The sequence below is a fragment of the Roseovarius indicus genome (genome assembly GCF_008728195.1).
Lineage (GTDB): Bacteria > Pseudomonadota > Alphaproteobacteria > Rhodobacterales > Rhodobacteraceae > Roseovarius > Roseovarius indicus.
In genome coordinates, this window is record NZ_CP031598.1 from 1463139 (window position 1) to 1518681 (window position 55543).

Below are 55543 nucleotides of genomic sequence, written 5' to 3' on the forward strand. Positions count from 1 at the left end.
GGTGGCTTGCAGAACAGGAATTCCGAAAGTCCGGTCTGGAGCCGAAAGATTTTTTCTCCAACCTGCTGTTTTCCGGCGGGAACGAACGCGAAGCTGTCTATGCCGTTCAGTCCGGTCTGGTGGACGCTGGGATTGTCCGCGCCGGTCTTCTGGAACAATTGGCGGAGGCCGGTATCATTGAACTGTCCGACTATGCCCCGCTGAACTTGCGGCGATACGAGGCTTATCCGTTCTGGACAAGCACGCCGTTGTACCCCGAATGGGTTCTGTCGGCATTGGAAAGCGTGCCCGAGCCGGCGCTGGCGCATGTCATAGATACGCTGCTGGAGCTTACCCCGGACAGCCCGGAATCGGAGGCGTCCGGAGGGTATGTCTGGCAGGCGCCGCAAAACTACAAGTCGGTCCACGACCTGTTGATCTCGCTTCGGGTGCGGCCCTACGAGAATTACTTTCAGCAGGCTGCCATGCGGATCTATCGGGCCTACCGCGGCCCCATACTGGCAATTGCTGTCCTGTCGCTGCTGTCGGTCGCCTTTCTCGTCTACGAGGTTCGCCGCAATCGTCAGCTTGCCGAGGAGCAGCGAAATGTTCTGCAATCCGAAGCGCGATCAAAGAACTTCTACAGAAATGCCGTCGAAGAGCACACTGTCTTCTGCATGTTGTCCGCGACTGGTGTGATCTCACACGTGAACGAAAGGTTCACGCATATCCTGGGGCGGTCGCGCAAAGCCTTGGTGGAAACACAAGTCGCGGAATTGCTGACCGAAAAGGATCGGGCCCTGCTTCAGACCGAGATCGTCAAGGCGATGGAAGTCGGGGCACCCTGGCAAGGCGCTCTGCAATTGAGAAAAGAGGATGGCGGTTTTGCGTGGGTACAATGCACGTTCATTCCTGTCACGCGGACAACGAACGAATTGAGCGAAATTGCCCTGGTCGCGTCGGATGTCACCCAGACACGGAAAGGCGTATCCGAGGAGAGGTTCCAGAATACCCTGGAGCTCTTGCAGGACCAGGTGGTTGTCATTCGCCCAGGAACTCTTGAAATCCTGTACTGCAATGCCGCGGCGGAGCAACGGCTGATCAAGGAGCGCACGGGGGGCGACTGGAAGGGAAAGAGCGCGTCTGCGTTTGTGACGGCCAAGGATTTCAAGCACCTCGAAATGCGATGCGAGGCGATCTCGAAGGGGCCTCAAAGACGGGTGATCTGGGAAGCCGCCGGCAAAGGGGACGTCACATACGAAATCAGCCTGGAGTATTGTGAACCTGCGCAAGACGAACCGCGTATCGTTGCCATGTACCGAGACGTCACGGAGCGCAAGGTTGCGGAAAGAGCCAAGAACGAGTTCATCGCCACGGTGAGCCACGAGCTGCGCACCCCCCTTACGTCGATCAAGGGGGCTCTGGGGCTGGCATTGTCGGGGGCCGTCGGCGAAATGCCCGAAAAGGTCGGAGACCTTGTCACGCTTGCAAACACGAACTGCGAGCGACTGCGGATCATGATCAACGACATCCTTGACCTCGAGAAGCTGGAATCGAGCGAGTTGGATTTCAAGATGGAGCCATTTGACCTGGTAGAGCTTGTCCACGAGTCAGTCGATGCAAATCAACACTATGCAAACCAGTTCAAAGCGACGTTCAAAGAGAATATCGACGCGTCTGATGCGCCGTTCATGACGTTGGGAGACCGTGGCAGGCTTCGTCAGGTGATGGACAATCTGATGTCGAACGCTTCGAAGTTCTCCGAACCGGACAGCGAGATCATCGTGTCCCTGACACGGCTGAAAGACCGTGTCCGACTGTCGATCCGTGATTTTGGAAGCGGGATTCCCAAGAAGGCACAGCCGGCGATCTTCGACAAGTTTTTCCAGGTCGACAGCTCTGACACCCGGTCGAAAGGCGGAACGGGGCTGGGCTTGGCCATCGTCCGGCAGATCGTGGATCAGCATGAAGGGAGTGTCTCCTTTTTCAGTGAAGTCGGCGAAGGCACCGAGTTCTTTGTCGACCTGCCAGAGTTTGATGGGGAACGGGCCATCGCAATTCCGGCTGCGGACACAAACGAGGCGACAGGTTTTTCGCGTCTGCCCGGAGTCGTGAGCGATGAATTCGTTCCGGCGGCCGACGAAACGGTTCTAGAAGGGTTGCTTGCCGCCGTGCGGGCTAATGGTGCAACCGTCAAAACGGAAGTTGGTCATGTCAGTGTCGAGCAGATTGCCAAGGGGCGCGGAGTCGTCAGCCAGTCGGCGGTCTTCAACTGGATGCGGCCACAACAGAGAGCGTTCGTCGTGAACCTTGTAGGCGAGGGTCTGCTGGAGAACCGGGGTGTAGCGCTGGTTGACCAAACCGTGATGTCACAGGGTGAGCAAGGCCGCGCCGTGGACGTGGAAAAGACCCTTGAGCTCGTGCAGGCGTGGCTCGACGAGACCGGCAAAGCCAATCGGGAAACCGGAATGAATCCATCGTTGAAAGCCGTGGTCATCGTGCCCGATGGGAATTGGACAGGCGCCGGTATAGCCGAAGACCAACCCTTCTTTACGGATCCCAATCAGGCACTGGTTCTCCTGAAGGAAAACCCTCATGATTACGTGGTGTGGTTGGACCAATTCGAGGGAGCCGCAACGGCAACGGTCCTGCCGTTGAACGAGGGGACATTGCCGAAAGACTTCCCGTTTACGCTTGTGGTCCGGCGGCGTGATGAGCGAAATGGCGAGCTGGGAATCGTTTCTAAGTTTTCCAGCTCTGAGGGTGGTGGCAGGACACGCGCGCGGCGGCGGGTCGGCGCTTCGGGTCAGAAGAGAACCGGCGCACTATGAGGCAAGTTTGAAGAGGAAACGATATGGAAAAACTAACGAAAATCCTTCATATCGAAGACGACCCGGCAATTCTCGAGATCACGGATATCGCCCTTACAGTGATCGGTGGGTTCGAGGTCGAGCAGGCGGACTGTGGTGAGAAGGGTCTGGCTTGCATTCAGCGCTTCAAACCGGACCTGATACTTATCGATGTCCAGATGCCCGGGATGACCGGGCCGGAAACCCTTGTGGAAATCCGTAAGCTTCAGGAATTTCAGAGGATTCCCGCAATCTACATGACGGCGAAGCTTCTGGGCGTTCCGAAGGGCGAATTGGAAGGAGCCTGCAATCTTGGTGTGATACCGAAACCCTTCGACCCGACCACGCTCAGTCAACAGATCATTGCCATGTGGGAGACCCGAGAAGAGCACGCTGCCTGAAACGCGGAACCAGGCAGGGTCAGAACGGGCGGTGGCGTCTGATATAGGCCGAAATGGCGGCCTCCGACATCTGCGCTTCTTCTGTCAGATCGTTTCTTCTCTGAATGTCTTCGGCAGATTTCTCAAGAAGCGTGTCGTTGGTCTTTGCGTCGACGAAGGAGGCGCGCAGTTCCCTGGCCAGTTGCTTTGAATCCTCGGCGAGTTGGTCGAGGCGCACCTGAAGCAAGGCCTTCTGTCGCGCAACAGCTGTCAGGTAGTCCGAAAGGAACGGGTAGGTTTCTGGCGTTGCCGCGGCGACGGCTTCCTGAGAACGCGCGGTCAGATCTTCGAGGCTGGCCTGTGCTTGAGTTTCCTGGGCCCGCGTCTCGGCAATCCGTTGTCCCAACTCTTCCACTTTCCGGTCCTTGAGCCGCTGCAGAATGGCCAGTGCCCGTTGTCGTCTGTCGCTGCTCATGCGTCAGGCGGCCTCGGCAAGGTCCTGACGGGCCTCTTCCATTTCGTAGAACGTCGGCTGCAGGTTCGTCGGAATGTTGCCACGGCCGATTTCGACACAGATTTGCGGCGAATGATCGTGAAGAATGGCAACGAAAATGTCGCGGATGACTGAATAGAAAGCTCCGTCTTGTTCTTCGATCGCCGTAAGCCGGTTCGACACGGGGGCCACGAAAAGATAGGCAAGGAAGACCCCGAGGAAAGTCCCGACCAGAGCGCCGCCGATCATTGCGCCGAGCACGGCAGGTGGTTTGTCGATCGAACTCATCGTCTTGATGACGCCCAGAACGGCCGCGACGATACCGATCGCCGGAAGAGCGTCGGCAACGGTAGACAAGCTGTGCGGTGCGACAAGGACCTCGTGGTGGTGCTTTTTCAGTTTCTTGTTGATGACGTCTTCCGTGTGAAACGGATCATCGAACTGCATCGCCAACATCCGGAAGCTGTCGGTGATCAGGTCCATGGCGAAATGGTCTTTTTGTATTTTCGGATAGGCCGAAAAGATGTCGCTTTCCTTCGGGTTTTCTATGTGCTCGTCGAGCGCAAGGATACCCTGCTTGTTGTAGATGCGGGCCAGCGTGAACATCAGATTGAGCAGGTCTTTGTAGTCTTGGGAATTCCAGTTTGGCCCCTTGAGTGCCTTCACCAGGGATTTGAATGTCGCCTTGATGTTGCTGAAGGAATTTGCCGCAACGAAAGACCCCAGCGCCGCGCCTCCAATCATCATGCCTTCGAAGGGCAGGGCGTGGGTAATAATCCCCATCTCGCCGCCGGATAGAATGTAGCCACCGAAGACAAGGCCGATGACCAGCAAGAACCCGATGATAATAGTCATATTGCGAAGACACTCCGGTAATGGTTGTTCGCCATGATTGCGCAAGGATAAATTACGTCAACAATGAATAGTTGACAATATATTTCGCTAGATTATCACTTTAATAAGATTAAACGGGCTGGTGATTATGGATAAAAGATACACTGCCTTGGCAATACTTGTAGATCCGAGCGTCTTGCTGGAAGTTCACGAGAACTGGCCTTCCGAGATGCATGTCGCCGTCACTATGTTGCAGGACGGACGCTGTGACTTGATTTCATTCCGGACCGAGGAGAGGGGGCAAATTCCTGCGCGCCTCTGCAGGATGTATGGTGTCGTTCCGTCAGATTTCTGCATTGTGCCCAAGATGCCCGGCTTTCCGACGAGAGATCTCCGCACGGCGGATTTCAAGACAGTTCTGTCGCTCATCCGTGACATGCCCAGCCTTGTGGAAGCCGCCGAGGACTATTCCGCAAATTTTACCTTTGCGCTTGAGGAAGGGTTGGAGCCGGAAAAGGTTCTCGGTTTCGACAGTCCGGCGAATGTGTCGACCGCGTCAGAGATGGTCACCACTGAAGATGAGGGCGAGACATCTTATGCGGCGGAAAAAGTGCCGGGTGTTACGACCTCGGTTCCGACATTTCTGAGGCGCGAGCATAGCGTGAGCGAGAAGCCGGTGGAACGGCGCCCTGCGATGGAGCGTGCGGAGGTCGGGCAAGCCGACGCAACGGTGACTGTCCCGGAATTCCTCACGCGCAGGCGGGACATGTTGGTGAGGCCGGTCAACGACCATGCTTGCCGTAGGCGTGCTGCAGGCGAGGAAGCTGACGATACCGTTTCGATCCCGAGGTTCTCTACGCGCCGGCATAACAGGGCGATACGGTCTGTCGATACTGGCGCCATTGATCCGCCGCCGGAAACCAAGGTGAGCATCGAGGTTGCATCGGGTAACTGGCTGTTGGTACGGCCGGCCAATATCCACACGGAGCAGGTGGTGACCATCAGAGAGAAGTCGCACGTTTTTCTCAGGTCTGACCACACGGCGATAGCTATTGATATGGGCGCACTCGACCGTGAAGATATGCCCCAATGGCCCTACAATATCCGCTTGAAGGTGCCGGACCTGCCCGACGGCCTTGCAGAGCTGCCCGTAAAGCGTTCGCTACGCGGCAGCCTGACGGAGAAGAATGGGCTGCTCTTCATTACATTGTCCACTGCCAGAGGCAGCCACGTTATTGAGGTCATGTTCCGCTCTCGGAATCGCCGGCACAATAATCCGGTTCGCAACAACGTCAGCGGAGCGCGTTTCTCAAGTCTGTGAAGACGTCGTTCTCGAATGAAACGACGACGTCTGGTTCGGCTTGCGTCTTCTTGGTTGCATCGGCCGTTTTGACGGATTGTGTCTCTGACGTAGACGGATGCAACATGGTTTCGCCGGTGCCCGATGCGGCACGGTCCGACATGCCTGTGCTCTCATACTGAAGCTGGATCGTCACGCGGCGGTTGGACGGGTGATTGGGATCTTCGGGTCGCAGTGCGTCCGAGGCAGCAAGGCCCGAAACCCGAATGAAGCGATCTTCCGAGACGCCGGCGCTTTCGAAAATGCGTCGTGTCGCGTGGGCCCGGTCGCTGGACAGATCCCAGTTATCGTAGTTTGTCGCCTTGGTGAAGGGGACCGCGTCGGTATGACCCGAGATCACCATGCGGTTTTCCAGTTTTGCCAGAGAGGTGCCAAGCCGCGTCAACAGTTTCTCGGTTGCGCTCAACATTTCGGCCCGTCCGCTTGCGAACATCGGTTGGCCTTCCTGGTCGATGATCTGGATTTGAAGACCTTCTTCTGTCTCGTCGAATATCACGTGGTTCATTAGAGGCCGCAGATCAGGTGTATCCTGCATGGCCTGCATGATTTCGGCTTTGAGATTTCTGAAGTTCTCTTGCTGTTCCTCGCGAGGATTGGGAGCCTGAGCCGATGAGCTGGCCTGTCCGGTCGCATCGTCGGTGCCGGGGTGTTGCGGAACGCCGGGTTTGGCCTTCGGCATCGTATCGGCCGCGTTTCCGGCGGCCGGGTTCTCGTGCTTGCCGCGTTCAGACCCGAGGGCCTTCTGGTTGGGATCGTATGTCGGAGTCGTATCCTTGATTTCCCATTTCGCAGGCGAGGGGTCATCGAATTTCCCCAGCTCCGCGCCGCGGGCTACGATCGTTCCATTCGACGCCGTGAGCGTTCCGGGCGGGCCCAATGTGGCCCCGTCCAAAACACCGCTACCACTTGGCATGGTGGCGTTCGTGAAATACTCGGCGATCCCGCGCAGCTTCTGTTCATCTGATGACGACAGAATCCAGAGCAACAGGAAAAACGCCATCATGGCGGTCATGAAGTCCGCATAAGCCACTTTCCAGCCGCCGCCGTGGTGCCCGCTTTCTTCGGTGACCTCGATTCTGCGAATGATCTTAGCTTGCGCGTTCGCCGCCATGCCACACTGCCCTCATTGAACCGGTACTCCGGTTTCGATGGGATGCGCCCTTCTGGGCGTCACCTTTGCAGCGATAATGATGATTGAGTTCGTCCGCGCCTTGGCCGCAATGTGACCTTTTCGGGGCCCTTGGCGGCTTGTTGCCTCAAGGGTTGGAGGGCTGTCCGTATTCGGATTTTTCGCGCTCGTACTTGCCCAGGCCAATTCGCTTGGCATACATCGCTTTCCGCTCGGAATAGCTGGGCGCGACCAGGGGAAAATCATCCGAAAGCCCGAAGCGGGCCCTGTACTGATCTTCGGTCAAACCGTGTTCAGCTTTGAGATGTCGCTTGAGCATCGTAAAGCCGCGTCCACAGCACAGGCAGAATACCTTGTCCTGCTTTACGGCATTTTCAATGGGAAGGGCCGGCGCGACAGGGCTTGTCTGCTGGGCGTTGATCTCATTCGATACCGCATCGGACCCGGCGGCAAACTGACGCTCTGCCCCGAGAAGCAAGGGTGAGAGCCGTTCAGCAAGTTGCATGATCTCGTCCACGGTCGCCGCCTCTCGCGACGCAAAGGCCGCAACGATGTGCCCAAAGCTCTCGATCTGAGGGGGCGATGCTTCTGAGTCCGTTTGACGGTCGGCATCTGACATGGTGTGTTTCACCACTGAATGATTGTTGCGCATTTACACCTCAAAGGTACTGTATTCTTGCACCCAACCCCTTGTCCTTACCTGTGATATTGGGGCCGCATGGAAAATGTCAACAATAAATAGTCTTAGACTGAACAATAGGCGGATTTCTGATTTTGCTTTACTTGTTTCCGCGCGCGTCTGTTTTTTGCAATTCGGGCACATTGACCTTATTGACGGCTTCAAATGACCGATGCCGGCGGTCGGCTGGGGCCGTCTTCACGATTGCTGGTTCTCTGCGCACTGACGGCATCGAGGGTGCCTAGAAAAAGTTCGTTCAAGAACTCATCATCCTTGGTCAATTCCATCATTATTTCGACACGCCGGACCGCGGCAAAGACCGCGATGCGCTTGGCGTGGATTTCTGCGTGTTTCGACATCGTTAACCCCCAAGTTGGAAGCCTGCGGCTGCCTTCTGCAACCGTTACTGACCATGTACAGCCCAAGGTTAAAATAAAACCAATTAAAGACTGCTTACTGGTCACAACAAGAAATGTCGGCTCATGATTAACAAACAGAGTTGAAGACGCGTGCGATGTGGGGCTAAAACGACGTTAGGGTGCGCACGGAATGATTGTCGTTTGCGATTTGTCGACAACGTTCGGCTGGGGGTGGAACTGTTGGCGAAATTTCGCAAGAGCAAGCATTCGGCCTGGCCGCTCCTAATGTGAGGCTGGACGCGAAACTTGAAAAACTTCTTTGAGATTTGAAAACCCAATGTTTTCAGTCAGTTTGATCTTTGAAACCTGTGATCAACTCGCGCTGAGGTATCTTTTCGAGGGCGTATTGGGTGTTTCGTCCTTTGTAAGTGCGTCCATCGAGCGCGTAGAGGAATGCCTCGACGAGGAGGAGCTGCCGCCGCTTTGGATACTTGGCGGAGATCGGAAGCCGGCCCGCGTGCTGCAACTTGTTCGAAAAGTCAAAAAGAGAGATCCCTCTGCGGCTGTTGTTGTGCTGTCACGCGGGGGGAGTGACGACTTTGCTGCGCAGGCATTCAAGGCGGGGGCCGCAGACGTTTTGAAGGAAATAGGGTCGCTCGAGGTGTTCACCTACAGATTGCGCGCGCGTCTTGCCGGGAATGAGATATTGACCGGCCTCGACTTCGATGACGTGACCTGGGACACGGAGGATTTTGTTTCCCAGCGCGCAGGGCTTACAGCGACAGAAAGCCAGATAATGCATCTGATGATCCATCAAGATGGGCAATTGGTTACACGTGATCAAATGAGCCGGGCGATCGACAAGAAGCCGTGGAGCTACGGTGACCGCAAGTTCGACGTGCATGTCGCCAAGCTGAGAAAGAAGCTGAAGTCGCGCTTCGGAGAGAAAATCCACGTCTCTACTGTTCGATCAGCCGGATACAAGCTCTATGTGAGTTGAGCGGCGCGCCGACAGGGTCGATCCTGGCATTTGGCCGCCAAGGTCTCTTGCGGGGCTCGCCGCTGTAAATCCAGGCGGCGCCAAACAATATCGCTTCGATGTGCTCGGATAGATCCACTGCTAGGTGAGCCCCGCGGGTCAAATTTCCTGATTTTCGGACGTCGATGCTGAACAAGAAACCGGAAGGCGCAACGGAAGACGGGCATGCCTTCGGGTTCCGGCCTGAGGCAACATGGAAAAGCTCATGATGTACTGTTGGCAATAGTACAAGATTTTAATCTTTTGTTAATCATATACTTCTTTATGTTCTTGGTGCGCTGTGGTCTTCTCCTTGCAATGGAACGTTCGATTTCTGGAGGCGGAGATGACCGTCCTTTTAAGGGCAGCCGGTGCGATGCCTCTCCTGGACCAGGGTCGAGAACGGGAATTGCTTACCGACTGGCAGGAAAACGGCGCCAGGGAAGCGCTTGAGGAATTGATTGTCAGCCACGAGAGAATGGTTCTCAGCGTAGTCGCCAAGATGGGAGCCGGCATTCAGGATCGCGAGGAATTGATATCTGAAGGATATCTTGGATTGATCAAAGCCGCTAACCTTTTTGACCTTGATCGCGATGTCAGGTTTTCAACATATGCACGGTGGTGGGTGCGAAACCACGTAACGACGACGTATATGAGGCTTCGGACCATAGTTGACGGTCCGAGAGGAACCACCCGTGGGGTGGGGCCGAACCTTGCCCCGGTCACCAGCGACAACGATCTTGTTGATGAGCTGCATTGCCCGGAAAAGACCGCAGAAGAGCAGTTGATCAACAAATCGGACTCCGAGAGCGCTCGGAAGAGCATCGTCGACGCCATGCAGGAACTGTCCAGTTTCGAGCGAGAGATCATCATCGCCAGGAACCTGCAGACGCCGTCTGCGACGATTGATGTGCTTTCTGAGCGGTTTGGGGTGTCCGGTGAACGACTTCGCCAGATCGAGCGGCGCGCGATGTCTCGGCTCAAGTACGAGCTGCTTTGCCGCGGCGTTACATCGTTTCGAGTGATGTGACCCCCATGCGCGTGTTTCTTCCAGCCCCCGAAATGACAGGTCAGGAAAGCCCGGGTCGCGCCAAGGGAGCTTCGTCTTCCAATCGACCGGATGGGCAGGGGTTCGGGGCATTGCTGGAGACGCACCGACCACCAGCCTCGCTCGTGCCTGGGGGTGCCGTTGGGGCTCGCTCGGCCGAAGGCCAGCAATCGGGCAAACCGGTTCCAGGCCCGATGGTGCAGACCGAAGGGCAAGCCTCGGATTCGTCTGAAAAGACAGGGCCTACCCGTGCAGGGGCAATGGGGCAGGATTTGTTTGGGGATAACGCCGATACGCTTGAGCCTGACGCCGGTCCAGCTTGGCAAGGCATGCCGCATGCGACAGGTGGGGGAGAAGAGCTAAGCGCTGACACGCTTTCGATTGGGGCGGAAACACCGCTCGAGGCTTTGCCAGTCGAGAGCGGCGATGGTGAGGCAGTAGACGAACAGTATTTGCTTCCGACAGGGGGCGTGGATGCCAGTTTCCCGCTCGCGAGGGCAGAGGGATCAGTGGCGCCCTCAAGTTCATTTTCCGACCTGACCGAGACGATCGAAGCAATGGCGGCTTCGGGTGAGGCCTCGAGCGTCACAGGGGCCGATGCCAGCGTGATGGATCTGGCGGCGCTTGGGCTTCCCGTATCGTCCATAGAGCCAGTGGCAACCGACGCCGAGCCGGAGGTGCCGGTCATCTCGAATCTGGTCGATGTGGCCCGTGACCTGAAGACGGGAGAATGGCCCGGGGTTGCAGCGTTGGTTGCGCGACTACATGGAAACGTTATGGCCGAGGGGCCGCGCTCATATACGTTCCCCGCCTTCGTAGAGGGATTGCTGCAAACATGGCAGGGGCCGGCCGGTGCCGTTGCTGCTAATGTTCCGGTGGGCGGTACCCTTGAAATTCCATCGGGTCCGGGTGGTCTTGGTGCGCAGACGTCGGCCGGGCAGGGAACTGCCGTCGGTGCGGCTTTGGCGGCTTCGCAGGCGACAGCTGCGCAAGTTCTTTCATTTTCTGACACAGTTTCGCAAGGCAGCTTGGCCGTCGAGCCGGATAGCGAAGGGCAAGACATACGGTCAGCAACCCAAACGACGGCCATGGAAACGAGTTTTGCGATTGCTGCGAAGGTCAACCAGCCGGGTACTCAATCTACAGGGAAACCATCGCAGGCTGCATTTGAAAAGATCGAGCTTGCGATGGCATCCGCTGCCATTGAGGAACGGATGGCAAGAGCTGCGCCCGTTGATACATCGGTACTGCAAAACCTGACCGGCACCATTCGCGAGCCTTCCGAAGTGCAAGGGTCGGTTGTTCCGAACCGGTCAGAACCAGGCAACGGGTTCGCCCAGGCGATGCTGGCGCAGATCAGGAAAGTAGAGCTTTCGGAAAACCAAACGCGTATCGCGTTGCGGCCGCGCGGTTTGGGCGAGATTGAAATAGAAGTCCTGGGAGGCCGGGAGGCGACCACCAAAGTGGTCGTAAGAGTTGAAAGCCCGGCGGTGCTTTCTGCTTTGAACGAAAGCCGCGAGCTCTTGGCAAACGCCCTGCGCCTTTCAGACGGCGGTCAGCTTGAATTTCAGGACTGGCAATCCGGAGGCGGCAACCATCCGGAACGGCAGGCCGAACAAGGAATAGACCAATTGCAATCAAGCGCCGAGCCTGGCGACCCGGAACAGACTATCCTCTATTCCGGTCGTTTGAATCTTATTACGTGACGGGACGAGGACATGGACACTCTTACATCTGTTTCAAATCTGAATCGGGCGGGCACTACCTCGAACGGAGCGCAGTCTCTGAGCCAGCTAAGCGATGACTACACGCAGTTCCTGAGCTTGCTGACGGCGCAGATCAGTAACCAGGATCCCCTGTCCCCCATGGACAGCACTCAGTTCGTCGCCCAACTTGCGCAGATGTCACAGGTGGAACAGGCCGTGCAAACCAACCTGAACCTGGAAAATCTTCGCGCTGATCTTGGGGCTTATGCTGTTGCGAGCGGCAGTCAATTGATAGGGCAAACGGTCTCCGTCGCCTCGAACACTGTTATGCTCGAAGATGGACAGACCGACACCTACTATCGGCTCGGTGGCGAAGCTGCGAAGGTTACCGCGGAAATCCAAGACCCGCTCGGGCGCGTGATCCGAACGCTCAGCGGTCTGTCCGGGGAAGCGAATACTCACAATCCCCTGACCTGGGACGGGCGGGACGACTATGGAAATCCGGTGCTCAACGGTCGATATACTGTCACGATCACGGCGCTTGACGCGGAAGACAAACCTTTGCCGGGCTTGGTTTTCCGTGACGCAGAAATTAAAGAGGTGATGATCGATAGCGGGCAGATGTTCTTCGATGTCGGTGGCGACGAGATAGTGGGCCACGGCAGCATCCTTGCAATCCGCTGATGTCGTTCCGCTCTATTCTCGTAGGCTGACGGTCGACGTAAACTCGTTAATGCGCGCCGTGACGACCATTGGAAAATCCGTGTGAAGCTTCCTGACGATTTGCTCGGCGAGCGTTCTCTTGTCAGCTTGTTCCAATTCCATGTCGTCGATCCAGTGATAGTCTTCGGCTATGTCCGAGACTGCCGAAATGGTGCCATCGCGCAGTCTGGCGCGGCCAACGGCGCCATTCATTCGTTCGAACTCGGTCGCGCCCTGGATATAGACGTTCACATCGAGCACCAGGTAAAGGACTTTGTTCCGCTTGGTAACACGAAGCGTGAACTTGCCCAGGGGCATGTTGTATAGAACCGGCTGGGGATTTCCTGAAGCATCGGCGGCAGATGCCTTTGTCTGGGGCGGTGCGGGCATGATGAATGGTGCTGCCACGAAGCCGGAAACGCCGGAAAGGCCAACCAGAACCCCGACGATGATCCACCTCTTCATCCCGGTCAGTAGGGCAGGATGACTTCGAGTATATCCTCTCCGTACCGCGCCCGCTGAAGTGAAGATATTTGCCCGCGCCCACCGTAGGATATTCGGGCTTCGGCAATCTTGTCATAGCTGATCGAGTTGTCGAGATTGATGTCTACCGGCCGGACGATACCGGCAATGCGCAGCTCCCGGAGCTCGTAGTTTACCTTGACCTCCTGCCGGCCGGCGATAACGAAGTTCCCGTTCGGCAGTCTCTTGATTATGGTCGAGGCGACCCTGAGACTGATCTTCTCGTTCCGTTTGACCTGGCCTTCACTGCTGGTGCTCGAGTCTGACCGCAGGTCCACCAGATCTCCATCTGGCGTGATGAGCTGCTCTCCGAGGGCAACGGGATTGCCTGCATTCAGCGATCCGTCTCTCGATCGGCCGGTGGCGTTGCGCAACTGGGCTTCGTCGTCGATATCTATCTTGACCGTCAGCAGGTCGCCGACCGCCTTTGCCCTCTTGTCCTGAAAGAAGCTCTTGGTCTCTCTGCCCCAGAGGCTTGAGGCCTCTGCACGCACCGGTGCTGCAACTGGCTTGGGCTCCGGCATGGGAATGCTTATTCGGTTGACCTCCGGCATGGTCTCGCCGTCCAGTACCATATCTGTTGTCTGCGGATCCCTGAGCTCGCTGAGATTGGTGCATCCCGAAGTCAGCACAACCAATCCGGCAAGGGTCGCCAGGCGCAGCTTGTTTCCGGTATTCATCTTCAGAAATTCTCTCATCTTTCGACCACCACGACACCTTCCGCTCGTGCGACTGCCGTGATCGTTTTGTTCCCGGACAGGTTGACGACACGAAGCTCCTGGCCCAGATGCGCGTCGGCCAGCGACCGGCCTCTTGCGTTCAGGTGCAGTCCACCCATTCGATATTCGATCGTCACGATCTCGCCTCGTTCCACCAAGGTCGGCGCCATAACCGATTGGCGCGCGACGGGCTGGTTTGCAGGCAGCATGCGCCGCACCTCCATACCGACAAGCGCTTCCCGGTCGAGTATCGCGAACGCGCCCAACCTGGCGTAGGGCAATCTGAACATCTCGATATCGCTTTCGGAAACAAGCTCTCCGGGGAGCTTTCGTGCGATTGGAAGCGGGACGGGCACCGTGAGCGTGGCGACACCCCAGATACGAAAGATGTCCCCCGTGTCGGAAACCGCGTTGGCTATGAATTTTCCAGAGCGCTCGTCCATCCAGAATTCAGCGATGTATTCCGCTTCGGTGCGGGTTTCGTCGACCAGCTTGATGTCGTATCGACCGGATGCCGGAAAGACCCCGCTGAAATTGCCGACGGCGCGTTCCTCTATCAGTTTTGTCAGCCGTTCGGCTGTTGCGAGACCAGGTGTCACTAGGACTGCCAACAAAAGAACAGCCAGCATCCGGGCTTTTGAAGGAAAGAGCGTCATCGGGTATCCGGCCCTACTTCATCTGGTTTACGGTCATCATCATTTGATCGGCTGTTTCAACGGCCTTGGAGTTCATCTCGTAGGCGCGCTGTGCCGAGATAAGGCTGGTCACTTCCTGAATGGTGTTGACGTTCGAGTTTTCGAGATACCCTTGCTGAAGAACGCCCACTCCCTCGTCTCCCGGGTTGGACTGGATCGCCTCGCCCGAGGCGGTTGTTTCTTCCATCAGGTTGTCGCCAATCGGCTGCATGCCAGCCTCGTTGACGAAAGTCGCAATGGTCAACTGGCCAAGTTGAACGGGGTTCGGGTCATTTTCGACATAGGCCATCACAACCCCGGTCTGGCTTATTTCGACTTGCCTCGTGAGTTCGGGAACCACGATTGCCGGCTCAACTTCATATCCGGTCAACGACACGAGCTGGCCCTCGGCATTAAGCTGAAAGCTGCCATCGCGCGTGTACACTTGGGTCCCGTCGGGGCGATTCAGGATGAAATGACCGCGCCCCTCGATTGCCAGGTCCAACTGGTTCTCAGTGGAAAGTAGGCCACCTTGAGAGTTGAGCCGGATCACACCCGAGACCTGAGCCCCCAGACCGACATCGAGGCCGACCGGCCGTGACGTCCCGTCGCCCGCGGTCAGCGCGCCTTCGCGCTCGACGGATTGATACATCAGATCCTGAAACGCGGCGCGACCGCTTTTGAACCCGGTGGTGTTGGCGTTGGCGATGTTGTTGGCGATAACATCCACGTTGGTCTGTTGCGCCAGCATGCCTGTTGCGGCGATACCCAGAGCCTTCATTGATTATTCCTCCTAAGACCTGCGCCCAAGCCTTTGAATGACCTGCTTCGTCAGCTCGTCTTCTTCCGTCATGAGCTTGATCGACCCCTCGTAGGCGCGCTGAATGTCGATAAGGCGCGTCATTTCCAGCACCGGTTCCACGTTGCTGGCCTCGAGGTACCCCTGAAGTACTCTCGCCTCCTCGGCCGGTGCGAGAGCTTCGCCGCCTTCTGCGGCGTAGAGACCGCGTCCGATCGGCGCTAGAGTTTCCGCATTGGGAACATCGAAAACCCCGATCTGCCCGAGTATGTTGTTCTGCTCGTCCGTCACACTTCCGTCGGCGGCAATGGTAACGTTTGTTCCCACTTCGGCGGGCAGGGTGATCGGGCCACCGTTCACGTCGAGGATTGGACGACCTGCAGCCGTGACCATCTGTCCATCGGCGTTCAGCACGAGCTGGCCGAAGCGGCCATAAGCCGGGGCTCCGCCATCTGTTTCGAAGGCGAGCCATCCATCGCCGGAAACTGCGATGTCGAGCGGATTGTCGGTGCGAAAGACCGATCCTTGGGTTGTATCCAGGTATGTGCCGGTGCTCTGCACGAAATGAACCGTTTCGGCGCCGTTGGCCTGTCCGCCGGCTGTCGACTTAAACACCGGGTTCACGGTTTTGTATCCGGCAGTGGAGGCGTTCGCGAGGTTGTGCGAGGTCATGTTGAGGCTCTTCTCCAAGACCGTCGCGAGCGAGAGCGATACGTTGCCTGTCTGTCCCATTCGACCGTTTGACCCCGACTAAGGATGCGCAAGTTGCGGCATTAAGCAGTTGCAAGAAACACTATCTCGGATTAGAAGAATTAAATCAAGTAAAACATGAAAAACAAATACAATGGGTCTGAAGGCGCAAGTAAAAACAAGCATAATAGCATGTATTGCTTTTCTTGTCTGTGCTTTCGAGCTTCAGGCGCAATCCTCGACTGTTCCGGGGCACGACCCGCCTTCGGAGGCTTCGGTGAAAAGGCCTGGGTCCGGCTGGCAGAGCATGATGGACACACGGCGTTGGCGTGAAGAGGTTTTCCGGGATGCCTACGCCGACATAGTTGACGCGCTGAGCAACTCACATGGCGAGAGCATTCCGAGGGAAGAGTTGAATTTCGCCGAACTCATGCTTTCGCAGATGTTCCTTGTTGAGGCGGGGTCTGTGGCAGAGGCGGTAGAGCCGGCGAACGATATTCAGGCCCAGCGGAAGAAGGCTCTGCTTGACGCGGCTTCTGTGCTGATGGGGCAGCCTATTGAAGACCTCTCGCGATCGCCCCTTGCCGCTACCGACAGGCCGGACCACGGATTGTGGCTGGCACTCCACGCGATTGCCACTGAAGATGCCGACATGTTGGCGCGGTACATCGAGCCAGCATTTCAGGGGCTTTCCCGGCAGTCGCCACAGGTTGTGCAGTCGGTGTTGCCGGTCTTGACCGAGGCGGCGATAGAACTGGGGAATACCGCCTTGGCCGACAGTGCAACTGCACTCTTGAGCGAGTTGCCTGAGGTGTACGCTTCCCCCGCAGGCCATTTCCTCAGGGGGCGAAATGCGGAGTTGCAGGGAAATCTGGCTACGGCACTGAAGAGTTATCTTGAGGCGGCGAGGGGCTGGGAGCGTTATGCAGCGAGGGCGCGTATTGCGCTGGCCGACATGGCAATCCGAGATGGCGGGCGGGGAGCGCTCCTTGCGGCCCGGAATGTGCTGACCGATGGTTCGGATGCGTGGAGGGGCGACCGCTACGAATTGCAGGTCTTGATGCGCCATGCCTCGATCAGCAGGCAGCTCGGTGACGATCTTGATAGCCTGCTCCTGCTTGCGAAGGTCATGTCTCGGTTTCCGAACGAGCCGGAAATCGCATCGGCCCGACATGAAGCCGAAGCGCTTCTGGAGGCGGTTTACATGTCCGGTGCCGCTGGCGAGATCCGCCTGTCCCAATGGATGGAGGTCCATCTGCTCATCCTGCCATTTCTCGAGCACATGCCGGAATTTGCGGAATACAGCGAACTACTGGCGGACAGCGTGTTCGAACTGGGTGGCACAGTACTTGCTGCGAGCGAGTACCGTAGGACGTTGGCGTTGTTGGGTGCGGCCGCTGGCAACAAGGAGACAAGTGCACTTACACCTGACATCGTCCGGGTCAAGTTGAAGCTGATCAAGGCCCTGTCTCATGCGGGTTTGGATGATCTGGCGCTGGAGGAGGTGGACGCCATAGAGTTGTCCAACCTTGCGGACCTCCGCAATGACGTATTGGCTGCAAAGGCGGAGGTCTTGGCAAAGGTCGGTGACCGTGACCGGCTATTGACAACGCCCGTCATGAACCCCGGACCGACCCATCTTCGCGAAATCGCCTATGCGCTGTTCACCAGGCAGCGGTGGGAGGAAGCTGTCAATTTCTACAAGAGACTTCGCTCAGACTATCCCTCGGCGTTTTCCGCCCGTGATGCGAGCTACCTGCTGATCGCAGCCAACAGGATCGGTGATACTGGGACTGTCCATGATGTGACCCGGGATTTCAGAGAGTTGACTGAGTCACAGGAATGGGCGGATCTGGCCGCAAGCCTGGCCGATGCCCCAATCGAAATGAAACCGCTTGCGGCGGATAACGCAGACGCGCAGATGCTGCGCTTGCAGCAAACATTGAAAAACTTGGAAGATTCAGGACTGTAGAGAAAAAGTTCTTTTTCACTAAATGCAATCCAAGGACTAACAATAATAGTTTTTTAACTTTCCTTAAATGTTAACTTTGTATCTTTTTGTTTAACGATAATTGAAACCTTCGAGCTGAAAAGGGATGGCGGGATGAGTATTTCAAGCGCGCTGCAAACAGGTGTTAGCGGACTGCAGGCCAACTCGCGAGCCGTGGGTGGCATTTCGGAGAACATCGCGAACGCCAATACGGTAGGCTATCGGCGCGGCTTTTCGCAGATGGTCACGACGACCGCCTCGGGCGGTACCGGAACCGGAGTTTTGTCAGTCGTATCTGTCGAAAGGCTGGACATCACCAGCTCTGGCGGCCTGATATCGACCAGTTCGCCAACCGATCTCGCCATAGGCGGCAATGGCTTCTTCGTGGTGTCGATGCGACCGAACGAGACGGTGCATACCAACTACATGCTCACGCGTGCGGGGTCGTTCCTTCCGGACGCCGAAGGGAACCTGGTCAATGCAGCAGGGTATTACCTGGCCGGTTATCCCTATAACCTTGATGGGAATATCGGCACCGTCGACCGCAGCAACTTTGCCCAGATGGAAACGGTCAACATCCGCGACGTGTCTCTTTCCGCAGCGGCCACCACGGAGGTTTCCGTGTTCGGTAACCTGCCGTCCCAAAGCACTGGCCAGGCAACGCCGGGCGCGCCGTTCGCGCAGTCATCCGAGTTCTTCACAAGTCTCGGCGTCTCCCAGCGCATCGGTTTCACATGGCAGCCGACCTCGACAGAAAACCAATGGACCGTCGAAATCAGCGACCACGACGGCAATCCGCTTGGCACGCTGACAGTCGATTTCAACGATTCCGGTTCACTCGCAGGGTCGCCGGCGAGCTATTCGGCCGTGTCTAACGTCGGTACTCCGCCCAGCAGCTTTGCCTTCGATACCGCCACAGGCGTTGCGACGCTGACGCTGGACAATGGCGCCACGCCACAGGTCGTCGAGGTTAAGCTGGGCGCACCGGGCACATTCGACGGCATCACGCAATTCAGCGGGGATTTCACGCAATCCTTTGATCGGGATGGATCGAGCGTCGGCCAGTTGATCCGAACGGAAATTGAAGAAGACGGAACGTTGTACGGGGTGTTCGACAACGGGCAACGCCGCCCGTTGTACGAGATTCCCGTCGCCACGGTCGCCAACCCGCATGGGCTGATCGAACAGAAGGGCAATGCCTACGCGCTTTCCGGCGAAGCCGGCGCCTTCGTCGCGATGAAAGCGAACTCCGCGTCTGTGGGAACCATCAACTCCTTCGCCCTCGAGGCGGCCAACGTCGACATCGCGCAGGAAATGACGGACCTCATCAAGGCGCAGCGGGCGTTCTCGACCAATGCAAAGGTCGTGACCACGGTTGATGAGATGATGGACGAAACGGCAAGACTGAAGCGATAGGCTAATTCGAAAGGAAAGGGGGCCTAAATGAGCTTGACCGGCGCCTTGAATGCCGCGCGCAACGGGCTGTCTACCACCCAAACCCTTTCCCGTATTGCCGCTGAGAACGTTTCGAACGCAACGACGCCCGGCTACGCGCGGCGCAATGCGGTGCTTGTCTCAGGTGGGGCAGGGGAGGGCGGCGCCCTCGTCGGAGAAGTACGGCGCGAGATAAATGCGTCGCTCATCCGGATGTCGCGTAACGAAACCGCAAAGATGGCGCGTCAGCAGGTGATCCACGAGGGCCTGTCGAGCTACACGGCGTTTCTTGGCCAGCCGGGGGACGGGACATCTCTCGCCGAGAAATTCTCGGAATTCAGTACTTCACTCACGACTCTTGCCAACATGCCATCCTCTAACGGGGCGCAATCGGCTGCAGTGCTCGCGGCAGAAGATCTCGCGGCGTCGGTTCGTGCGGCAAGCGATCACTTGGGCAACACGAGGGCCGAAGTCGATATGGAATTGCGGTATCAGGTTTCTGATCTGAACCAGGCGCTCTACGAGTTGGCCAACCTGAACCGCCAGCGTCAGAGCTTTTCCGGCGGGACACTCGAAGCCGCCGAGTTCGATGATCGCATGGACAGCGTCGTCGATCAGATTGCCGAGACGCTCGACATCAGAACCGCGCAGACCTCCGACGGCAGGATCAGCATATACACGACTGGCGGTGTCGCCCTCGTCGAGGGAGATCTGGTTCATGATCTGACCTTCAATCCGGGCGATGGAACCTTGATGGCCGGGGAGCAGGACATCACCCCCAACAAGCCCGGGGTCTACGGCATCGAGAATGGAAGCCTTGCCGGCCTTCTGGAACTGAAGCGCGAGATCATACCTCGATTTCAGAAGCAACTGGACGAATACGCGCGAAGCCTCGTCCAGACGTTCGAGGGGGCTGACGCCTCTCTCGCACCCGGGCAGGCTGGCTTGTTCACGGATAACGGGTACGCCTACGACGCGGCCCGGCTTGACGGGCTGGCAGGTCGGTTGCGTGTCAACGAAAGCCTGCAGGTCGACACGGCAGAAGTCTGGCGTATCCGCGATGGTCTGGGCTCCACTGCGCCCGGCGACGCGGCCAATCCCAAGCAGATCATCGCGTTTCTTGACGCTCTGAAGGCACCAGCAGGTGTTTCCTCTGACACCGGAGTTTCTGCAGGCGTTACGGTCGCCGATCTGGCGGCGGAGGTCGTAACGCATCAATCGGCCGAGCGCGCCCGAGCGGAAAGCCGGTTCCACGCCGCGAGTTCGGCTGCCGAGGTGGTGAATTCGGCGCGTGAGAACAGCGCCGGGGTGAACATAGACGAAGAAATGCAGCGGCTCTTGTTGATCGAGCAAAGCTACGCGGCGAACTCTCGGATTTTGACAACGGTGGCGAACATGATCGACACATTGATTGCGGCCGTGTGAGGCGCACCATGACCTGGTCTGTCTCACGCCTTTCCTCGCTGCAACTCAATATGTTCAGCCGCCAGTTCGTCTCACGCACCACACAGGAATTGCAGACGGCCAGTCAGGAAGTTTCTTCGGGCCGGCGCGCGGATATCTTCAAGGATCTCGGATCGCGCGCGGCGTCGACTTTGAGGCTTAGAGCCAACGAGGAAGAGACGCAGACATACCTGAAGTCGAACGGCCTGCTTACCCATAAACTTGACGCCATGCTGACGTCGGTCGACGCAATCCGGGATCGGGTCGAGAGCGTGATGAACCTTGCGATGGCCAACGCGTCTCGACCCTCGAACGGGGCGTCTGCTCTGCAGGCCGAGGCCCGCGCCGCGCTTGAAAGCGTGGTTGCCATTCTCAACACCACCTATCAGAGCGACCACCTTTTTTCGGGAACGCGCTCTGATCAAAGCCCAATGACGCGCTGGTCTGAGGTCAATCCGTCCAGCGGTCTCTCGCCGCAGGATGTTATGGCGGACATCGCGGCGGCGGTACCGGCAGATGGTGCAAGTGCGCAGGCCATGTTGGACGAAATCGATCTGGTATTTGCATCTGCGGATACGGCGTCTCCGGCGCGAAACTTCGAAGGCACGTTCTATTCCGGTACGCCGGCCCTGGATGGCGCTGGCCAGCCGGCCGATCGCGTCGTCGCCCGGATCAGCGCCGGCCAGGAAATCGAATACGGCGTTCAGGCCAACGATCTCGCGTTTCGCGAGACCTTGAAGGGTTTGAGCCTTCTTGCAACCATTGATGTAAGCACCATCGAGGACGAAGCGGCCTACACCACCTGGATGAACTCCGCGATAGGGTCATTGAGCCGCGGGCAGTCGGGCACCTTGGACATTTCAGCTCGCATAGGGTTCCACCAGAAAATCATCGAAACGGAAGAAACACGTTTGACGAGCCTGTCGCTGGTTCACCAGATGCAGATCGCCGAGCTGGAAAATGTCGATCCCTATGAGGCGGTCACACGTATGACCAACTTAGAAAACCAGTTGAGGGCAAGCTACGAAGTTTCCGCTAGGTTAACCAACCTGAGCTTCCTGAACCATCTCCGGTAACGACGAGGCGGCCACGGGGTTGTCACGCCCTGATGCCACTTTCCGGTGAGGCCCCCAGCACGGAGAGCGAAACGAAGCCAGGGCCTTCAGGGGCGCTGAACTTGTAGCCCCTGCCTCTGATTGTTTCGATATATGCGCAGCCGCTTTCTGACGCTTCCGCGATCTTCTTGCGGATCTTGCAGATGTAGACATCGATTACCTTGTCGAACGGCTGATCGGCACTCATCCCGTATACAGCGTCATAGATCGAATTCTTGGAAATCACCCTGTTCGCGTTGAGCGCGAGATGCTTGAAGATAGCGTGTTCGCGTTTGGACAGCCTGATGATGCGCCCGGAAACGGTTGGGTCCCGGCCATCAAAATAGGCTGTCACTTCGCCCACAACGACATTTTCCGCCGCGTGGCCGTGGAGGCGGCGAATGACGGAGTTGATACGGGAAGCAACTTCGTTGCCCTTGATCGGACTGACAAGCACATCGTCCGCGCCGAGATCGAGCAGGGCCGCCGTATCGCGGGCATTCCGGAAGTCCCGCATCACCAGCACAGGGTTCTCGCAACCCTCTTGCCTCAGGGCAATTATCTGTTCCCGAATACACTCGGATTCCCCGATCAGAATCGCACGGCTCTCCATGCCCGGTTGCTTCAGCGGCGCTAGAAGGGTTGTGAAGAAATCGACCTCGACGAATTGCGCCTCGATGCCTGAATCGAGCAGCTCCGAAGCCAATGATGCGTGACGCTTTTCCCGCGGTTCGAATACGTAGGCGCGCATCAAAAAGATCCTGTTTTATCCTTGATTGTTCTTGAAAGTATCAAATACTTCTTTTTGCAACAAGATTTATTTTTTACTTTTGCAAGTAAAGGCCGTATATATTATCTTGTTTTCCAAGGTCGTTCCAAAAATAGGGAAAAACAGCAAGTGAGTTCTTTGAGGCCGCGGGCAGTGTACATTCAAAACCTCTATCGGCTTGTCAGCCTGGTGGCGGCTTGCTTTGTAATCGTCCTGTCGCTCGGCGAGGCGCATGCCGAGGTCCGTATCAAGGATATCGCGACATTCGAGGGTGTGCGTGAAAACCATCTTATCGGATACGGCCTTGTCGTTGGGCTGTCGGGCACGGGTGATAAGCTGACTGCCAGTCCTTTCACGCGTGAGTCCATTGAGGGCATGCTCGAAAGACTCGGGGTCGCCAATCTCGACGGAACTGTCATCAAGACCAAGAATACAGCTGCGGTCATGGTCACTGCCAAGCTGCCGCCCTTTGCGCGGCGCGGTTCGGACATCGACGTAACGGTTTCCTCGTTGGGTGATGCAAAGAGCTTACGGGGAGGGACCCTTCTGGTGACGCCACTGTCAGGTGCGGACGGTGAAGTCTATGCCGTGGCGCAGGGTGCGATCGTAACTTCGGGCTTCCTTGCCGAGGGTAACGCCTCTTCCGTTCAGGAAGGTGTTCCCACCATCGCCCGTATCGAGAACGGTGCAATCGTGGAGCGCGAGATCGATTTCCAGCTTGATCAGCTCGATAGCCTGCGCATCGCACTCAGATCTCCGGATTTCACGACGGCGGCACGCGTCAAGGACGCTGTTGGAACGGTTTTGGGGCCCGGAGCCGTTCGCGTGCTGGATCCCGGCACGATCGAGGTTCGGTTTTCGGGGAAGGGCCCGGTTCCCGAAATGGTTGCGGAACTCGAAAACGTGACGGTCCTGCCTGACAATGTAGCCCGTGTGGTGGTGGACGAGAAAACAGGGACGATCGTGATGGGCGCCAATGTCCGGATCGGGCAGGTCGCCATCAGCCAAGGGGGCTTGACTGTCCGGGTCAACGAAAACTACCGGGTCAGTCAACCCGGCCCATCCTCTATCGGTGGTTCGACGGTGGTCGTACCTCTTGAGCCGGTGACCATTGGCGGCACGACAGTTGTTGTACCGGAGACGGAAATAGACATCGACGAGAGCGAGCGACGTTTCACCATTCTCCAGGGGGATGTCAGCTTGCAGGAACTGGTCGATGGCTTGAACGCGATCGGTGTGGGCGCCCGCCAGACTATATCGATCTTGCAGGCCATCAAGGCTGTCGGGGCACTTCACGCCGATCTGGAGATTATCTGATATGAATGTAACGCCGCCTGCGACCGTGACTTTGACCGGCCAGTCCGACCATACCACGCTTCGCACCCGGCAGGAGGACGTGGCACAGGAGTTCGAGGCTGTCCTTCTGAGCAAATTCGTAGATGAAATGATGAAAACGGTTTCAGTTGGCACATTCGGCAACAAACAGCAGGCGGAAATCTGGAGATCATTTCTGTCAGATGCTGTGGCCGATCAAATCGCCCAATCCGGCGGCTTGGGACTTGAGCCCCAGATCAAGGATGCGATTGGCGCGTATCGTCAGGTGATGCAGGCGAAGTGAAAGAGCGAAGACGGTCCCTATGACAGAACAAAATGGTGAAAGTTTTCGATCCAGATTGGGAAGACGCCAGTCTTCCCGGCTTGATCCGGCGATCCCGACGGAAGAGGACAAAGAGAATATCGCTGAGTTCGCGCAGCGACTTGAGGCGGCCGTTGCGCTGTTAAAAAGGGAAATCGAAGCGATTGGCGCAGGGCAACTGGAAGCAGTGACCGAGCTATACGAGCGGAAGTCGCGCCTTCTGAAATGGATTGAGCTGCGGATGCCAGTGATTGAACCGTTCCTTGGGCACGAGACAGCGAAGGAAGCTCGGATTACCGAGAACCTTCAAGAGTTGAGGGACGTCGCCCGTGAAGATAGCGTGTTGTTGGAGCGCATGGCCGTTGCAGCAAGAACGATCGTTCGGGAAATGGACAAAGCACTGGATAGAAACAGCCTGAGCGGGATGTACGGGAAGTCTGGTCAGAAGCTGGTCGAGGAGCGAGAGCCACGCAAATCGATAAACCGGGAGTATTGACTCATTCTCGCCATAGTATTGCCACACCGCCTTTAACCTTCGTTTAACTACGCTCTCAATATTTCTGGTACCGTAAAAATACGGGCTCAGTCAGAAGACTGAAATAAATAGAGAAGAAGGAGAGCAGGAAATGTCGTCCATTCTCACCAATAACTCCGCGATGGTCGCACTGGCCACGTTGAACAACGTCAACCGTGGACTGAACGAAACCCAGAACCGCGTTTCCAGCGGCCTGGCCATTCGTTCGGGTAAGGAAAACGCGGCCTACTTCGCGATTTCTGAAACGATGTCCGCCGATAGCGGCATGTTCAAGGCCGTGAACGAGGGCCTGACATCCACCAAGAACTCCGTCGCGACAGCGCGCCTCGGCGCAGAGACCGTAAGCGATCTGGCCGAGCAGATGGTCGAACGGATCGCCTTCGCGCAAGGCAACGGTATCAACAAGGCAGACGTCCAGTCGGAACTTGAGGCGCTTGCCGGCCGCATCCAGTCCACCATCGATCAGGCCACGTTCAATGGCGACGACCTCGTCGGCGCCGCGTCGACGTCGGTTTCGGTCGTTACGGGTATCACGCGGTCCGGTGGTTCATTCGCGACCACCACGATCAGCTTCGACACCGTCAACCTTCAGTCGATCCATGACAACCTTGCCGCAATCGACGTCACCGACTCCGGCTCGACCATGGAGGCAAAGCTTCAAGCCGCTGAGGCAGAGCTGGCCTTGGCCGTGACCGCAGCGACGTCTCTTGGTGTTACGGAAAAGACGCTCGAGGGCCAGCAGATGTTCCTGGAGTCGCTGACCGATACGCTCGACAGCGGTATCAGCTCGATGGTTGACGCCAACATGGAGGAAGAGGCCGCCAGGCTTCAGGCCTACCAGGTACAGCAGCAGCTGGCCACGCAATCGCTCTCGATTGCGAACCAGGCGCCGCAGAACATTCTCAGCCTTTTCCGGTAATGTCTCGCTAGACCTTCCTGATCAGTAACGAGTGACAGCCGGGTATTGAAAGCCCTGGGTTTCGTAACAATTGGAAGGTGACTTTCGGCACTCCAAACTGGAAAGTTCCGGCCGTTGGGTTTTCCCGGCGGCCGGATCGTCGGCAGGCAAGGCAGGGTGCATACCCCGTCTGTAACGCGTTACTGCGGTAGGTCTGCCAACGGGTCGTCAGCTCCGGCTTCCAGCACCATTCGGTAAATGGCAGCAAAGCTTTCATCCTGAGAAATTTTTTCTGTCCGCGACTGTGACAGGAACTGATTGGCTTGACGAAAGAACCGAACGGCAATGTCGACTTCCTTGTCCGAGCCAATCTGATACGCCCCAACGCGGATCAAGTCTTCCATGTCGGCGTATCGCGCCAACATGCGGCGTGCGGCAAGCATCACCCGGTATTCCTCCGGCGTGTGGCAGTCGGGCAGCATCCGGGAAATCGAACGCTGAACGTTGATTGCCGGGTACCGATCCTGCTCGGCAATCTTTCTGTCCAGTACGAGGTGGCCATCCAGGATGCCGCGGATCGAGTCCGCGACAGGTTCATTCATGTCATCGCCTTCAACCAGAACGGTGTAGATGCCGGTTATGTCGCCTTCCTTTTCAGGCCCGGGCCCGGCGCGCTCGAGCAGGTGCGGGAGTTCGGAAAAGACGGTGGGGGGATAGCCGCGGGTCGTCGGGGGTTCGCCGCCGGCAAGACCGATTTCTCGCTGCGCCATGGCAAACCGGGTGACGCTGTCGATCAGAAGCAGAACCTGCCGGCCGGCGCTTCGAAAATGCTCTGCGACCGCGGTCGCCGTCCACGCAGCCTGCCGCCGCAGCAGTGGGGATTCGTCTCCGGTGGAGACGACGATTACCGATCGTGCCATGCCTTCATCACCGAGATAATCCTGAATGAATTCGCGGGCTTCGCGGCTGCGTTCGCCGACCAAGCCGATAACGACAACATCCACATCGGTGTTGCGCGCCAACATAGCAGTTAGAGTGGACTTCCCCACACCGGAGCCTGCGAAAATGCCCAACCGCTGACCGCGACACAATGGTGTGAAAACATCGATGCACGTGATGCCTGTCGAGAGCTTTTCACCCACTCTGCGCCGGTCGAATGTCTTAGGGGGCGACGATCGTGTTCCGCGCCCATGGCCAAGCCGCTTACGGCCCTGTGCACGTGAAATCGGAGCGCCCAGTGCATCTACGACTGTGCCAATCCAGCTATCGTTCGGGAAAATCTGCGTTCCGCCAGAGATCAACTCGACGCGGTCGCCCGCCGTGATCCCGTCCCAGGACCCGAATGGAAGCAGAACAAGGCCGTCGTCCTGCACTCCGACGGCCTCGGCCTCGACAGATCCGCTGCGGCCGTACACGCGGCATCGGCTCCCAATACCGGCAGCGCGCTGCAAGCCGCCCGCGAACAAGGACATGCCAATAACTGCGCGAACTTGGCCATGTATTGTTTCCGGGCAAATCCTGCTAATCTCGTCGACCAGCGCCGTAAATGTGGACATACAAGAATAAATCCCCTATTAATACATTTACTACTTGCTATACTTAGCACAGTTCTTGGGGGTGTCTATAATGAACTTCGGTCAAACCAGCTTGTTCGAACTCGCGTCTCAGCGGCTGCAATGGCTGTCGGATCGGCAAAGGGTCGTTTCTCAGAACATCGCGAACGCGGATGTATCCGGATACAGGGCCCGCAATGTGGAGAGCTTCGAGGCGTATCTTTCCCGGGCGGATGGCGCGGACAAGCTGCCTTCTGCCGAGGTGGTGAAGGCCGAAACGCAATGGGGAAGCGATATGACCGGAAACAACGTGGTTCTCGAAGACCAGATACTTCAGGCGCGCACTGCTGCCGGCGAGTATCGCATGGCGGCAGCGCTCTACCGAAAGGCACATGACATGATGCTGGCTGTGGCCGGGCGCAGGTAAGGGGACAACATGGATTCGCTCAAGTCAATATCCGCCATAGCCGCAAGCGGCATGCGCGCGCAGAGCGAGCGCCTGCGCATCGTTTCCGAAAACGTGGCGAACTCCAGTTCAACTGCAGAAGAGGCGGGGGGCGATCCATACCGCCGCAAGACGGTTTCGTTCGGCTCGACGATCGACCCGACCACGGGTGCGGCGATGGTTGAACTGAGCAAGATCGGCGAAGATACGAGTGGGTTCCGGTCGCGCTACGACCCCGCGCACCCGGCTGCGGATGAAAACGGTTACGTCAAGTTGCCGAACGTGAACCCGTTGATCGAGATGAGCAACATGCGTGAGGCGGCGCGCAGTTATGAAACCAACCTTTCAATGCTCGAGAATGCCTCGGAAATGCGCAGCCTTCTGATCGACTTGTTGAAATAGGACCAGACCATGACCGACTTTTCAGCCATAAGATCCGCGGTAAATGTCCAGTCCGCCTATGACGTGGCCAAGCAGAACAAGGCCAAAGCCCAGGATCCGGCGCAGGCAGACCAGACCAGCTTTTCCGACCTTGTCGCAAAGAGCGCGTCGAGCGCTGTTGACACCGTTCGTCAAGGGGATGCGACCGCCCTCGCAGGACTTGCCGGACAGGCCGGTTTGCAGCAGGTCGTCGAGGCGACAATGGCCATGGAAAGCACCGTCCAGGTGTCCGTGGCGCTGCGAGACAAGTTCGTCGAAGCCTACCAGGAAATCATTCGCATGCCGATCTAGTCCGGCGGCCACTCGATCGGATCAGGGCACACATGGATACCACCAGCGCACATGAAATCATTCGCCTGACGATTTCCACGATTCTTTGGGCATCTGCCCCTGTCCTTGCTGTTGCGTTGATTGTCGGCCTCGTTATCGCATTCGTGCAGGCGCTGACACAGATACAGGAAATGACCCTGACCTTCGTGCCGAAGATCGTGGCCATTTTCGTGGTGGTCATCATAACGTTGCCCTTTATTTTCTCGAGGCTCACGTTCTTGTCCAATAGGGTCTTCGACCTGATTGTCAGCGGTGGTATCTGAGGTGCGAGCAGCAGCCAGATCCGCAGGGGCACTGCTGCTCGGTATCCTTGCCGCGGGCCTACTGCCCACAAACGGCCCCAAAGCGGAACTCTGGGCAGGCTTCTACACATCCATGACAGAGAAACGCCCGGCTGCCTCGATGGCGCCGGGCAGCAAGGCGTCGGACACGGTGTGCCTGTCGGCCATTTTGGACGCCCAGAAAAGACATGGAATTCCCAACAACCTGCTTCTTGCAATCGGCCTTCAGGAGGCGGGCAGGCTTGCCAACAATGAGCTGACGGTCTGGCCCTGGACAGTCAATGCGGAAGGCGAGGGGCGGTTTTTCGCAAGTCGCGAGCACATGTTGGAGTGGGTTGAGGACAAGCGCGCTCAGGGCGTCACGTCTATCGACGTGGGATGTATGCAAATCAATCTGAAATGGCACAAAGGCGCGTTTTCCTCTCTGGAAGATGCCGCGACCCCCCGCGCGAATGTGGACTATGCAGCGCGGTTTCTGCTGTCGCTCTACCGGGACACCGGCAACTGGTGGCAAGCTGCGGGCCGCTATCACTCGGCCACGCCGCAGTTCAAGCAGAGGTATCTCGCAAAGCTGGAATCCAACCTTGCCGCGGCGACGCGCCTCTTTGACGCGCAGGCGAACGTTCCCATGCAAGTCAGAAGCGGGCCTGCCGCCGCTGACGAAACTCCAGCGCCGCCGGTTTTCTGGGGGGGCGGCAACCTGGAAGACTCCTCAGGCACGATGAGCTTCTCGATCTATTCGAAACATGCCCTCCAACCGGTCTTGCCGGGCTACAAAGAGTGGTTTTGAAACCTCAATGAACGTTCGCATTGCAAACAGCAGCCTCTCCTGGACCAGTTTCGGCGGGAACCATCGTGATATCGGCTTTGCCGTTGGCGTCATGCTTATTCTTGCGGTGCTGTTTGTACCTCTCCCGCCTTCAATTCTGGATTTTGGCCTAGCGGTTTCGCTGTCGTTGTCAGTGCTCATCCTCATGGTCGCCCTCTGGATCAGCACCCCTCTCGACTTCAACTCCTTTCCGACACTTCTTCTGGTCGTCACGATGTTGCGCTTGGCGCTCAATGTGTCCTCGACCCGCCTGATCCTGAGTGAAGGGCACAATGGTCCCGGTGCAGCCGGAAGCGTGATCGAGGGGTTTGCCCACTTCATCGTTGGAGGGGATTACGTCATCGGGATCGTGATTTTTGCCATCCTCGTGACGATTAACTTCATCGTGATTACAAAGGGTTCGACACGAATTGCAGAAGTTGCCGCGCGCTTCTCACTCGACGCCATGCCTGGCAAGCAAATGGCAATCGACGCCGATCTGAGCGCCGGTGCCATCACCGACGAGGAGGCTCGCGAGCGGCGCAAGACCCTGGAAGAGGAAAGTGCCTTTTTTGGCGCGATGGACGGCGCATCCAAATTCGTTCGGGGCGATGCCGTGGCAGGGATCATCATCACGTTCATCAACGTGGTTGGCGGGATTCTAATCGGTATTGCTAGCCATGAGCTGAGCGTGGGGCAAGCGCTCGGACGGTATACTGTCCTGACCATCGGGGATGGTCTGGTGACGCAAATTCCTGCTCTGGTCGTGTCTCTTGCCGCGGGCGTGCTGGTCACCAAGGGTGGAACGAAGGGCGCCGCGAACGAAGCCGTTCTGAGCCAGCTCAGCAACTTTCCGAAAGCCCTGTTCATGGCTGCCGGTCTGACGCTGTGCGTTGGCCTGTTGCCGGGCTTTCCACTTTCGATTTTCTTTCCGCTCGCCGCTGCGATCGCGGCGCTCGGTTACTTCGTGAACGCGGCGGAACAGAAGCGCCGCCGGGAAGCGGCCGCAGAGGAGAGCCGTGCCAAGGAGCCTGTGTTGTCGGAAAGCGAGGCGATTTCCGATCTCCTCAAGGTCGATGATCTGCGCCTCAATCTCGGTTCGGCCCTGGTCCCGCTGATCACATCCGTCGATGCGGCTCTTCCTGGGAAGGTCAAGAGCTTGCGAAACCTGTTCATCCAGGATTTCGGCTTTGTCCTGCCACCTGTGCGCATTAAGGACGATGCCGGCTTGCCGTCTCACGAGTACTCCGTCGAACTGCAGGGCGTGGAAACGGCGCGCGGCGAAGTCAGGCCATTGATGATGATGGTCATTGATCCAAGTGGCAAAGACATCACCCTTCCCGGTATCCGCACCCGAGAACCCACATTCGGGCTGAACGCTGTCTGGGTAGATGACTCGCGGGCCTCCGAGGCCGAGATGCAAGGATTGACGGTTGTCGATCCGGAAAGCGTCATCACGACCCATCTGACCGAGGTGATCAAGGAGCATATGCCGGAGATCCTGACATACGCCGCGACCCAGAAGCTCATCGACGAATTGCCAAAGGAATATCAGAAACTTCTTTCGGATTGCGGCAGCAGCACACCGCCAACCGTGGTGCTGCAGCATGTCTTGCAATCGCTCCTTGGCGAAAGGGTGTCGATTAGAAACCTGCCCCGGATCATCGAGGCCGTCGCCGAGGCGGCCTCGAACACGCAAAAGATACAAACCATTGTGGAATATGTGCGCGGAAGACTGGCCAAACAGATCTGTCAATCGCTGGCGGATATGTCCGGGTATGTTCCGGCAATCGGTCTGAGCCCTGAATGGGAGCAGGAGATCACAAACGCGATTTCAAGAACCGATGGGGAAGAGACGTTTCTGATGTCCCCGAAACGGGTTCAGGAGCTTGTCATCGCCATCCGCAAGGAAATCCAGAAACACTCGGAAAGTGATAAATGGCCGGCCCTTCTCGTTTCGCCGGCGGCGCGCCCGTACGTCCGGTCGGTTCTTGAGCGTGTAAGTCCCACGACCCCGGTCATTTCCCACAACGAGGTTCACCGCAAGGCATCTTTGCGGACGGTGGGCACCGTGGGCGGCTAAGATGGGCATCGACGACTTTGTCGCGGAACTGATTTTTGGGTATCTGGCAGTAGTCGCGCGTATCGGCGCGGCGCTGATGTTCATGCCTGCGTTCGGAGAGGCGCAGTTCCCGGTTCGTACAAGGCTGTCCTTTTCCCTGGTGCTTTGTGCCGCGCTCTATCCTGTTGTGCCTACACCTGCCGCGATGCCCGACAATACCGTGGCGATTGCCCTGCTATTGGGGTCGGAAGTTACGATCGGGCTATGGATGGGCCTTGCCGGTCGCGTGTTTTTGTCGGCCATGCAGTTTGCAGGCAACCAGATCGGGCAGGTGATCGGCTTGGCAAATGCCTTCGGGCCTTCCTTCGGCTCGTTCGAGGGGGCAACCATGGTTGCAACATTACTGCTAATCAGCACCATCACCGTGATCTTCGCGACCGACGCGCACCACATGATCCTCATTGCCCTGGTGCAGAGCTACGATGTCTTCACCCCTGGAAATGTCATCGTCGGGGATCTTGCTGAAACGATGGTTCGAGTCGGATCGCATAGCCTTTACCTGGGCACTGCCGTTGCCGCGCCTTTCTTTGTCATGGGAGTGATCTTGAACCTTGGCATGGGGCTGGCGAACCGTATGATGCCGCAACTTCCCGTCTTCTTTGTGGCCGCGTCACTGTTGATCGGGATCGGGTTTTTGATTCTGCTAGTGGCCACACCCTCCGCGATCACCTTTTTCATTGGGGATTTTGTTGAATGGCTAACTCTGTTCCAACTCTGATCCGATATGTCTGAAGAGCAGGACAAGGACACCAAGACAGAAGAGCCGACCGAGAAGCGGATCAGAGACGCGTACCGGAAAGGCGATGTGCCGGCATCACGCGAGACAGGCAATATGGTGGTCGTTCTCGCGCTTCTTGGCATCGCGGCATTCGCGCTTCCGATGCAAGTAGATAAATTGATCGGGTCGCTGGCCGTATTGATCGAAGATGCGGGGCAGGTGGTGGTCGGGAACGGACAGGTCGGCCTCAACGATCTGCAGGATGCCTCAAGCGCTGCCCTTTCAGGATTGGTCAGCGCGATCCTTCCGGTCTTCGCAATCCTCATGGCCGGAGCTCTGTTCGGAGCGCTGATACAGGGTATCACCGTAGTTTCCCCCGAACGGATCAGGCCGAAGCTGTCTAAGATTTCCCCAAAGGAAGGCTTGAAGAGACTGTTCTCTTTGCGCTCTTTCGTGGAATTCGCGAAGAACCTTGTAAAGGTCCTGGCAGTGGGCGCGCTGGCCGTCTGGGTGACGAACCGCGCGGTTCAGGATATCTGGGCCGGGCTTGGCTTTATCCCCGAGTATCTTCCCAGTTACATCGTGGCGCACGCCAAGCAGTTGTTGATTTGGACAGCCTGCCTACTGGTGCCGATAGCCGTGTTGGACATTCTCTGGCGTCGCTACGATTGGCGACGGCGTCAGATGATGACCCTCAAGGAAGTTCGTGACGAACTGAAGGAAACGGAAGGCAACCCTGAAGTCCGTGCCAGGCGGGCGAGATTGCGGCGAGAGCGTTCTCAGCAGAGGGTCGCAGTGGCCGTACCGCTTGCAAATCTCGTTCTGACCAATCCGACGCACTTCGCGGTTGCGCTGAAATACGATCCCCAAACCGATATCGCACCTGTCTGCGTGGCCAAAGGTGCGGATAACCTCGCATTTCGGATTCGCGAACTGGCATTCGAGCACGATATTCCGGTCATTGAGAACAAGCCTCTGGCACGGCTGCTGTTCGACGTCGCCGACCTCGACGAGATAGTCCCGGCCGAGCAATGGGAAGCTGTCGCTGAAATCGTCAGCTTTGTCATGGCCCTGAAAGAGCGCGGCGTCACGCGAAAGCTTCCGCCAGGTTCAGGGCTGCTGAAGCGTCCGGTCTAGGCCGACCGGTCAATCGATCCGAACGCCGCGCAGGTCCTGATCGCCAGGCAATTGGGACCGTTCCAGGATGATCTTAGACACGGCTCGTGTGCGCACGGGTGACATTTTGGCCAAGATAGGCGCGGCCACGCGCGGTTTCATCGTGCCCAACACCATGATCGTTGTCTCGATGTCCATATCGTCCATGATCCTCGCCGCATCGGCAGGCTTCATGTTCTGGTAAAAGGCGATCAGGCGCTCCAGGTCATCGGTCTTGGCTGCCTCGACTCGTGCAAGCAACTCCTCGATCGACGCTTTGAGGGCGTTCAATCCCTCCTTCTCGATATCCAGCTTTTCACGGGCCAGCGCGATTTCCGAGCGGCGCGCTTCCAACTCGCTTTCTTGAGCCTTGACCAGTTTCCGCTGCTCTTCGAGCGCAAGCATGACTTCCTCGGGTGCCTCGCAAACGTTGCCTGACTGTTTCAGCCCGGGAACGATTGGCGGCACATCCGACTCCGGGGTGGCCTCGTTTTCAGTTTCGGTGCTGCCGGCGACCAGAACGAAGGGTTCCGGACCAGTCGGGTTGAACGGCACGATGGGCAGGGATGTCGCCGCCTTGGCAAAAAGGGTCAGACCAAGTCCACCCCAGAGGAGCTTGCCTATCGAGACTTGGGGCCACTTCATCTATCAGGCCCTCCGTTCCATCCGGGTTTGTTCGAAAAAGCCGCGGACAAGATCCTTCTTGTCCGACAGGGACTGGATGCCAAGGCCGTTTTCGGGCGCCGAACGGCGCGGGTGGAACTCAGGCTCCTCTTTCAAGGGCTCGGCTTTATCCAATTCTGCCGTGGCTTTGGCCGTTGCCGCCGCGACAACACCGGAGCGCATGAGGTTGACCGAGTCTTCCGACTTGTCCACGGCCATAGCGTAGGCCTGGACGAGGGGTTCCAGCTCGTTGAGCGCGGACATGAGTTTCTTCACCTTCCGCGACACCCAGTATCCGTAAAGCGTCGTTCCGGCGAGCAACACGATAATGATGGCGTCCGTGATCCCGGCAATCATTCTACTTCTCCTTCAGGCAGTTCCAGCATCTTGGTGATTTGAACGGCTGCATGGCCGTTGTTTCTCTTTCCGGTGGTGGCTCGAAAGACCGGCGTGCCCTCGCACCGCACCAGGGCATCCGAATCTTCCGAGCCATAGATTTCCAGTACGTCGCCAGGCTTCAATCGCATCAGCCGATCAAGCGATACGCTTTGTTCGGCCAGGATGACTTCCAGGTTCAGATGCGCGCGCTCCAACTGGCCGGAAATCAGTTTCTGCCAGCCGCGGTCACCGTTGCCACCATCTCCGAAATGCACCTTCGCCAGGTTCGCGCGGATCGGTTCCAGCGTGTCGTAAGGCAGAACCACGTAGAGCGCGCCGGTACGGCCCGCCATTGCCACGGAGATCTTGAACCTCACGCAGAGGCTCGCCTGCGGTGCGATGTTGGCTGCTTCGGGGTCAGTCTCGATGTTCTCCAGTTCGAGCTCCATCGGGCCGATAACCGACATGCTGGACTGTAGCTCACGAAGAAGTATCCGGGCCAATTGTGCGCCGAACCCGCACTCTATTCCCGTATAAGCCTTCGGAACGTCCCCCAGTGCGCCTTCCGCTGTGCCGCCCAGTGACAACTCCACGAATGTCAGCGCCAATTGCGGATCGGTTATCATCATGAAGTCGCCGTCGAGCAACGACCCGCTGCACGTAGCGATCATCGGCGGCGTCGGAAGGGCGTCGATGATCTGAGCGAGCGGCATATATTCGAACTGTGCCAACGACGCTTCGCAGATGACACGAGTATGCTCGGGAAGCGCGACCGAGAGGTTTTCGACGAACCGCTCGCCGATGATCTCGAGCATTGGCAGGCGCTGGAAATTGAAGTCCGAAAGCCGAATGATCTCGTCGATCAGGTCTGCGCCATGCAATTCAGACTGAGCCGTGGTCTGCAAATTTACCTCCCTATTGCACGATCAGGTCGCTGATCAGGATTTCTTCGGGCAAGTCGCTACCGACCGCCGCTCTGGCACGCTTGAGTAATTGCGCTTTGACGCGAACGATGCCTGACATGCCCCGTACATCGGCCTCGGTCAGCCCGCGAAGGTAGGCATTGAACAGATCGCGCATGAACGGTTCCCGCTGCTTCATGATGTCAGCCGCGCCCGGGTCGGTTCGATACACGACGATCAGATTGACCTTGAGAAAAGCCTTGGTCGTTTCGCCCGTGGACGATGTGCTTGCGATGTTCGTCAGCACCTCGCCAAAGTCCAGAAGGCCGTCATCCGCCTTTTCATTCTCTGAGTCATGCGCGTCTTCGTCGCCGGTCTTGTCCTGCAGGGCTATCGCATCGCCAGCAGGATGATCCCCCTGAGCAAGCGGGTCCGTGATGCGGTTGTGGCCCGCATCGTTTGATCCGGCGTGATCTTCGTCGCCCTGAGTATGCGCGGTGTCTTCGGCATCCTGTTCTTGCCCGGGCTCGTAGCTGGCGGCGTCCTCCAGGTAGGCGATACGCGCAAGGATGAACCCGCCCCCCAAGGACGCGACGCACATCAGGGCGGCCACCATCAAAAGGCGGCGGTTCGATTTGACCTGCGCAGCGCGCGTCTGCGCAGCATCGTCCGCACTGGGTTTTGCGGGCCGCTTTGTCGGCTTCGAGGGTTTTGCTGGCTTGGCCATCGCGTCAACTAGTGTTTCCGTGCTTCCAGTAATTTGTTCTTATCTCGTAACAAGATTAGATGAAAGTTTTTCTTGATAGATCATGCAATTTTTGGTCTATCAATAACAAGAAAAGGAAGTTGCCGTGAATTCTTTCGTCGAAAACTTGCGAAATCTTGGCCGGCGTCGGCTTCTGATTTTAGGCGGCACCCTCGCGGCGTTGGTTGCGGCGCTATTGCTTGGCCTTGGTGCGGTAACCAAGCCTGACTATGCGCCGGTCTATCAGAACCTTTCGGTTTCCACATCCGGATCGGTAGAGACGACCTTGCTCGGCGCCGGTTTCCCAGTTCGCGTTTCGGACGACGGATCAAGCGTTCTGGTGCCGCGTAGCGATCTTGCACGTGCGCGAATGGTGTTGGCAGAAACCGGCGTGCCCATCGACGGTGACCCTGGCTGGGAGCTCTTCGACGATCAAAGCGGTCTGGCCATGAACTCGTTCATGCAAAGTGTGAACAAGCTTCGTGCCATGGAAGGAGAACTTGCGCGGTCAATCCAGACCCTTGATGGAGTTCAAAGCGCGCGCGTTCACCTTGTCATTCCCGAGCGTGAGCCTTTCTCGCGCGATGTTCCTGTTCCGCGGGCATCGATTATCGTTCGTCCTGTGCCGGGTCGGCCTGTCTCCCGAAAGCAGGCGATTGCGATCCGCAACCTTGTGGCATCGTCCGTGGCCGATCTCGATCTGCGGCGCGTCACGGTTCTTTCCGCGAGTGGTGAGACAATTCTCGCGGAGGGGAACGAAACGGATGGCCAGATCACGATGCAGTCGGCGAAGACTGGCATAGAAGATCGCCTGTCGCGGGAAATCCAGGATATCCTGACTGCGCGAGTGGGGGCCGGGAACGCCCGCGTTCGTGTGAACGCCGATTTGACGACGCATCGTGAAGTTGTCGTCGAGCAATCGTTTGACCCAGATCAACAGGTTGTCCGGTCAACCGAAAACAATACTGAAAGCCAGTCGGGAACCGAAGGCGGAAACGTCGGGGTTGAGAACAACATTCCGGCGGCTTTGCTCGACGGTCAGGAAGGCGCATCCACACGCCGGTCTATTTCTGGCGAGACGGTGACCTACGAGATCGGCAACACGCGCCGGGAGATCGTCAAGGAGGCCGGTGAGATCAAGCGGCTTTCCGTGGCTGTTCTGATCAACGGCATCTACTCCGTGGAAGGGTCGGATGTAACCTACTCGGAACGTACGGAGGAGGAACTCCAACGACTCGAGGGCCTGATCAAGTCTGCGGTCGGGTTCGATGAACAGCGCGGCGATTCCGTCTCCGTCGACAGCATGCGGTTCATGGACTACTCGATGGAAGTCGGTGACCCGATCACACTCTCGATGTCCCAGCAGATTTCCAGGAACATCGTTCCGATTCTTCGCGGGCTTCTGGCCCTTTTGGTTGTCGGTCTCGTCGTCATCCTGGGTGTGCGCCCTGCCTTGAAGTACCTGTCTCAGGAGCCTCAACCGGCGCTTCCGGGAAGAGATGGCAACCCGGACCTGCTTGCAGACGCCTCCGACGGATCTGCCGCCATGAACAGCGAAGACTCGCGTCTTGCTCAATCCTCGCTACCGGATGGCAGCGTTCTACCTCCCGAGCGAAAATCAGTCGATATTGCTGCACCATTCGATCCGCTCAGTGATGCAGGCCCGCACGAATACGTTGAAGCATTGGGCGTTCGGGGGAACCTGCTGAAGGCGCGGGTGGAGGGCATCCAGAAACTTGCCGATGAAAGGCCCGACCAGGTTCTCAAGGTGCTCCGGACCTGGTTGATGGCCGAGGCCGAGACATGATCGATCTGTTTCAACGCAACTTTGATCTTGATAACGACACATTGGTTTCAGGCGTTGCATCCGGGTCGAGGACAGCAACCGAACCGGACATTCCCGACAGCATGTCGATGGAAATGGTCAGCCAGCTTGTCGAGGATGCCAAGGCAAACGCTTATGCCGAGGGTTTCGCGGATGGCGAGACCGAAGCGGCGAAAGAGGCGGCACGGTCGCTTGAGGCCAGCCTGGCCTCAACGGCAGAAGAAATCCGCAAAAGCATGGAGAAACTGATCGGCCTGGAAGCCGAGTTGCGGGCGGAAGCGGAACTCGAGATCTCGGAACTGGTGCAGTCAATCTGCTCTGCAGTCTTTCCCCGGATCGTTGCGAGCCGCGCCGCTGAACTGGCTGTTACGCAAGTCATCTCAAGCCTGAAATTTTCCCAGGACAGCCCAATTCTACGGGTTCAAGTCGAACCTGCTCTCGCCGATGAGGTCGAAAGGCTTTCCTTGGGCTGGAAGACCGGCAGCAAACGAAACACGGAGCTTTCAATCGAGGCCAGCGCCGGCATGGAACCGGGGCGCGTTCGCATGGACTGGCTGGGTGGCGGGCTTGAATACGATCTTTCCGTCGCATGTGAGCGCGTAGAAAAAGCGTTTCAGACGGCCACGGATGAATTGAGAGCACAAATCGAAAGGTCCGCAGAATGCAAGACTTGAACCAGATTACTGAACCCCAGCCGAAAGAAGATGAGGCCGAGCCCCAAACCGCCACCGAAACGGAGGCGCGGCACGAGGCGACCGGCCGCAACATAGATGCGATTTTCGGCGTCAAGCTGGACGTGCGTGTTGTTCTGGGCCGTGCCAAACTTCCGATTTCGGAAATCCTGAACCTGTCCAAGGGGTCTGTCATCGAGCTGGACCGGAAGGTCGGTGACCCTGTGGACATAATGGTGAATGATCGCATGGTTGCCCGTGGGGATCTTGTGAAGGTGCGCGGCGGAATGATCGGGGTTGCGCTTAGGGAAATCGTGAAGGATTTCGTCACCGACTAGGATCGCGGTCGTGCGCTTGCCCCCTCTCATGTTTTATCGGTCGAGACATTTCGCCGGGGCCCTGGTTTTGCTGGCGCTCATTATGGTTGCGGCCGCCCCAGCGCTTGCTCAGGACAGCGGTCTTGGCAGCTTGCTCAGGGATTTGTCCAGCGACCTGTCCGGTGCGGAGCCGGGTAGCGATCAAAGCGCCGGCTTGTCCGGGCGCCTTTTGCAACTCTTTGCCCTGGTTACGGTTCTCAGCATTGCCCCGGGTTTGCTTGTCGTCGCAACCAGCTTCACGCGGTTCGTCATCGTACTGTCCATGCTCAGGCTGGCGCTTGGCCTGAACCAGACCCCCCCGAACATGGTGCTCAATGCCATGGCGTTGTTCATGACCTTGTTTGTCATGCAACCCGTCTTCGACGATGCGTGGGACGGTGGCCTTCGCCCCCTGCTCGAGAACTCGATCACCGAAGAACAGGCCGTTCTCAATATCATGGAACCGTTTCGCGATTTCATGCTCGCCAACACCAGGCCGAAGGACATCCAATTGTTCGTGGAAATCTCTCAAAGCACGGAAGAAGAGGCAACGCCCCCGACAGATCAGGCAGACGTAGATTGGCGCGTACTGGTCCCGTCATTCATGATTTCCGAATTGCGCCGTGCGTTCACGATCGGATTTCTTCTGTATCTGCCCTTCATCGCGATCGACCTCATCATCGCATCCGTGCTTATGAGCGCAGGTATGATGATGTTGCCGCCGGTGCTTGTTGCACTGCCATTCAAGGTCATTTTCTTCGTGCTTATCGATGGGTGGTACCTGCTCGCCGGGTCTTTGATGCAATCCTACCAATTGTTAGGCGGATAACCGGTGGAAATCCTGGTTCCATACCAAATTTTGCCAACTTCCTGTTCGCAACCACAAGATTTGGTGATAAAAGAGTGGGCGACCTACATCCGTAACGGTTGAAAAGCACATGAATCACTATTCATCGTACTTCAAAGCTAGAAAGCTCAACGGCGCCCAGAAGTCGGCGGTCCTGTTCCTGTGCCTCGGAGAGGAACGGGGGGGCGCATTGATGCAGCAACTGGATGTGAAGGAGATTCGTCAGATCAGCAATGCGATCTCGACCATGGGCGAAGTCCAGGCAGAGATCGTGGAAGAGATCATGCAGGAGTTCGGCGAGAAAGTTTCGGAATACGGGTCGATCGTCGGCTCGGTCGAGGCGGCAAGGGGGCTGCTGAAGGAGTTTCTACCCGAGGAACGGGTTTCGGAAATACTGGGAGAAATCGAAGACAGCAAACGCAGCACTGTCTGGGAAGACCTGTCTGCGATGAACGAAAAGTCTTTGGCCGATATCATTCGGCCGGAACACAATCAGACCGTGGCGTTGATCCTGAGCCGCATTCGGCCGGAAACGGCTGCCAAGGTTTTGCCCCTGCTGGGGGCCGAACGTGCGGCGGAATTGATCCAGCGGATGCTGGCCATAAACAACCTCTCGCTCGAAACCCTTCAGAATGTAGAAGACAGTATTCGCAAGGATATTCTCTCCAAGTCCGGCAACAACGCCACTGCCCTGATCGAAAAGCAGATCGTGTCAGTGTTCAACAAGTTGGACGAGGATATGTTCAACAGCGTCGCGCGCGAATTGCAGCAGCGCGAACCGGAGCGATTCCGCTCGCTTAAACAGCAGATGTTTGTCTTCGACGATCTTGCAAAACTAGAAGCCAATATTCTGTCAAAGGTAATGCGGGAAGCTGGCGGGAATACGTTGCCGCTGGCCCTGAGGGGCGCCAAGAAGGGGGTGCGCGACGTGTTCCTGGCCGCTCTGCCTTCTCGATCGCGGGACATGCTGGCCGATGAAATGGCCACGATGGGAGGCGTGCGCAGCCGGGACGCGAAAGCCGCACAGACCGAACTGGTGGAGGTTGCCCTCAGGCTCGCTGCGGAAGGAGAGATTGAACTTCCAAGCGACGAAGAAGAGGAGATGCTGACCTAGTTTCAGCCGGTGTTCACCGCGTTAGGTCGTCAGCGATACAGCGATGAGGCGGAAAACGTCACCGGAGAGATCTCAAGCGTAAGTGGCACGAACTGCGCACCAATTCCGACAGGATTGAAAAGTGAGGCCAGGCGCGATCCTGACAGCGTTTGCGGCGGGTTCAGGACATCTGAAATCGCGATGTACTTTGCCTCAAGGTCTTCCCTGACCTTGGGATCCTTCAAGTCAGCGATGTTCAGTTTTTCTTCGTATCGAAGTTTCTGCGCATCCACCTCAAGGCCCGCCAGCTCTTTTGGCAGGCCCAGGGCAACCTGAAAGAAATCGGTCAGTCGTGTATCCTTGAGAACATCGTACCAGTTGTCGATGTCGGCCACTTCTTCGCGAAAATGCAGGACATTGCCCACCGTGTCGTTCTGGGCTGCATTGTCGTTCACGAAAACGCGGTTGAAATAGCGCTCAACGATTTGTTCAACCCATACAGGATTGTCGAAACCGGGGTCGGTTGGCCCATCCTCTGTCGTAAAGCCCATAGCAGCGTGAAGCTCTCCGAACCGCGGGTCGGTCAGGCGGTTTACCAAGGACGTTTCGTCCGACGGATCGCTTTCGAGAACCTTGCGGATCATCCCCTTGCCGAAGATCTGCTCCTCCAGATCGAAGGCCTTCATGACAAAGGAATAAACTTCGAAGTCCTTAACGAGCTCTGCTGGCGTGCTGATGGATGCTATCCGTTCACGAAAAGCGGACGCCGCGCGCTCGTGTTCAGGTTGCTCGCGAAGCGAAATGATCTGCCGCTGTCGTGTCGAGTCTATGATGTTAAGCGCGATTTGACTGCCCAATCCACCGATGCTGATGACCAATGATCCTACTCCGCCGCTGTCTGGGGGGCCTTGCCGTGCATCATTTCGTAGAGGCGCTCTTCATACTGGATGACCGGTCGAAGGGCGCGCATGGCCTTGTAAAAGTCGTTTGTGGATACGTGGTTGGCGGCTTCGACAAGGTTGCCGGCGACTTCATCATGGAACACCGGGACGAGCCTGCCGAGCTTCGCCTGCAAAATGGGGATCAACTTTTCCCGCAGCTCTGTGTTCAAAAGGCAGGTTTGAGCAAAGAAATATACTTCCTTTACGGGCGTCCCCGCATCGCTTTCATCCAGCAGGTCCGACTCGCGAACGACGTCAGCCTTGTTCTCGACATCGAGAAAATGCCGCCTGTCCGAGTTACGGATGACGCAGCCGTTCACGATGATACGTTCATTCGGTTTCAATGTCAGTTTCAGCGCCATAGTCTATTCCGTCGTGCTGAATGCCCGGCCAGCCAGCCCATTGATTATCGTCTTGTTAATGTCGATTAGGGGTTTGACCTTCTTTTCCCCGGCCAAAACGCCCTGGCTATGCCGCTCAACCCACATGGCGAGTGAAAGAAGCCCCGCGCGCAAATCCGGGCTCAGTGCGTTTTCCGGTTCGGCTAGGTCTGCCTTGAAAGCGAGCCATACCCGTTCATTCTGCCAGACATCTTCCCTCAGTCCGTTCGAAAGAATTTCCAGCCGCTCGCCTGACGTTTCGGCGGCATCATAATCGACATGACCACTTTCCAGCCGCGATGTGACCTGCACGAGGACCCGACGTTCAATTTGCCGCGGCGCTTCTGTATCGGAAATAGTCCGCTTGTAAGCGGCTATGCTCATGGTTTTATCTCGCTATTTTTTGTTTCTGCCTCAAGTCGAGTTTACCCACGCCAGATTAAAGCTGGATTAAAGTTTTCGACGAAATTGATTACTTGTTAATCTTTGGCTCAGAGGCAGGCACGGAGGCGCATGTCAGGCAAAAAGCTGTCCGCTTTTGCCGAACATGCGCTCGTAGATCGGCTGCGACCGTCTGAGCCGCCGCCACTTGTCCGGATAGAAAAGCCCGCTGAATGCGGTTGTCTAAATGAGATGCGACAAGGCCGATCCGTCGCCTGCTCCGATGTTCTTGTTGGCCTTTTCTGACGCCCCGGTTCTTTCGACCATGTGAAGGGCGCGCGCATCCGAGACAGTATGCGGGGCAGGGCGGCTCACTTCTTCCGAAACATGCCCTATCGGGTTGAAGCCCGCGTAATTCACCAGCATCGTCCCGAGCATGCTCCCCAGGTCTCTGCCTGTGTAAACGTCCGCATCGGCGAGTTGAACGGGTTCGATCAAGATGACCGTGTCAACTTCGACCTCTACGCCGAACTCTTCTTCGAGAATGTCGCCGAGCGTCAATCCAGCTGAGATTTCCTCGCTTTCGTTAAGCATGATCGGTTGCTCGAAACCTTCTGATGCCACCAATCCCAAAATTGGTCGGTCCAAAATGGCCGCGAGGATGCCGATTAACGGTGAATGAACGTCGTGGCCTCTGACTTCCAGCCCGTTTGTCCAAATCTGCTCAAGTAAGCCCTTCGTTTGCAATTTTCAGTCCCCCAAGTGTCTTCCCACTTCATTTTACGGTCGCGTGCAAAGTTTTAGAACACGGCATATGTTAACTGATGCTGCGTAAGTCGGTCCTGACGAAACCGTCCGAACCGAACCTCATTGGCTATCCAGAGGCCAGAGCGGTCGTGCAAGTGGTTAATATTTCAAGGTATTCTATATGTTGGGGTGGAGGTTGTGAGATTTACATAATGTAGTCTCCATTCCTATATGTCGGCGCCAGGTAAAATAATTGTTAATAGTTGGTGAATTCCTGCCTACGTGTTGCCTTGCGCAGAGGCGACTCAATCTCAGTATGAGCCTGTGAAAGCAGCCGTTTCTGTCGCACAATGATACTTCAAAAAATTCTGGCTGCGCAGGCCGTCCACTTTACGCACGCTCCGGATGAGCGTTCACTTCAAGCAATCAGAGCGTGGGTCTATGCCACGTCATCCGCGTAGATACGTGTCAGCGCGTTTTGGACGTGCTGGCGGACTTCCTCGGTGGACCGCAGGAGATGATCGCGCAGAATAGCGCAAGCGGCATCCGTGTTTTGATTGGCGATCGCTTCCAACAGGTCTGCGTGTTCGGCCAGAGCCTCGGAGTAGCGGCCTGTCTCCTCGAGGTTGATCCGGCGCACGAACCGAATCCGGTCGTTGATATTGCAGAGGTATTTCACCCGGGGCGCGTTGCTCGCAAGCCTCGCCAGTTCAAGGTGAAACTGCTCGTCGGCCTGCACGAGCGCGTTGATATCCATTTCTTCGGACTTCGTAAGCGCTTCACGCCAATGTGCCACGAAAGCTTCCAGTTCCACTGTCCGGCCGCGTGACATCGTTCGCAGCAGCGCGCCCGTCTCAAGATCAAGCCTTACGTCGTAAAGGTCGGCGATCTCTTGGACGCTGAGCCGGCGGCAGAAGAACCCCCGGCCCGGTTCGAACCTGACCAGATCATCCGCGATGAGTCGGTTGAGAGCTTCTCGCACCGGGGCCCGGCTCATCGACAGATCCGCCGCGAGTTCGGATTCATTCAATCTCGTGCCGGGCTTGATGGTGAATGTGACCAGCAAGTCGAGGAGTTTGTCATAGGCGGTATCGACAGTGGTTTTCGAACTCCTCGCCATGCCGCACTCCGTTTCGCTGACTCTCACGCTCAATGGTTGACAGATATTATCGTGGTCGTCAATGTTGTCGGTAATACTGTCGACAATTCTGTCGGCATATTTTGCGCATTAGAAATAGGGAGTTCCCATGTCCACGATAAGCAAAGATCAGGAGGCCGCCCACGCGCGCCTGACCGGGCAGGACGTTGCGACGTTTCACGAAAAGGGCTGGATCGTTCCCGACTGGGAGATTCCGCAGGACCTGATCGCCGAAATGCGGCAGGAATACGAGGATCTGCTGGCGCGCAATCCGCACGTCGAATCTGACATCATTCTCGCCCCTCATCAGACAAATGGCGGCTCGATGGGGATCAAGGGCTCTGAGAAATGGCTCGAATTTGCCACGCAGCCGGAATTGATGGAAATCGCCCGGCAACTGATCGGTGACGATATCATCCTCTGGGGCACTACGCTTTTCGGTAAGCCTCCGCACAACGGGAAGGAAACGCCCTGGCACCAGGACGGAGAGTACTACCCGATCCGACCGCTCGAAACGCTCACCATGTGGATCCCGCTTGACGATGTCACGCCCGAGAACGGGCCGATGAAGTTCATTCCCGGTTCTCACAAGGCCCATGAACTCTTCAGCCACTCGTGGAGTGACGGCAGCGATAAGACGATCAACCTCGTAACGGATTCAGATCATTTCGAGGAAGCCGACGCCGAGCCCCTTATCCTGCGCGCAGGGCAGGTTTCGTTCCATGACGTCTACATGATCCACGGCTCCAGCGCGAACCGCACGGATAAGCGACGCGCGGCCTTTATCGTACGGCTGATGCCGGCCACATCGCTTTACGATCACAAGCTGGGGGCCGAAATCGGGAAGAAACATCCGGCGCAGGGGTATGGGGTGCGACCGCTCTACCTTGTCAGCGGAGAAGACAAGGCAGGAAACAACTTCTCCATCGGTCACGATTGAGAGCGAGTTGCAGGTTCAAGGCCTGACTGACCTTCGAAAAGCCCGCCGCCGAAAGGCCGATGGGCTTTTCCGGGTGTCGTCGGTTCTCACTGATCGTGCCTTTCGACCGTACCTGAGCCCGCAAGATGCGCAAAGCCGGCGCAGGCTGCGCTCCGAGTCTTCACTTCTTTGTGGACAACATGTCGAGCACCAGTTCACATGCCCCCTTCCATGCGGGGTGGATGCCTTCCTGTTCCAGCCGTTCAAGCCCGGCGGCGGTGATGCCCCCTGGCGTGCAGAGGCTGGCAAGAATGTCACCCATTGGAGCTTCCTGCTCGCTCTGGATGCGGCCCGCAGCGACGAATGTTTGCGCCGCAAGCTGTCGCGCGAGAGCCGGGTCCAGCCCGCGGCTCGCGCCCCATTCGGCGCTGGTGCGGATCAGGTCCTGAGCCCAACCATAGATCGCCGCGCTGACCGTCGCCGCCTCGAACTGCTCTTCGGTGTCCAGCGCCATTGTCGTGCCGATCGCATCCAGAAACGGAGAGATCGCCGGGTCCATCGGGTAGACGATGGTTGGGCTCGCGCCCAACTCGGACGCGGTGATCGGCATGATCCGGACTACGCGCGCGGGCGCCGACGGGCCGGCCAACCTAGCCGTCGGGACACCGGCACAGGCCGACATAAGAACCTGGTTTTCTCGCCACGGCAGGCCGTTGACGGCCTCCTCAGCATCACCGGGGCGCACGGCCAGAAGCACCAAGTCGCTGGCCGCGACTACGGCCGCATTGTCGTCGGCAAGGAGGAAGCCATGTTCCTTCGCCATTTGCGGCCCATGACCACGCGGCGAAAGGCAAATATCCTCTGGCCGCAACCCCGCGCGCAAGAGCCCTCGCAGGATCGTCTCCGCCAGGTGGCCCACGCCAATGACACCGAGTTTCATGTGTGGTCTCCCTTCATTCCAGCCAGCCGACCGACTTTGGTCCGGTCGCAATGTTTGCCTGCTTCGATCGCCCTGATAGACAGTTTCCAGCCAATTCGCCACCCGTGCGGGGCTTTCAGACCGACCACCCTGAACCGGAGTTGTTCATGACCGACGCCCCCACGCTCTATGAGCCCCGAATGCAACCCGGCCGAGCGCTTCTGGATGCAGGGCGACAGGTGGCGCGCGACCATCGTCTTGGCAGCTGTCTCTTTCTGCAAACCGAAAGCGTGCCTTCGGAGGCCGAATACAAACGTCGCACTGCCGCTGAGGGCCGGATCATGCAACATGCCCATATCGGCTTTCGCAGCATTGACCGGACCGTCGATGCAATGGCGCGACTGCATGACATGGCGCAGGCACAAGGTGCCCGTATCGACCGTTTCGGTATCACGCTCGACTGGTCAATGGGCTACCCGCCCGAGCAGCGTGACGCGGCGGGGCGCGGCACGGGCATCGTCCTGAGCGGACCGGAGGACTTTGCACGCATCACCAATGCCTGCCCTGCCGCGGCACATTTCGGGGATTTCATGCTGGGCCTGCCCGGCGCATTGCACAACACCAAGGCGGCCATCGATGCAGGCGCGACCGCGATCGGCAATCTCGGCCAGTATTTCACCTTTCGCTTGCCTTACTGGGATGACGACGTCGCCACCACCGAGGCCACGGTAACGGCGCTTGGCCTGATTGCCGCGCAGGACTCCGAGATCCTCGTGCACTCCAATCTGGATGACGGGTTCGCAGGGTTGTTCCTCGATGTGACCAGCGCCTTCGGCATGATGTTGATCGAGAAACACATCGTAGAGGATCTGATCGGTGCCCGGGCGTCATTCTGCTTCGGGCATCATTTCTCGTCACCGTTGACCCGCGCAGCCTTTCACGCTGCGCTGGCGCGCGAAGGCGCCGCACCCGGCACGATGCTGTTCGGCAATACCGTCGCCTACCAGGGTTTGCCCGCGGCGAACTACGCCAGCCTTGCGAGCTATCTGCTGGCCGACATGGTAGCGCTCTCGCGAACCAATACTGGCCATGCGATCAATCCTGTTCCAGTAACGGAAAACCTGCGTATTCCAGACGTAGAGGAAATTCTGGACGCCCAGATTTTTGCCCACCGTCTGGCACAGCACACGCCTGCTTACGTGGACCTGATCGACCCGGAGCGCGTCGACTCTTTGGCCAGCCGCATTGCCGATCATGGCCGCTTGTTTGCTCACGCCGCTCTGACCGGGCTGGCTGAACTTGGCGTCGATGTCTCTGATCCGGCAGCCCTGATGTTGGCGATCAAACGCCTTGGGGCAAAACGGATGGAGGCGGCCTGGGGGCAGGGGGCATTCGTGGAACAACGCAGGCAACCGCTCGTACCGGCCGATTGGGCCGAAGAGCTGGACGATATGGCGCGAGACTGGCTTCTCTCCCCCGAGGCCAGAAGCACAAGCTGCGATGGTCTCAAGGTGGTCATCGGCACCACCGATGTGCACGAGCATGGCGCGTATCTCATCAGTCGCGCGCTCGCAGGTCTTTCCGCTACGGTCACCGAGGCCGGCGTGGCGCTGGATCCGGATGCCCTTGTTGCGCGTGCCTGTGACGTGTCGGCGGATGTTATCGCGATCAGCACCTACAACGGGATTGCGCTCAGCTATACGCGCGCCGTGTTGTCCGAACTCGAAAAGCGCGGGCTCAGCATCCCTGTGCTCGTAGGCGGAAAGCTCAACGAGATTCCGGAGACGTCGAACACCGATCTGCCCGTGGATGTGACTGCAGAGATCAGGGCAATCGGTGCCGAACCGTGCCACGATCTCGAAGAGATGGCGAAGGCCTTGAGGCACAGGTGTCAACGGGTCTCGGCTCTGTCCCAATCCGGGCGGTGATACCTCTACCCTCATCAATTCCGTGCCGTCGTTATACGGCATGAGCGGCAGCTCGATTTCGATAGCCAATCATTCGCAGTGAAGCGACCTGGCTCGGGTCAAGCAGGACGGGTGTCATGACCGGCCGCAAGGTATGAATAGGTTCCGAACCAGGTCAGCCAGCACGGCAATTCGCCTTCAACGCGTGTCAAAGGCCCTTGATGCATGTCCCCAGTCCGGCCACCAGACCGCGCGTCGCATTCGTATCGATGATGAAGGGTCCGAGGAGGCGGGCCCCGCCCGGAGTTCCGTTTCACAGGCTGGACCTAGAACAGCAGCTCGACAAACACAGCCGGCTCACCTGCCGGGGCGGTGATTGGGCCGCTTTGCAGGTTGCAGGCGGATCTGCCGGTGCGCGTGTCCTGGATTTTCCATGCGTTGCCCGAATTTGCGACCAAGGTCTAGGAGAGGGCTGCGGCTCCCAACCCCCCTCCAGTTACCGTGATCGCTACTAGGTCTGTCGTGCTGGTGCGTCAGCTCGCAAGCTTGATGCTGGCGTTGTCTTCTCCGATTTCGGCTTCCGCAGCCTCGGCGTCTAATGCGCTAGCCGGCAAGGTCACCGTAAACGTTGTGCCTGCCCCAAGGGTGCTTTTCACCTTGATGTTACCGCCATGGGCTTCAGAGAGCTTCTTGCAGATGGCCAGCCCTAAGCCGGTGCCGCCGGCTGTTCTTCGTTCAGCCGATTCCAGTTGCTTGAATGCCAGGAAGATCCGTTCGAAATCATTTTCATGGATGCCACAGCCATTGTCTTCAACCTCCAGACGGTACCCAGAGTCCGCCAGGCAGGCTCGTACCGTCACATCGGACGCGCTGGAAAACTTTACCGCGTTCCCAAGAAGGTTGATGAGGATTTGCATTATTCTGGCGCGATCTGCATATGCGACGATCGACTCATCACATGCCAGGGCGACTGTGATACCCTTTTCCTCGGTCAGAACTTTGAACTGCTCCGTGACCTCTTCCAGCAGGTCCCGCACCGAAAACGAAGTCTTTTCCAGCTTCGTTTCGTCAAGTTCCATGCTCGAGTAATCAAGGATTTCGTTGATCAAAGTAAGCAGGTGTTGGCTGGAGGTCGTGATTTTCTTCCCATAAAGCTCGACTTGTTCCAGCGTCGGGCTGGGCAAAGTTTTCACGTTGTTACCGTTCGTGTTCGCAGCCTTCATCTGAAGCTCGCCCATTTTCGACAGCATGGTCGAATACCCCATGATGATCGACAGCGGAGTTCTGAGTTCGTGGCTGAGAACGCTGAGGAACTCGGATTTGGCCTTACTTGCACTTTCGGCTGCGTTGCGCGCCTCGGTAAGTTCGGCAATGCTCTCGAGACGCGCGCGATTTTCGAGCACGTAGCTGATGAAGCCACCGAACACGATCACCACGGCGGTGCCGCTTACGGCAAGTGCCAGGTTCTTGAAGGCCGCCGCGTTCGCGAAGGTGCCGTCAATCAGCAAGGGATACACGCCGAAGGCGGCCATACCGGTAAAGTGCAGGGACACGATGCCGAGTGTCAGGATCACTGCCATCAGGACTTCATTCCGTCGCCGGCGGCCGCGCCCAATGGTAAGTGCAGCGGCGGAAACGACAACAGCAATCACGACAGAGGCGATCAGGTAGTTCATGTCCCAGTAGACGATCCCCTGAACGCGATATGCAATCATGCCCGTGTAATGCATGCTGGCAATGGCCAGCCCGAAGAATGCGCCGCCGATCTGCGCGGCGTATTTGCAACGTGACAAGGCCGCGAACATCAGGGCGAACGTGCAGCCAACAATGGCGATGGCCATCGAAAAGGCCGTGAGACCAAGATGAAACTCAACGGGCGCTTCCGGACGATACCCAAGCATCGCCACGAAGTGCGTGCTCCACACCGAGACACCTGCAACAGCACCCGTCGTGACATGCCAGAACGTGAGCCGTCTTTTTCCCTGAGCGCGTGAGTACTGGTACAGCCGCGAAGTGACGCAGCTGCCAAGCGCACATAAAAATCCGGCCAGAATGACCAGACTGATGTCGTGCTGCACTGTGATGCAGGAAAGTACCGTTAACATTCACCAAACTCCTAAAACATCTGCCACGAAGTGATGTTGGAATTTGTCAATAATTGGACGGGGATAAGATGTTTACAGACAAAGTCCGGCAGGATTTCAGATTGATCTTTTGCCGTCATTGGGCTGCACAAAAACCGAGCGTTTCGGAAAGGCCAATGTCACGCCATTGTTCGATTATGGGCACTGCGATGAGGGTTCGTTCCGAATTTTCGAGAGCGTAAGCCGATGCGTGCATGGAGGCCAACTGCCACTCCGACGGCATCTCCGAAATTGGGCAGGCCTTGCGTGTTCAAGACGAGCAGCCGGCTAGGCCGGGCGAAAGCTCATCTCGCTTTAGACGCCATTCATGCGGCTGCTGGGCTCCTTGACCAGACATGGTCTTTCCCGCGTCCTGCGCAGTCTTTCCGCATTTGCACGACGGCGCTGGATGGTCCACTTAATTTTGGCTATTCTGCCGCAACATGCTGCTGCGTGTGCAGATAAGGGAAGCCCGATGCGACGCCTAGAAGCTTATTTAAAGGAATTTGCAGGTTTTCTTGCCGCGGTATTTTCGACTCTGCTCATTGGGGCGCAAGTCGCACACTCCTGTGAAATCAGCACTTCGGAGAACACTCCTCCACGAGAAATTATCACGTGTGGCGACGCAGTTACGATAGAGCGCGAGCCAGCGGCGGAGTTACAGATTACCGAACGGCCGAACGAGGCCGCGCCGCGAGTCATTGAAGTGCAAGGCGGCGCTATCCTTATCAATATCTCGCCTGGGCACTCTCCAACGGAAGTCAGAACGCCACATGCGATCGCGACCGTTCGTGGCACGAAATACATCGTCGACGCAGGCGCGGAGCAAACATCCGTTTTCGTATTGGAGGGGGATGTGAATGTGCGACGCCCGAATGACCCCACTACCGTCACGTTGGAGGTTGGCGAAGGCACTGATGTCACGCCTGGCGAGCCACTTGCCGTCAGGAAATGGGGCGCCGCGCGTGCTGAAGCGCTCCTGGCACGTTTCGGGCGCTGAGATTGCCGTCTCTTCGAACGGGCACCTTTTCGGTAGCTGTCATCGTCCTTGCGGCCCTGATATGGGTTTCGCATTTGGCGATTTCCCATCTGCATACGCGCGACACTTGGTTGGATGGTCTGGAGTATAGACTGCTCGATCTTCGATATCGGATTGTTGGCCCTGTCGCAGCCGCGCCTGATGTCGTCTTTGTCGCAATCGACGATGAAACCTTGGAGCGCGAGCGAACAACAACGACTGGCCGCCTGCTTCTTGCCAGGGTCATTGAGAAGATCGCCCAGAGCGGTGCTCAGTCCCTCGTCCTCGATGTTCTCTTGGCAGATGCGGGAGAGCCGGAGGAACGCGCGGCGCTTGCCCACGCTCTCGGAACGCTGCCGGCGGTCATCGCGGCGGCCGCGCGTTTCGACGAGGGGGGCGACGTCAATGTCATTTGGCCGCATGACGCCTTCTTGGCTCGGGCCGATGTGGGGCTTGTCAATTTGCAGACCGATGCATCCGGAACGCCCCGGTTTGTGCCGCTGTTTCTTGAAGTGCAACGCAAAGCAATGCCTTCGATGCCATTGGTTGGCGCGATGAACCGGATAGGTGGCAGAGCAAGCATAGGGGAGCAATCCATTACCTTGGGCTCCTTGGAAATCGCCTTGGACAAAGGTGCGTACATGCCGCTCAGGCTTTTGGGGCCGTCGGGCACGGTCACCACACTAAGTGCGGGCGCACTAATGGAGGAAGCGACCTCCGACGCTTTGTCCGGCAAGTTGGTCGTTCTGGGGTACTCGGCAACAGGGACCGGAGACCTGTTCACGACACCGTTTGAAGATGAGGTTGCTGGTGCAGAAATCATTGCCACGGCGATTTTGCAGCTCGTCGGTGGTTCCGCCCTGACGCACGACGACAGAACCCGGACCTGGGATGTGCTGCACATGGTCCTGCTTGCATCAGTTGCCCTGATCCTGATGCTGCGGGCGCCGCTCATAACGGCTGTGCCTATGGTCGTCTGTGTCTTGATGCTGTCGCTCGTCGGCGTGACCGTCGCATTCGCCCACGGCCTGTGGTTGAGTGCAGCCCTGCCTCTGGCCGGCGCAATGCCTCCTGTGATACTTGCAGGTGCCCTTAGCTTGGCGCGGGAACGTCGCATTGCCCGGATATCCGAGCAAAGCCTGATATCTCTCAGGCGTTTCCAATCGCCATCGCTTGCGCGTCGAATCGAAGAGGACCCGGATTTTCTCACCACTCCTGAACAGCAGGACCTTGTCGTTTTCTTCGTCGACCTCACGGGATTCACCGCGCTATCCCAGAAGCTGGGCTCCGAGGGCACGCGCGCGCTGCTTCAGCAATTTCATGAGCTTACCGGCATGATCGTGCAGCAGAACGACGGGACCGTCATCAACTTCATGGGCGACGGCGCGTTGGCGGTTTTCGGGTTGGAGCAGGGCCAGAATGACCGGTCAAGCGCTGACCAGGCATTCCGATCAGCAGAAGAGCTCGAAGTCGGTCTCGCAACGCTGCCTATTCCACCGGATTGCCCGGCGGTTACGTGTCGAATTGGTCTGCACTACGGATCGGTGATCCTGTCGCGACTGGGAGCGCAAAACCACCAGCAGGTTACGGTAAGCGGTGATACGGTAAATCTCGCCAGCCGCTTGATGGAGGTTGCGAAATCCCGAAGTGCCAGGATCGTCGCGACGAGCGAGTTCGCGAACCAGCTTGACGCCGGCTTAGTCACTGGCGTTGCGACACCAGCGCGGGTCGAGGTGCGTGGGTGGAGTGGCGATGTCTCAGTGGTACTCTGGCCTCGAACAAGGACCTCCGAGAGCGGGGATTTATCCTGATCTGCCGAAATGTCTCGGGTGCCGATTTGGCGATGTCGATCCAGACCACGTTCGGACGCGACATGTCAAACTTGAATGCGTCGCATTTTCGCCTTGCCGACGAGCAGACGTCGATAAAATCGGCTCAGCCTGAGTTTCTGCATCGGGGCTATGCAGAATGATGGGCCCGGCTTTCGGAGTGACCATTAAACTCTGGGCTATCAGCATTTGGAGAGTGTTTGTACACTGGGCGACAAAGGAAATTTTTGATCACTGGAATACTCGCGCCTTGGATAGGCGACCAAGCATGAAAGACCTGAAATGACGACCGGCAAGCACGCGAAGTTCACGACTGGCAGCATAATGCGCCACGTTACGGTTTCGTCTTTCACGGCCAGCATCGGCCTGATGGCGATTTATGCGGTCGATCTCATCGATCTGATTTTCATCTCGATGCTCGGCTACGAAGAGATGGCCGCTGCGGCCGGCTATGCCAGCGCTCTCATGTTCTTCACCAGCGCGATCAATATCGGCCTGTCAGTGGCGGCTGCCGTATTGATCTCGCGGTCAATCGGTGAAGATGATGAACTCGAAGCCCGGGAATATGCCACCAGCTCAGCGATGCTCGTCATCCTGACCGGTATCGCCATACCCATAATATTATTGGTGAATATCGAGTTTTTCGTGGGCTTGCTCGGTGCCACAGGCGAGGTGGCCGAACTGGCTGCAACGTATCTATGGATTGTCGTCCCCTTTACCTGGGTGTCCGGCATTTCGATGGTCGCGGTCGCTTCCCTACGATGCTACGGCGAGCACCGGCTGGCCATGTATCCGGCTCTGTTCGGGGCACTGACCAATGCGGTGCTTGATCCCATTTTCATTTTCGCCCTGGACATGGGATTGCCGGGTGCCGCCTGGGCCACGGTGGCGGCGCGGTTCGTGACGATGGGCCTGGCCCTCCAACCGGCATTGCGCAAGCACAATGCCTTTGTTCCCCCAAGCCTGCGATTGCTTTGGCGTGATCTCCAGACGGTGACGCATTTCGCCAGCCGGGCCGTGCTGGCCAATGTTGCCACACCTATCGGCACGGCAATCGTGACTCGCGAGATGTCGAAGTTCGGTCCGGAAGCGGTGGCCGGGATGGCCGTGATCGGGCGGATGACGCCCGTCGCCTTCTCCGTCATCTGGGCGCTTTCCGGGGCCATCGGGCCGATCATCGGGCAGAACTTCGGTGCGGGCCGCGTGGATCGGGTCAAGCGCGCTTATCTCGACGGCATCAAGTTCGTCGCAATCTACGTGTTATGCATCACAATGATATTGCTGGTTTTTCGCGGTCAGATCGCCGATCTTTTCAACGCGAAAAACCTGACGCGCGACCTGATATACCTGTATTGTTTTCCGGTGGCACTGTCGTCGTTCTTCAGTGGCTCGGTCTTCGTGGCAAGCGCCTCATTCAACACGCTGGGCCGCCCGTCCTATGCGACCTGGTTGAGCTGGGGTCAGAACACGCTGGGCACCTGGCCGTTTGTTGTTGCTGGTGGGTTTTTGTTGGGGGCGCAAGGTGTCCTGATAGGGCAGGCCCTGGGAAGCGTCATCTTTGCTTCGGCCGCGATCTGGCTGGGCTGGCGGTTGATCAAGAACCCTCCGCAAGAAAACATGCGGCATCGCAGCCACAGCGCAATTTTTGGCCATGGCAGCCTCATTTCGCATACTCTCCACAAGCATATTGGAGAAAAATGATCCCGACCGGGGGAACCAGAAGCCTGACGCCGAAGAGAGCTATACAATATCGCAAGAAAGCGCCACCAAGGCGTTAGCGTTTGACCAGTTCCTTTGCCTGTCATCTTGCGCGGCGGACGTAACAGGAGAAGATGCCGATGGAATTCATCACCACCAACCACATGATCGAGGCCGTTGGCTGGCTCGCCGTTCTTTTTAAACTGGCGACGTTCTCCATGAATTCGATGATCTGGCTGCGTGTTCTCGTGATCCTGTCATCGGTCTGCTTCGTCATCTACAGCGCCTTGTTCCAGATCTGGCCACTTCTGGCGATCGAAATCATCCTGCTCTCCATGAACGCGTATCGGCTCTACGAACTCATCGCGCTGCGCAGATTGGTGACACACATGACGGATGACTCGGAAGCTGATTTCTCCGCCGCCATGGCCTATGGCAAGAAACGGGAGATCCAGGCGGGCGACGTTCTGT

At 57.5% G+C, this 55543-nt stretch carries 57 protein-coding genes (2 of these 57 only partly in view); 34 read left to right on the forward strand and 23 right to left on the reverse strand.

The window, feature by feature from the left end; all coding sequences use genetic code 11:
• Positions 1–2810 carry the 3' portion of an ATP-binding protein gene (locus RIdsm_RS06780; RefSeq protein WP_057814756.1) on the forward strand. Its footprint begins 520 nt before the window's first position, so the window shows 2810 of its 3330 coding nt (coding positions 521–3330); its start codon lies off the left edge, out of view; it ends in the stop codon at positions 2808–2810.
• Between the two features lie 23 nt (positions 2811–2833).
• Positions 2834–3229, forward strand: coding sequence for a response regulator (locus RIdsm_RS06785; RefSeq protein ID WP_057814758.1), 396 nt, complete (start codon positions 2834–2836; stop codon positions 3227–3229).
• A 19-nt stretch (positions 3230–3248) separates the two neighbouring features.
• Here RIdsm_RS06785 and RIdsm_RS06790 read toward each other — a convergent pair whose 3' ends face one another.
• Positions 3249–3683, reverse strand: a complete 435-nt coding sequence (locus tag RIdsm_RS06790) for a hypothetical protein (RefSeq protein ID WP_057814760.1) — start codon at positions 3681–3683, stop codon at positions 3249–3251.
• A 3-nt stretch (positions 3684–3686) separates the two neighbouring features.
• Entirely contained in the window at positions 3687–4556 is an 870-nt protein-coding gene (motA, locus tag RIdsm_RS06795; RefSeq protein ID WP_057814762.1) for a flagellar motor stator protein MotA, read from the reverse strand.
• Positions 4557–4683: 127 nt separating this feature from the next.
• Between motA and RIdsm_RS06800 the strand changes: the two genes are divergently transcribed.
• A complete protein-coding gene (locus RIdsm_RS06800) occupies positions 4684–5856 on the forward strand; it encodes a hypothetical protein (protein ID WP_144435871.1) in 1173 nt (390 codons plus the stop codon).
• On the opposite strand, the gene RIdsm_RS06805 is transcribed toward RIdsm_RS06800, so the two are convergent.
• The 3 genes from RIdsm_RS06805 to RIdsm_RS06815 form a co-directional block, all read right to left on the reverse strand.
• Positions 5828–7006 carry a flagellar motor protein MotB gene (locus RIdsm_RS06805; RefSeq protein WP_057814766.1) on the reverse strand — a complete coding sequence of 393 codons (1179 nt, stop codon included), beginning with the start codon at positions 7004–7006 and terminating at the stop codon, positions 5828–5830. The genes RIdsm_RS06800 and RIdsm_RS06805 overlap by 29 nt on opposite strands.
• 145 nt (positions 7007–7151) lie before the next feature.
• On the reverse strand, positions 7152–7676 hold the full coding sequence (locus RIdsm_RS06810) for a Ros/MucR family transcriptional regulator (RefSeq protein WP_236553201.1): 525 nt from the start codon (positions 7674–7676) through the stop codon (positions 7152–7154).
• Between the two features lie 188 nt (positions 7677–7864).
• Positions 7865–8167, reverse strand: a complete 303-nt coding sequence (locus tag RIdsm_RS06815; protein ID WP_217625284.1) for a hypothetical protein — start codon at positions 8165–8167, stop codon at positions 7865–7867.
• A gap of 232 nt (positions 8168–8399) precedes the next feature.
• On the opposite strand from RIdsm_RS06815, the gene RIdsm_RS06820 reads away from it, so the two are divergent.
• The 4 genes from RIdsm_RS06820 (at position 8400) to RIdsm_RS06835 (ending at position 12518) form a co-directional block, all read left to right on the forward strand.
• Positions 8400–9062, forward strand: coding sequence for a winged helix-turn-helix domain-containing protein (locus RIdsm_RS06820; RefSeq protein ID WP_057814770.1), 663 nt, complete (start codon positions 8400–8402; stop codon positions 9060–9062).
• A gap of 364 nt (positions 9063–9426) precedes the next feature.
• Positions 9427–10110 carry a sigma-70 family RNA polymerase sigma factor gene (locus RIdsm_RS06825; RefSeq protein ID WP_057814772.1) on the forward strand — a complete coding sequence of 228 codons (684 nt, stop codon included), beginning with the start codon at positions 9427–9429 and terminating at the stop codon, positions 10108–10110.
• Positions 10111–10388: 278 nt separating this feature from the next.
• On the forward strand, positions 10389–11834 hold the full coding sequence (locus RIdsm_RS06830; protein ID WP_057814773.1) for a flagellar hook-length control protein FliK: 1446 nt from the start codon (positions 10389–10391) through the stop codon (positions 11832–11834).
• A 12-nt stretch (positions 11835–11846) separates the two neighbouring features.
• Positions 11847–12518 carry a flagellar hook assembly protein FlgD gene (locus tag RIdsm_RS06835; RefSeq protein ID WP_057814775.1) on the forward strand — a complete coding sequence of 224 codons (672 nt, stop codon included), beginning with the start codon at positions 11847–11849 and terminating at the stop codon, positions 12516–12518.
• A gap of 12 nt (positions 12519–12530) precedes the next feature.
• On the opposite strand, the gene RIdsm_RS06840 is transcribed toward RIdsm_RS06835, so the two are convergent.
• Genes RIdsm_RS06840 through flgF form a run of 5 tightly spaced genes read right to left on the reverse strand, consistent with a single transcriptional unit; the run spans position 12531 to position 15982 of the window.
• Complete coding sequence (locus RIdsm_RS06840) at positions 12531–13001, reverse strand: hypothetical protein (protein ID WP_064261675.1); 471 nt, start codon at positions 12999–13001, stop codon at positions 12531–12533.
• 5 nt (positions 13002–13006) lie between these two features.
• The gene (locus RIdsm_RS06845; protein ID WP_235608040.1) at positions 13007–13756 is read right to left on the reverse strand and encodes a flagellar basal body L-ring protein FlgH; all 750 of its coding nucleotides are present in this window, start codon (positions 13754–13756) and stop codon (positions 13007–13009) included.
• A complete protein-coding gene (gene flgA, locus RIdsm_RS06850) occupies positions 13753–14433 on the reverse strand; it encodes a flagellar basal body P-ring formation chaperone FlgA (protein ID WP_082647322.1) in 681 nt (226 codons plus the stop codon). The genes RIdsm_RS06845 and flgA overlap by 4 nt, the downstream gene beginning before the upstream one ends.
• Before the next feature lie 13 nt (positions 14434–14446).
• Entirely contained in the window at positions 14447–15232 is a 786-nt protein-coding gene (gene flgG / locus RIdsm_RS06855; protein WP_057814781.1) for a flagellar basal-body rod protein FlgG, read from the reverse strand.
• Positions 15233–15244: 12 nt separating this feature from the next.
• Complete coding sequence (gene flgF / locus RIdsm_RS06860; protein WP_057814783.1) at positions 15245–15982, reverse strand: flagellar basal-body rod protein FlgF; 738 nt, start codon at positions 15980–15982, stop codon at positions 15245–15247.
• A 112-nt stretch (positions 15983–16094) separates the two neighbouring features.
• Here flgF and RIdsm_RS06865 point away from each other — a divergent pair, with 112 nt between their 5' ends.
• The 4 genes from RIdsm_RS06865 to RIdsm_RS06880 all read left to right on the forward strand — a co-directional run bounded on the left by RIdsm_RS06865 (position 16095) and on the right by RIdsm_RS06880 (position 21883).
• The gene (locus RIdsm_RS06865) at positions 16095–17912 is read left to right on the forward strand and encodes a hypothetical protein (RefSeq protein WP_160325826.1); all 1818 of its coding nucleotides are present in this window, start codon (positions 16095–16097) and stop codon (positions 17910–17912) included.
• Positions 17913–18044: 132 nt separating this feature from the next.
• On the forward strand, positions 18045–19346 hold the full coding sequence (locus RIdsm_RS06870; protein WP_057814787.1) for a flagellar hook protein FlgE: 1302 nt from the start codon (positions 18045–18047) through the stop codon (positions 19344–19346).
• 27 nt (positions 19347–19373) lie between these two features.
• Positions 19374–20789 (forward strand): flagellar hook-associated protein FlgK, encoded by a 1416-nt coding sequence (flgK, locus tag RIdsm_RS06875; protein ID WP_057814789.1) that lies wholly within the window; start codon positions 19374–19376, stop codon positions 20787–20789.
• A gap of 8 nt (positions 20790–20797) precedes the next feature.
• Entirely contained in the window at positions 20798–21883 is a 1086-nt protein-coding gene (locus RIdsm_RS06880; protein WP_057814791.1) for a flagellin N-terminal helical domain-containing protein, read from the forward strand.
• Between the two features lie 22 nt (positions 21884–21905).
• On the opposite strand, the gene RIdsm_RS06885 is transcribed toward RIdsm_RS06880, so the two are convergent.
• Entirely contained in the window at positions 21906–22652 is a 747-nt protein-coding gene (locus RIdsm_RS06885) for a response regulator transcription factor (RefSeq protein WP_057814793.1), read from the reverse strand.
• A gap of 204 nt (positions 22653–22856) precedes the next feature.
• Between RIdsm_RS06885 and RIdsm_RS06890 the strand changes: the two genes are divergently transcribed.
• The 4 genes from RIdsm_RS06890 (at position 22857) to RIdsm_RS06905 (ending at position 25760) form a co-directional block, all read left to right on the forward strand.
• Entirely contained in the window at positions 22857–23987 is a 1131-nt protein-coding gene (locus tag RIdsm_RS06890; RefSeq protein ID WP_236553213.1) for a flagellar basal body P-ring protein FlgI, read from the forward strand.
• Position 23988: 1 nt separating this feature from the next.
• Positions 23989–24288 (forward strand): rod-binding protein, encoded by a 300-nt coding sequence (locus RIdsm_RS06895; protein WP_057814796.1) that lies wholly within the window; start codon positions 23989–23991, stop codon positions 24286–24288.
• 19 nt (positions 24289–24307) lie between these two features.
• Positions 24308–24802: a flagellar biosynthesis protein FlgI gene (locus RIdsm_RS06900; RefSeq protein WP_143100436.1), complete on the forward strand. Its 495-nt coding sequence runs from the start codon at positions 24308–24310 to the stop codon at positions 24800–24802.
• A 130-nt stretch (positions 24803–24932) separates the two neighbouring features.
• Complete coding sequence (locus RIdsm_RS06905) at positions 24933–25760, forward strand: flagellin N-terminal helical domain-containing protein (RefSeq protein WP_057814799.1); 828 nt, start codon at positions 24933–24935, stop codon at positions 25758–25760.
• A gap of 179 nt (positions 25761–25939) precedes the next feature.
• Here the strand turns inward: RIdsm_RS06905 and RIdsm_RS06910 are convergent, their stop codons facing one another.
• On the reverse strand, positions 25940–27295 hold the full coding sequence (locus RIdsm_RS06910) for a FliI/YscN family ATPase (protein WP_057814801.1): 1356 nt from the start codon (positions 27293–27295) through the stop codon (positions 25940–25942).
• Between the two features lie 70 nt (positions 27296–27365).
• On the opposite strand from RIdsm_RS06910, the gene RIdsm_RS06915 reads away from it, so the two are divergent.
• The 8 genes from RIdsm_RS06915 (at position 27366) to RIdsm_RS06950 (ending at position 33574) form a co-directional block, all read left to right on the forward strand.
• A complete protein-coding gene (locus tag RIdsm_RS06915) occupies positions 27366–27719 on the forward strand; it encodes a flagellar basal body protein (protein ID WP_057814803.1) in 354 nt (117 codons plus the stop codon).
• A gap of 9 nt (positions 27720–27728) precedes the next feature.
• Complete coding sequence (gene flgC, locus RIdsm_RS06920; protein ID WP_074940156.1) at positions 27729–28139, forward strand: flagellar basal body rod protein FlgC; 411 nt, start codon at positions 27729–27731, stop codon at positions 28137–28139.
• Positions 28140–28148: 9 nt separating this feature from the next.
• Positions 28149–28469 (forward strand): flagellar hook-basal body complex protein FliE, encoded by a 321-nt coding sequence (fliE, locus tag RIdsm_RS06925; protein WP_057814807.1) that lies wholly within the window; start codon positions 28149–28151, stop codon positions 28467–28469.
• A gap of 32 nt (positions 28470–28501) precedes the next feature.
• Entirely contained in the window at positions 28502–28771 is a 270-nt protein-coding gene (locus RIdsm_RS06930; RefSeq protein ID WP_057814808.1) for a flagellar biosynthetic protein FliQ, read from the forward strand.
• A gap of 112 nt (positions 28772–28883) precedes the next feature.
• A complete protein-coding gene (locus tag RIdsm_RS06935) occupies positions 28884–29579 on the forward strand; it encodes a lytic transglycosylase domain-containing protein (RefSeq protein WP_057814810.1) in 696 nt (231 codons plus the stop codon).
• A gap of 7 nt (positions 29580–29586) precedes the next feature.
• Complete coding sequence (gene flhA / locus RIdsm_RS06940; RefSeq protein ID WP_057814811.1) at positions 29587–31680, forward strand: flagellar biosynthesis protein FlhA; 2094 nt, start codon at positions 29587–29589, stop codon at positions 31678–31680.
• Position 31681: 1 nt separating this feature from the next.
• Positions 31682–32437: a flagellar biosynthetic protein FliR gene (locus RIdsm_RS06945; protein WP_057814813.1), complete on the forward strand. Its 756-nt coding sequence runs from the start codon at positions 31682–31684 to the stop codon at positions 32435–32437.
• Positions 32438–32443: 6 nt separating this feature from the next.
• Positions 32444–33574, forward strand: coding sequence for an EscU/YscU/HrcU family type III secretion system export apparatus switch protein (locus RIdsm_RS06950; RefSeq protein ID WP_057814814.1), 1131 nt, complete (start codon positions 32444–32446; stop codon positions 33572–33574).
• A 9-nt stretch (positions 33575–33583) separates the two neighbouring features.
• Here the strand turns inward: RIdsm_RS06950 and RIdsm_RS06955 are convergent, their stop codons facing one another.
• The 4 genes from RIdsm_RS06955 to RIdsm_RS06970 are packed head-to-tail and all read right to left on the reverse strand — an operon-like array spanning position 33584 to position 36262.
• The gene (locus RIdsm_RS06955; RefSeq protein ID WP_057814816.1) at positions 33584–34237 is read right to left on the reverse strand and encodes a MotE family protein; all 654 of its coding nucleotides are present in this window, start codon (positions 34235–34237) and stop codon (positions 33584–33586) included.
• 3 nt (positions 34238–34240) lie between these two features.
• Positions 34241–34612 (reverse strand): hypothetical protein, encoded by a 372-nt coding sequence (locus tag RIdsm_RS06960; RefSeq protein WP_057814818.1) that lies wholly within the window; start codon positions 34610–34612, stop codon positions 34241–34243.
• Entirely contained in the window at positions 34609–35538 is a 930-nt protein-coding gene (locus tag RIdsm_RS06965; protein WP_074940153.1) for a flagellar motor switch protein FliM, read from the reverse strand. Before RIdsm_RS06965 ends, RIdsm_RS06960 begins: the two co-directional genes overlap by 4 nt.
• A gap of 10 nt (positions 35539–35548) precedes the next feature.
• On the reverse strand, positions 35549–36262 hold the full coding sequence (locus tag RIdsm_RS06970; protein ID WP_057814822.1) for a flagellar basal body-associated FliL family protein: 714 nt from the start codon (positions 36260–36262) through the stop codon (positions 35549–35551).
• 124 nt (positions 36263–36386) lie between these two features.
• Here RIdsm_RS06970 and fliF point away from each other — a divergent pair, with 124 nt between their 5' ends.
• From fliF to RIdsm_RS06995, 5 genes are all read left to right on the forward strand, one after another.
• On the forward strand, positions 36387–38087 hold the full coding sequence (gene fliF, locus RIdsm_RS06975; RefSeq protein WP_074940151.1) for a flagellar basal-body MS-ring/collar protein FliF: 1701 nt from the start codon (positions 36387–36389) through the stop codon (positions 38085–38087).
• On the forward strand, positions 38084–38779 hold the full coding sequence (locus RIdsm_RS06980; RefSeq protein ID WP_057814824.1) for a FliH/SctL family protein: 696 nt from the start codon (positions 38084–38086) through the stop codon (positions 38777–38779). The genes fliF and RIdsm_RS06980 overlap by 4 nt, the downstream gene beginning before the upstream one ends.
• Positions 38767–39114, forward strand: a complete 348-nt coding sequence (locus RIdsm_RS06985) for a FliM/FliN family flagellar motor switch protein (RefSeq protein WP_057814825.1) — start codon at positions 38767–38769, stop codon at positions 39112–39114. Before RIdsm_RS06980 ends, RIdsm_RS06985 begins: the two co-directional genes overlap by 13 nt.
• 28 nt (positions 39115–39142) lie before the next feature.
• Positions 39143–39961 (forward strand): flagellar type III secretion system pore protein FliP, encoded by an 819-nt coding sequence (fliP, locus tag RIdsm_RS06990; protein ID WP_057815106.1) that lies wholly within the window; start codon positions 39143–39145, stop codon positions 39959–39961.
• Positions 39962–40070: 109 nt separating this feature from the next.
• Positions 40071–41093 (forward strand): flagellar motor switch protein FliG, encoded by a 1023-nt coding sequence (locus tag RIdsm_RS06995; RefSeq protein ID WP_057814827.1) that lies wholly within the window; start codon positions 40071–40073, stop codon positions 41091–41093.
• Positions 41094–41122: 29 nt separating this feature from the next.
• On the opposite strand, the gene RIdsm_RS07000 is transcribed toward RIdsm_RS06995, so the two are convergent.
• The 5 genes from RIdsm_RS07000 to RIdsm_RS07020 form a co-directional block, all read right to left on the reverse strand.
• Positions 41123–41950, reverse strand: coding sequence for a DUF1217 domain-containing protein (locus tag RIdsm_RS07000; RefSeq protein WP_057814829.1), 828 nt, complete (start codon positions 41948–41950; stop codon positions 41123–41125).
• Between the two features lie 5 nt (positions 41951–41955).
• Positions 41956–42375 (reverse strand): flagellar biosynthesis repressor FlbT, encoded by a 420-nt coding sequence (locus tag RIdsm_RS07005; RefSeq protein ID WP_057814832.1) that lies wholly within the window; start codon positions 42373–42375, stop codon positions 41956–41958.
• Between the two features lie 3 nt (positions 42376–42378).
• On the reverse strand, positions 42379–42777 hold the full coding sequence (locus RIdsm_RS07010; RefSeq protein ID WP_057814834.1) for a flagellar biosynthesis regulator FlaF: 399 nt from the start codon (positions 42775–42777) through the stop codon (positions 42379–42381).
• Positions 42778–43017: 240 nt separating this feature from the next.
• The gene (locus RIdsm_RS07015; protein WP_057814836.1) at positions 43018–43521 is read right to left on the reverse strand and encodes a hypothetical protein; all 504 of its coding nucleotides are present in this window, start codon (positions 43519–43521) and stop codon (positions 43018–43020) included.
• A gap of 439 nt (positions 43522–43960) precedes the next feature.
• Positions 43961–44641: a GntR family transcriptional regulator gene (locus RIdsm_RS07020; protein WP_057814838.1), complete on the reverse strand. Its 681-nt coding sequence runs from the start codon at positions 44639–44641 to the stop codon at positions 43961–43963.
• 127 nt (positions 44642–44768) lie between these two features.
• Here RIdsm_RS07020 and RIdsm_RS07025 point away from each other — a divergent pair, with 127 nt between their 5' ends.
• Complete coding sequence (locus tag RIdsm_RS07025; protein WP_057814840.1) at positions 44769–45599, forward strand: phytanoyl-CoA dioxygenase family protein; 831 nt, start codon at positions 44769–44771, stop codon at positions 45597–45599.
• 160 nt (positions 45600–45759) lie between these two features.
• Here the strand turns inward: RIdsm_RS07025 and RIdsm_RS07030 are convergent, their stop codons facing one another.
• On the reverse strand, positions 45760–46518 hold the full coding sequence (locus tag RIdsm_RS07030; RefSeq protein ID WP_057814842.1) for a pyrroline-5-carboxylate reductase family protein: 759 nt from the start codon (positions 46516–46518) through the stop codon (positions 45760–45762).
• Between the two features lie 146 nt (positions 46519–46664).
• Between RIdsm_RS07030 and RIdsm_RS07035 the strand changes: the two genes are divergently transcribed.
• A complete protein-coding gene (locus tag RIdsm_RS07035) occupies positions 46665–48425 on the forward strand; it encodes a cobalamin-dependent protein (RefSeq protein ID WP_074940149.1) in 1761 nt (586 codons plus the stop codon).
• Positions 48426–48937: 512 nt separating this feature from the next.
• Here RIdsm_RS07035 and RIdsm_RS07040 read toward each other — a convergent pair.
• A complete protein-coding gene (locus tag RIdsm_RS07040; protein ID WP_074940147.1) occupies positions 48938–50509 on the reverse strand; it encodes a sensor histidine kinase in 1572 nt (523 codons plus the stop codon).
• 346 nt (positions 50510–50855) lie between these two features.
• Between RIdsm_RS07040 and RIdsm_RS07045 the strand changes: the two genes are divergently transcribed.
• From RIdsm_RS07045 to RIdsm_RS07060, 4 genes are all read left to right on the forward strand, one after another.
• Positions 50856–51527 (forward strand): FecR domain-containing protein, encoded by a 672-nt coding sequence (locus RIdsm_RS07045; RefSeq protein ID WP_143100435.1) that lies wholly within the window; start codon positions 50856–50858, stop codon positions 51525–51527.
• Positions 51528–51601: 74 nt separating this feature from the next.
• Positions 51602–53356, forward strand: coding sequence for a CHASE2 domain-containing protein (locus RIdsm_RS07050; RefSeq protein ID WP_236553204.1), 1755 nt, complete (start codon positions 51602–51604; stop codon positions 53354–53356).
• A 300-nt stretch (positions 53357–53656) separates the two neighbouring features.
• Positions 53657–55075, forward strand: a complete 1419-nt coding sequence (locus tag RIdsm_RS07055) for an MATE family efflux transporter (RefSeq protein WP_064261646.1) — start codon at positions 53657–53659, stop codon at positions 55073–55075.
• Between the two features lie 137 nt (positions 55076–55212).
• Positions 55213–55543 carry the 5' portion of a Crp/Fnr family transcriptional regulator gene (locus RIdsm_RS07060; protein ID WP_057814852.1) on the forward strand. 287 nt of this gene lie beyond the right edge of the window, so only the first 331 of its 618 coding nucleotides appear in the window; the start codon lies at positions 55213–55215; the stop codon falls past the right edge of the window.

Excerpts from the sequence above, each read along its gene's own strand:
- RIdsm_RS06785 (WP_057814758.1), top strand. The coding sequence starts at position 2,834 with ATGGAAAAACTAACGAAAATCCTTCATATCGAAGACGACCCGGCAATT.
- RIdsm_RS06790 (WP_057814760.1), bottom strand. The coding sequence starts at position 3,683 with ATGAGCAGCGACAGACGACAACGGGCACTGGCCATTCTGCAGCGGCTC.
- motA (WP_057814762.1), bottom strand. The coding sequence starts at position 4,556 with ATGACTATTATCATCGGGTTCTTGCTGGTCATCGGCCTTGTCTTCGGT.
- RIdsm_RS06800 (WP_144435871.1), top strand. The coding sequence starts at position 4,684 with ATGGATAAAAGATACACTGCCTTGGCAATACTTGTAGATCCGAGCGTC.
- RIdsm_RS06805 (WP_057814766.1), bottom strand. The coding sequence starts at position 7,006 with ATGGCGGCGAACGCGCAAGCTAAGATCATTCGCAGAATCGAGGTCACC.
- RIdsm_RS06810 (WP_236553201.1), bottom strand. The coding sequence starts at position 7,676 with ATGCGCAACAATCATTCAGTGGTGAAACACACCATGTCAGATGCCGAC.
- RIdsm_RS06820 (WP_057814770.1), top strand. The coding sequence starts at position 8,400 with ATGTTTTCAGTCAGTTTGATCTTTGAAACCTGTGATCAACTCGCGCTG.
- RIdsm_RS06825 (WP_057814772.1), top strand. The coding sequence starts at position 9,427 with ATGACCGTCCTTTTAAGGGCAGCCGGTGCGATGCCTCTCCTGGACCAG.
- RIdsm_RS06830 (WP_057814773.1), top strand. The coding sequence starts at position 10,389 with ATGGGGCAGGATTTGTTTGGGGATAACGCCGATACGCTTGAGCCTGAC.
- RIdsm_RS06835 (WP_057814775.1), top strand. The coding sequence starts at position 11,847 with ATGGACACTCTTACATCTGTTTCAAATCTGAATCGGGCGGGCACTACC.
- RIdsm_RS06840 (WP_064261675.1), bottom strand. The coding sequence starts at position 13,001 with ATGAAGAGGTGGATCATCGTCGGGGTTCTGGTTGGCCTTTCCGGCGTT.
- RIdsm_RS06845 (WP_235608040.1), bottom strand. The coding sequence starts at position 13,756 with ATGAGAGAATTTCTGAAGATGAATACCGGAAACAAGCTGCGCCTGGCG.
- flgA (WP_082647322.1), bottom strand. The coding sequence starts at position 14,433 with ATGACGCTCTTTCCTTCAAAAGCCCGGATGCTGGCTGTTCTTTTGTTG.
- flgG (WP_057814781.1), bottom strand. The coding sequence starts at position 15,232 with ATGAAGGCTCTGGGTATCGCCGCAACAGGCATGCTGGCGCAACAGACC.
- flgF (WP_057814783.1), bottom strand. The coding sequence starts at position 15,982 with ATGGGACAGACAGGCAACGTATCGCTCTCGCTCGCGACGGTCTTGGAG.
- RIdsm_RS06865 (WP_160325826.1), top strand. The coding sequence starts at position 16,095 with ATGGGTCTGAAGGCGCAAGTAAAAACAAGCATAATAGCATGTATTGCT.
- RIdsm_RS06870 (WP_057814787.1), top strand. The coding sequence starts at position 18,045 with ATGAGTATTTCAAGCGCGCTGCAAACAGGTGTTAGCGGACTGCAGGCC.
- flgK (WP_057814789.1), top strand. The coding sequence starts at position 19,374 with ATGAGCTTGACCGGCGCCTTGAATGCCGCGCGCAACGGGCTGTCTACC.
- RIdsm_RS06880 (WP_057814791.1), top strand. The coding sequence starts at position 20,798 with ATGACCTGGTCTGTCTCACGCCTTTCCTCGCTGCAACTCAATATGTTC.
- RIdsm_RS06885 (WP_057814793.1), bottom strand. The coding sequence starts at position 22,652 with ATGCGCGCCTACGTATTCGAACCGCGGGAAAAGCGTCACGCATCATTG.
- RIdsm_RS06895 (WP_057814796.1), top strand. The coding sequence starts at position 23,989 with ATGAATGTAACGCCGCCTGCGACCGTGACTTTGACCGGCCAGTCCGAC.
- RIdsm_RS06900 (WP_143100436.1), top strand. The coding sequence starts at position 24,308 with ATGACAGAACAAAATGGTGAAAGTTTTCGATCCAGATTGGGAAGACGC.
- RIdsm_RS06905 (WP_057814799.1), top strand. The coding sequence starts at position 24,933 with ATGTCGTCCATTCTCACCAATAACTCCGCGATGGTCGCACTGGCCACG.
- RIdsm_RS06910 (WP_057814801.1), bottom strand. The coding sequence starts at position 27,295 with ATGTCCACATTTACGGCGCTGGTCGACGAGATTAGCAGGATTTGCCCG.
- RIdsm_RS06915 (WP_057814803.1), top strand. The coding sequence starts at position 27,366 with ATGAACTTCGGTCAAACCAGCTTGTTCGAACTCGCGTCTCAGCGGCTG.
- flgC (WP_074940156.1), top strand. The coding sequence starts at position 27,729 with ATGGATTCGCTCAAGTCAATATCCGCCATAGCCGCAAGCGGCATGCGC.
- fliE (WP_057814807.1), top strand. The coding sequence starts at position 28,149 with ATGACCGACTTTTCAGCCATAAGATCCGCGGTAAATGTCCAGTCCGCC.
- RIdsm_RS06930 (WP_057814808.1), top strand. The coding sequence starts at position 28,502 with ATGGATACCACCAGCGCACATGAAATCATTCGCCTGACGATTTCCACG.
- RIdsm_RS06935 (WP_057814810.1), top strand. The coding sequence starts at position 28,884 with ATGACAGAGAAACGCCCGGCTGCCTCGATGGCGCCGGGCAGCAAGGCG.
- flhA (WP_057814811.1), top strand. The coding sequence starts at position 29,587 with ATGAACGTTCGCATTGCAAACAGCAGCCTCTCCTGGACCAGTTTCGGC.
- RIdsm_RS06945 (WP_057814813.1), top strand. The coding sequence starts at position 31,682 with ATGGGCATCGACGACTTTGTCGCGGAACTGATTTTTGGGTATCTGGCA.
- RIdsm_RS06950 (WP_057814814.1), top strand. The coding sequence starts at position 32,444 with ATGTCTGAAGAGCAGGACAAGGACACCAAGACAGAAGAGCCGACCGAG.
- RIdsm_RS06955 (WP_057814816.1), bottom strand. The coding sequence starts at position 34,237 with ATGAAGTGGCCCCAAGTCTCGATAGGCAAGCTCCTCTGGGGTGGACTT.
- RIdsm_RS06960 (WP_057814818.1), bottom strand. The coding sequence starts at position 34,612 with ATGATTGCCGGGATCACGGACGCCATCATTATCGTGTTGCTCGCCGGA.
- RIdsm_RS06970 (WP_057814822.1), bottom strand. The coding sequence starts at position 36,262 with ATGGCCAAGCCAGCAAAACCCTCGAAGCCGACAAAGCGGCCCGCAAAA.
- RIdsm_RS06980 (WP_057814824.1), top strand. The coding sequence starts at position 38,084 with ATGATCGATCTGTTTCAACGCAACTTTGATCTTGATAACGACACATTG.
- RIdsm_RS06985 (WP_057814825.1), top strand. The coding sequence starts at position 38,767 with ATGCAAGACTTGAACCAGATTACTGAACCCCAGCCGAAAGAAGATGAG.
- fliP (WP_057815106.1), top strand. The coding sequence starts at position 39,143 with ATGTTTTATCGGTCGAGACATTTCGCCGGGGCCCTGGTTTTGCTGGCG.
- RIdsm_RS06995 (WP_057814827.1), top strand. The coding sequence starts at position 40,071 with ATGAATCACTATTCATCGTACTTCAAAGCTAGAAAGCTCAACGGCGCC.
- RIdsm_RS07005 (WP_057814832.1), bottom strand. The coding sequence starts at position 42,375 with ATGGCGCTGAAACTGACATTGAAACCGAATGAACGTATCATCGTGAAC.
- RIdsm_RS07010 (WP_057814834.1), bottom strand. The coding sequence starts at position 42,777 with ATGAGCATAGCCGCTTACAAGCGGACTATTTCCGATACAGAAGCGCCG.
- RIdsm_RS07020 (WP_057814838.1), bottom strand. The coding sequence starts at position 44,641 with ATGGCGAGGAGTTCGAAAACCACTGTCGATACCGCCTATGACAAACTC.
- RIdsm_RS07025 (WP_057814840.1), top strand. The coding sequence starts at position 44,769 with ATGTCCACGATAAGCAAAGATCAGGAGGCCGCCCACGCGCGCCTGACC.
- RIdsm_RS07030 (WP_057814842.1), bottom strand. The coding sequence starts at position 46,518 with ATGAAACTCGGTGTCATTGGCGTGGGCCACCTGGCGGAGACGATCCTG.
- RIdsm_RS07035 (WP_074940149.1), top strand. The coding sequence starts at position 46,665 with ATGACCGACGCCCCCACGCTCTATGAGCCCCGAATGCAACCCGGCCGA.
- RIdsm_RS07040 (WP_074940147.1), bottom strand. The coding sequence starts at position 50,509 with ATGTTAACGGTACTTTCCTGCATCACAGTGCAGCACGACATCAGTCTG.
- RIdsm_RS07045 (WP_143100435.1), top strand. The coding sequence starts at position 50,856 with ATGCGGCTGCTGGGCTCCTTGACCAGACATGGTCTTTCCCGCGTCCTG.
- RIdsm_RS07055 (WP_064261646.1), top strand. The coding sequence starts at position 53,657 with ATGACGACCGGCAAGCACGCGAAGTTCACGACTGGCAGCATAATGCGC.